The following is a 49,863-nucleotide window of genomic DNA, read 5'->3' as shown; positions in this document are numbered from 1 at the left end:
CGGCGGGTGCGGCGTCGGGCTCGCCGGTCCAGGCCGGCAGCGCGGCCAGCACGGCCACCACCCGGCCCGGATGTGACAGGGCCCACGCCGCGGCGACCGCCGCGCCGATCGACACTCCGCCGACCGCGATCGGTCCCGACCGTGCGGCCCCGGACAATTCGTCGCGGTAGCCCTCGACGAGCCGGTGCGGCTGCGGCGGCGGGGTCACGACGACCGCTCCGACCTGGTGCAATGCCGGCGAGAAGGCCCGGTAGACGAAGTCGTCGTCCGATCCGGTGCCGGGGAGCAGAACCGTGGTGACGCCGCGCAGATCGACCGCCATGTTTCGATCGTGCCTGGTGGTGGAAAACCCTTCGCTGCGACCCGCCGCGGTGGTTCGCATCTGGGAACCAAGAGGTCTACCGTGGCGTTTGGTTGGGGTACGTACCACAAAGATGTGACAGAAGGTCAGGAGAAGCCATGGCCACGGCCGAGGGTTACCTGCGACGGCTCACCCGTCGGTTGACCGAGGACCCGGAACAGCTCGACGTCGAGGAACTCAGCGACGACGTGGCGAGCACCGGGGCGCAGAAGGCGATCGACTGCCATCGCGGCCAAGAGGTGACCATGATCGGCACCCTGCGCAGCGTCGAGTGCAACGGCAAGGGGTGCTCGGGTGGCGTGAAGGCCGAACTGTTCGACGGCACCGATTCGGTGATGTTGGTCTGGCTGGGCCAGCGCCGCATCCCGGGCATCGAGTCCGGCCGCACGCTCAAGGTGCACGGCCGCGTCGGCAAGCTCGACAACGGCACCAAGGCGATCTACAACCCCCACTACGAGATCCAGAAGTGAGCGAACCCGGTACCGATCCGGGCGCTCAGACCTCGCCGGCACGCGGCGCCGCCGTGCTCGAGCAGATGGGTGGCGTCAGCGGCCTCATCTACTCGTCACTGCCGGTCGTGGTCTTCGTGCCGGTCTCCACGGCATTCGGGCTGCTGCCGGCCATCGCGGCCGCGCTGGGTGTCGCGACGCTGATCCTGTTCTGGCGGCTGTTCCGCAAGGACTCCGTCCAGCCGGCGATCTCCGGGTTCTTCGGTGTCGGCATCAGCGCTCTGATCGCGTACCTGGTCGGCGCCTCCAAGGGCTACTTCCTGCTCGGCATCTGGACGTCGCTGATCTGGGCGGTGGTGTTCGCCGTGTCGGTGGTGATCCGCCGGCCGGTCGTCGGCTACATCTGGGGCTGGGTGCACACCCAGGACCGGGGCTGGCGCGACGTGCGCCGGGCCGTGTACGCCTTCGACGTCGCAACCCTCGTCTGGGTGGCGGTGTTCGCGTCGCGCTTCCTGGTGCAGCAGCACCTCTATGAAGAGGACCAGACGGGATGGCTCGGCGTCGCCCGCATCGCGATGGGGTGGCCGTTGACCGCGATCGCTGCTCTGGTCACCTACGGCGCGATCCGTGCCGCGCAGCGCGCGGTGCGCGCCGAGACGCCGGCCGGCACCGACGACGCGGTGCACGAGAACAGCTGAGCGGCCTCAGCGCTGCTGCGGATGCAGCAGCAGTTCGCGTAGTTGATCCTCCACCTCGGCGACGGCGACGAACAGCAACTCGTCGCCCCCTTCGAGCGGTTCGTCACGCTCGGGCACGATCACCCGGGGCCCGCGCAGAATCGTCACCAGCGTCGCGTCGCGCGGCAACTCCAGCCGCTTGACGGGCTTGCCGCCCCACGGGGTGTCGTCGGGCAGCGTGATCTCGACGAGATTGGCCTGCCCCTTGCGGAACTCCATCAGCCGCACCAGATCCCCGACCGACACCGCCTCCTCGACCAGCGAGGCCAGCATGCGCGGAGTGGACACCGCGACGTCGACACCCCAGGCCTCGTCGAACAGCCACTCGTTGCGCGGATCGTTGACGCGGGCCACCACGCGGGGCACCGCGAACTCGGTCTTCGACAGCAGGCTGAGCACGACGTTGGCCTTGTCGTCGCCGGTCGCGGCGATCACGACGTCGAACTCGTGGAGCCCGACCGCCTCCAGCAGGCTCAACTCACACGCATCGCCGAGGCGCCAGTGTGCCGCGGGGATCGCCTCGACGTCGATGTGCTCGGGGTTGCGTTCCAGCAGCGTGACGTCGTGAGACTCCACCAGTTCGCGGGCGATGGACCGGCCGACGGCGCCTGCCCCGGCGATGGCGACTCTCATTCCGCCTCCTCGCTCGGCGGCAGCGCCGCGATGGCCAGCGCCTCGGCGATGTGTCCGGAGATCGCGGCCAGGTACACCTGATCTCCGGCCTGGATCACGGTTTTCCCGTCGGGCAGCAGACCGGCGCCGAATCGGATGATGAACGCGGCCCGGCCCGATGTCGCGGCTTCCAGATCGGTCAGGCGGCGGCCGACCCAGTTCTCGTGCAGGGCGAGCTCGGCGACGCCGACGTTGCCGGAAGGGTCGCGCCACTTGGTGGTCTCGGTCTCACGGATCAGCACGTTGAGCAGCCGATCGGTGGTCCACGGCACCGTCGCCACCGTCGGGATGCCCAGCCGCTCGTAGACCGCAGCACGTTTGGCGTCGTAGATGCGCGCGACCACGCGCTGCACGCCGAAGGTCTCCCGCGCCACCCGCGCGGAGATGATGTTGGAGTTGTCGCCCGAGGACACCGCCGCGAACGCCGCCGCGCCCTCGATTCCCGCCCGGATCAGCACGTCGCGGTCGAACCCCATGCCCAGCACGCGTTCGCCGGAGAACTCGGGGGACAGCCGGTGAAAGGCCGTCGCGTCGCGGTCGATGACGGCGACGTCGTGGCCGATCCGGGCCAGACTGTCGGACAGGGAGGCGCCGACCCGGCCGCATCCCATCACCACTACACGCACCTGGGGTGTCCTTTCCGGCGGGGCCGAACGCGGCGGTCTGGCACCTACCGCCACGGAGTGCTCAGGGGAACGCTACAGCTTTGCAGCGTCCGGTGACCGTCGGGCTTACCCTTGGCACTCGTGTCCAAGCTTTCGACGGCCGCGCGGCGGCTCGTACTGGGCCGGCCGTTCCGCAGCGACAAGCTGGCGCACACCCTGTTGCCCAAGCGGATCGCGCTTCCGGTCTTCGCCTCCGACGCGCTGTCCTCGGTCGCCTACGCCCCGGAGGAGATCTTCCTGGTGCTGTCGGTCGCGGGGCTGTCCGCGTACTCGATGGCGCCGTGGATCGGCCTGGTGGTCGCCGCGGTGATGATGATCGTGATCGCGAGCTACCGCCAGAACGTGCACGCCTACCCGTCCGGCGGCGGCGACTACGAGGTGGTGACGACCAACCTGGGCCCCACCGCGGGACTGACGGTCGCCAGCGCGCTGCTCGTCGATTACGTGCTGACGGTGGCGGTGTCGATGTCCTCGGCGATGTCGAACATCGGCTCGGCGATCCCGTTCGTCGACCAGCACAAGGTGTGGTTCGCGATCGCCGCGATCACGATCCTGGCGTCGCTGAACCTGCGCGGCATCCGTGAGTCGGGGACAGCGTTCGCGATCCCGACCTACGCCTTCATGATCGGCATGTACATCATGCTGGCCTGGGGGTTCTTCCAGATCTACGTGCTGGGCCACGATCTGCGCGCGGAATCGGCCGGTTTCGAGATGCACTCCGAGCACGGCGACGTCCTGGGCTTCGCGCTGGTGTTCCTGATCGCCCGCGCGTTCTCGTCGGGCAGCGCGGCACTGACGGGGGTGGAGGCGATCAGCAACGGGGTGCCCGCGTTCCAGAAACCCAAGTCGCGCAACGCCGCCACCACCCTGCTGCTGCTGGGCGTCATCGCGATCACGCTGTTCATGGGCATCATCATGCTGGCCAAGGCGACCGGGGCGCAGATCGCCGAACGGCCGCTCGAACAGCTCGGCGGGGCCCCGCCGGACTATCAGCAGAAGACGCTGGTGGCTCAGCTGGCCGACGCGGTGTTCCACGACTTCCCGATCGGGCTGTACCTGATCACCGGCGTCACCGCGCTGATCCTGGTGCTGGCCGCCAACACCGCGTTCAACGGGTTCCCGGTGCTGGGTTCGATTCTGGCGCAGGACCGTTACCTGCCGCGCCAGCTGCACACCCGCGGTGACCGGCTCGCGTTCTCCAACGGCATCCTGTTCCTGGCGTTCGGTGCGGTCGCGTTCATCGTGGCGTTCCAGGCCCAGGTGACCGCGCTGATCCAGCTCTACATCGTCGGGGTGTTCGTGTCGTTCACGCTCAGCCAGATCGGCATGGTGCGGCACTGGACGCGGTTGCTGCGCACCGAGACCGACGGCCCGGCCCGGGCCCGGATGATGCGCTCCCGGGTGATCAACACCATCGGCTTCCTGTGCACCGGCACCGTGCTGATCATCGTGGTGCTCACCAAGTTCCTGGTGGGTGCCTGGATCGCGATCCTGGCGATGGGCGCCCTGTTCTTCATCATGAAGCTGATCCACCGCCATTACGCGTCGGTCAGCCGGGAGCTCGAGGCCCGCGCCGCCGAGACCGAGGACATCGTGCTGCCCAGCCGCAACCACGCGGTCGTGCTGGTGTCCAACGTGCACCTGCCCACGCTGCGCGCGCTGGCCTACGCGCGGGCGACGCGGCCCGACGTGCTGGAGGCGATCACGGTCAGCGTCGACGACGCCGAGACCCGCGAACTGGTGCACAAGTGGGAGTCCAGCGACATCAGCGTGCCCCTCAAGGTGATCGCCTCGCCCTACCGCGAGATCACCCGCCCGGTGCTCGAATACGTCAAACGGGTGAGCCGGGAGTCCCCGCGCACGGTGGTGACGGTGTTCATCCCCGAGTACGTCGTCGGCCACTGGTGGGAGCAGGTGCTGCACAACCAGAGCGCGCTGCGCTTGAAGGGCCGGCTGCTGTTCGAGCCCAACGTCATGGTGACCTCGGTGCCCTGGCAGCTGTCATCGTCGGAGCGGCTGAAGAAACTCGCGCCGCAGTCCGCACCCGGCGACGCGCGCAAGGGGTTCCTGGATTGATCGATGAGCGGCCGGACGAACTGATCCTGACCACCGGGGCCGCCGCCAACGGCGGCAGCTGCGTGGCCCGCCACGACGGGCGGGTGGTGTTCGTGCGCTACGCCTTGCCGGGGGAGACGGTGCGGGCGCGGGTGGTGCGCAGCGCGGCGGCGCGCGAAAAGTACTGGAACGCCGAGGTGCTCGAGGTGCTCGAGCCGTCGCCCGACCGCGTCGAGCCGTGGTGCCCGATCGCCGGGGTGGACGGTGCAGGGTGTTGCGACCTCGCGTTCGCCGAACCCGCCGCGGCACGCCGGCTCAAGGGCGCCGTGGTCGCCAATCAGCTTGCGCGGCTGGGTAATTACCACTGGCGCGCCGAGGAGGACGCGACAGCCGAGGCGGTGGGGGAGGCCGGCCACACCGGGTGGCGGACGCGGGTGCGTCTCGACGTCTCCGCGGACGGGCGGGCCGGTTTCCACCGGTATCACAGCGCCGAGCTGGTGCACCGGCTCGATTGCGCGCAGCTGCCCGCCGGCATGCTGGCCGACGTCGCGCAACGGTCATGGCCCTCCGATGCGGCCGTGCACGTGGCGATCGACGCCGAGGGCGGGCGCCACGTGGTGGTCGCGGGCCGGGGCCGGCGGACCGAGGTGGTCGAGGGGGACTACGACACCGTGCAGCGGGTCGCCGGGCGGACGTGGCGGGTGCCGGTGACGGCGTTCTGGCAGGCCCACCGGGACGCCCCGGAGCTCTACAGCGCGCTGGTGAGCGAGTGGGCGCAGCTCGAACCGGGCATGACCGCGTGGGACCTCTACGGCGGTGCGGGCGTGTTCGCGGCGGCGCTGGCGGGCGCGGTCGGGGAGACCGGACAGGTACTCAGCGTCGACACCTCACGCGGCGCCTCGCGGGCGGCGCGCACCGCGCTGGCCGATCTGGACACCGTCTCGGTGGTCACCGATTCGGTGCGCCGGGCGCTGGAGCGCACCTCGACGCGGGCCGATGTCGCGGTGCTCGATCCGCCCCGCACCGGCGCGGGTCGCGACGTGATCGATCAGCTGGCCGCCGCCGAGGTGCCGCGCATCGTGCACATCGGTTGCGAGGCAGCATCTTTCGCGCGCGATATCGGCCTGTACCGGGAACGCGGCTATCAGGTCGAGCAGCTGCGGGTGTTCGACTCGTTCCCGTTGACCCACCACGTCGAGTGCGTGGCGGCGCTCACCCGGGGCTAAGGTGAGCGAAGGTGTGCCGGGAAGTCTGGTCGGCGACGATTCGTTGACGTCAACCGAAGGTGAACCGTGACTTCTCCTCCCCGCGGCGTGCGCCGCGCACTGCTGTCCCGGGGCACCTGGGGCGAGACCAGCCGCGTCGCCGAGATCCTCCGCAAGGAGACCGTGGGTGGCGTCATCCTGCTGTTCGCCGCGGCGGCGGCGCTGGTGTGGGCCAATTCGCCGTGGCGGGACACCTATTTCGCGCTGCGCGATCTCGAGGTGGGTGGGCACCCGTTCGGACTGCACCTGAGCCTCACGGTGGGCGACTGGGCCGCCGACGGTCTGTTGGCCGTCTTCTTCTTCGTCGTCGGTCTGGAGCTCAAACGCGAGTTCGTCGCCGGTGACCTGCGCGACCCGGCGCGCGCCGCGCTGCCGATCGCGGCCGCCGTCGGCGGCATGGTGGTGCCGGCGGCGATCTTCGTCGCCATCACCGCCGGCGCCGGGGACGGGGCGCTGCGCGGCTGGGCCATCCCGACCGCCACCGACATCGCGTTCGCCGTCGCGGTGCTGGCGGTGATCTCCACCCATCTGCCCTCGGCGCTGCGGACGTTCCTGCTGACGCTGGCCGTCGTCGACGACCTGCTGGCGGTGACGGTGATCGCGGTGTTCTACACCGAGGAGATCAACGTCGCCGCGCTGGCCGCCGTGCTGGTGCCGCTCGCCCTGTTCGCGCTGTGTGTGCAGCGCCGCATCCGCTCCTGGTGGCTGCTGCTCCCGCTGGCGGCCGCCACGTGGGTGCTGATGCACGAGTCGGGGGTGCACGCCACGGTGGCCGGTGTCCTGCTCGGGTTCACGGTGCCGGTGCTGCGCAGCCAGGCCGCGGGAGGGCCGGACGCCGGACCCGGCCTGGCCCAGCATTTCGAGCACCGGCTGCGCCCCATCTCGGCCGGGTTCGCCATTCCGGTGTTCGCGTTCTTCGCCGCGGGCGTGAGCTTCGGGGGCCTCGACGGCCTGGCCCGCGCGCTGAGCCACCCGATCACCCTTGGCATCATCGCGGGCCTCGTCGCCGGCAAGCCGATCGGGATCTTCCTCACCACCCGGGTGCTCGCGGCGCTGACCCGGGCCCGCCTGGACTCCTCGCTGCGCTGGATCGACGTGCTCGGGGTGTCCATGCTCGCCGGCATCGGTTTCACCGTGTCCCTGCTGATCGGTGATCTGGCCTTCGGATCGGGCTCCGAAAGTGACGAATTGGTGAAAGTCGGCGTGTTGACCGGATCACTGTTGGCGGCCTGTTCGGCGGCTGTGCTGCTGCTCAGCAGAAACGCCGCCTACCGGCGCATTCACCGCGAAGAGACCCTCGATGCCGACCGTGACGGAGTGCCCGACGTGTACCAGTCTCGACAGGACCGGTCATGAGGTCCGTGCGTAGACTGATCTGATGCTTGAACAGATCCGCGGTCCCGCTGATCTGCAGCACCTGTCGCAGTCACAGGTGAACGCACTGGCCCGTGAAATCCGTGACTTTCTGATCCACAAGGTCGCGGCGACCGGCGGGCATCTGGGACCCAACCTCGGTGTCGTCGAACTGACGCTGGCGCTGCACCGCGTCTTCGACTCCCCGCACGATCCGATCCTGTTCGACACCGGCCACCAGGCCTACGTGCACAAGATGCTCACGGGCCGGTGCCAGGACTTCGAAACGCTGCGCAAGAAGGACGGCCTGTCGGGCTACCCGTCGCGCGAGGAGAGCGAGCACGACTGGGTCGAGTCCAGCCACGCCAGCTCGTCGCTGTCCTACGCCGACGGTCTGGCCAAGGCGTTCGAACTCAGCGGGCACCGCAACCGCCACGTCGTGGCGGTGGTGGGTGACGGCGCGCTCACCGGCGGGATGTGCTGGGAGGCGTTGAACAACATCGCGGCCTCCAAGCGGCCGATCGTGATCGTCGTCAACGACAACGGTCGCAGCTACGCCCCGACCATCGGCGGCTTCGCCGAGCACCTGGCGGGCCTGCGGCTGCAGCCCGGCTACGAGCGGGTGCTCGAGGAAGGCCGCAAGGCGGTGCGCGGCCTGCCCGTCATCGGCGAGTTCTGCTATCAGTGCATGCACAGCGTGAAGGCCGGCATCAAGGACGCGTTGTCGCCCCAGGTGATGTTCACCGACCTCGGCCTGAAGTACGTCGGCCCGATCGACGGGCACGACGAGCACGCCGTGGAGAGTGCGCTGCGGCACGCGCGGGCGTTCAACGCGCCCGTCGTGGTGCACGTCGTCACCCGCAAGGGCATGGGTTACGCGCCCGCGGAGAACGACGTGGACGAGCAGATGCACGCCTGCGGGGTCATCGACCCCGAGACCGGCCTGGCCACCACCGTGCCCGGGCCCGGCTGGACGTCGACCTTCTCCGAGGCGTTGGTCCAGCAGGGGGCCAAGCGCCGTGACGTCGTGGCGATCACCGCCGCGATGCCCGGCCCGACCGGGCTCAGTGCGTTCCGCGATCGCTTCCCGGACCGGTTCTTCGACGTCGGCATCGCCGAGCAGCACGCGATCACTTCGGCCGCCGGTCTGGCGATGGGCGGGATGCATCCCGTGGTCGCCGTGTACTCCACGTTCCTCAACCGTGCGTTCGACCAGGTGATGATGGACGTCGCGCTGCACAAGCTGCCCGTGACGATCGTGCTCGACCGGTCGGGCGTCACCGGTCCCGACGGCGCCAGCCACAACGGCATGTGGGATCTGTCGATCCTCGGCGTGGTGCCGGGCATGCGCGTCGCGGCGCCGCGCGACGGCTCCCGCCTGCGGGAGGAGCTGGCGGAGGCGCTCGACGTCAACGACGGCCCGACCGCCATCCGCTTCCCCAAAGGCGATGTCGGAGAGGACATCTCGGCGATCGAACGACGCGACGGCGTGGATGTGCTGGCGCTGCCGGCCGACGGCCTGTCCGACGATGTCCTCGTCGTCGCGGTCGGACCGTTCGCCGCGATGGCGCTCGCGATCGCCGAGCGACTGCGTAACCAGGGCATCGGCGTGACCGTCGTGGACCCGCGCTGGGTGCTGCCCGTGCCCGAGGTGCTGCACAGCCTGGCCGCACGGCACAAGCTGGTCGTCACCCTGGAGGACAACGGTGTGCACGGCGGTGTCGGTTCGGCGGTCTCGACCTCGCTGCGGCGTGCGGAGATCGACGTCCCGTGCCGCGACGCCGCGCTCCCGCAGGAGTTCTTCGCCCACGCCTCGCGCGGCGAGGTGCTCACCTCCGTCGGTCTGACCGAGCGCAACATCGCCCGTCAGATCACCGGGTGGGTGGCCGCGCTCGGTGCAGGCGCCGCCGAGAAAGAAGTCAGCAGCCAGCTCGACTGAGGACGCTGCGTAGGGTGAGGGCGTGAGAAGCTCTGCCCGACTTGCCTTCTTGATCGTTGCCCTGCTGCTGGCCGGTCTGCTCGCCGGCCCGGGCGTCGCGACGGCGGCCACGCCCCGGTGGTCGGGACTGGATGCGCGCGACTACGAGGGACCCATTCCCGCGCCGGGCGGCCTGATCTCGGTGACCGATCTGGACCCCGGGCTGTCGGTCACCGGTGCCGCCCACGCGTACCGCATCCTGTACGCGACCGTCGACCAGCACGGCCGGCCTGCGGTCAGTACCGCCGCGGTGTTCACGCCCGAGAACCCTGCGCCCGAAGGTGGCTGGCCGGTCGTGGCCTGGGCGCACGGCACCGTGGGCCTCGGCGACGACTGCACACCGTCGGCGCGCCCGCGCAGCGCGCGTGACGACGAGTACCTCAGCCACTGGCTGGACCAGGGGTACGCCGTGGTGGGCAGCGACTACGCCGGCCTGGGCACGCCCGGGCTGATGAGTTATCTCAACAGCGAGACCACCGCCCACGGCGTCGTCGACTCGGTGCTCGCGGCCCACCGGATGGGACTGCCGCTGGCGCCGCAGTGGGCGGTGGTCGGGCAGTCACAGGGCGGGGGAGCAGCGGTCGCCACCGCACGGTGGGCAACCGATTTCAGCGCCGGCTCCGACGTGGATTATCGCGGGGTGGTCGCCACCGGTACGCCGGCCACCATCGCGGGACTGGTCACGCGGGCCGGGCCGGACATGGATGTCCCGCCGGATCTGGCGCCGGTGGCGAACGCCTACACGGCCTACATCCTCGCGTCGCTGCGCGAGGCGCGACCGGACCTGGACATCGGCAGGGTCCTGACCCCCGCCGGCCGCGACGCCGCCCGAGCCGCCGAAACCCTCTGCCTGAGCGAGCTTTCGACCGCGCTGTCGGCGATGACACCGCCGCAGTTCTTCGCCGCCCCGCTCGCCTCGCTGCCCGGTGCGACCGAGGCGATCGAGTCCTACATGGGACTGCCCGCGACCGGCTACGACCGGCCGATGCTGCTCGGCGTCGGGTTGCGCGACACCGACGTGCCGCCGGTCATGTCAGAGCGCTTTTTCGATCAGCTGATGGCCAACGACCAACCCGCCACGTTGAAGGTCTATCCCGAGGAAGACCACAGCGGCACGGTGCTGGCCTCGCTGCCCGACTCGACGCCGTTCCTGGCGCAGCAGTTGCGTTGACGAGGGGGCGTTCGGTGCCGCCACGGACATTCGGGAGTCGGTACTGACCTATGAGGGCACCGGCGAGAGGCATACTCGGATGATCGGGCAGGCCCTCGCGGGCACCGCCGCGTTCCGCTGAGCGCTAGGGAGTTGCCGTGGCCGAACCCATCGACGAGTACTTCACCGCGACACTGTCGGGACCGGCTGCCCCGGCTAAAGCGAACGCAGACGTGCTGCAGGGGTTTTCAGCGCAACGGTGCCTCGACGTGTTCGATGCTCAACTCGGGAGCAGGCATCTCGACCTCGCAGCCCGCTGGCTGCGGTCGAGGAACAGAGGCTTCTACACGATCGGTTCGTCCGGTCACGAGAGCAACGCCGCCGTCGCGGCGGCACTGCGCCCGACCGACCCGGCGCTGTTGCACTACCGTTCCGGCGGCTTCTTCCTGGCCCGCGCCCATCAGGTGGAGGGCAGCAATGCCCTCCGCGACGTCCTTCTCGGGATGGTCGCCGCAATCGACGAGCCCATCTCCGGGGGCCGGCACAAGGTGTTCGGCCGACACGATCTGCACGTCATACCGCAGACCTCGACCATCGCCTCGCACCTGCCGCGGGCGCTCGGCGTGGCGTTCTCGATCGCGCGGTCACGAAAGCTGGGGGTCGAATGTCCCTGGCCCGCTGACGCTCTCGCGGTGTGCAGTTTCGGGGATGCGTCGGCCAATCATTCGACGGCGGTCGGAGCCATCAACGCCGCCATGCACACCTCCTACCAAGGCATTCCGCTACCGCTGCTGTTCGTGTGCGAGGACAACGGAATCGGGATCAGTGTCAAGACACCGCAGGGATGGATCGCGCGGACCTACCGCGGCCGTGCCGATCTGCGCTACTTCACCGCCGACGGAACGGATATGTGCGAGGTGCTGACCGTTGCCGGACAGGCCGCGGACTATGTGCGTGAGCAGCGCCGGCCGGCGTTCCTGCACCTGCGCACCGTGCGGTTGATGGGCCACGCCGGATCGGATTACGAGCCCGGCTACCGCAGAGGTGACGAGATCGCGGCCGACTACTCGCGCGATCCGGTTCTGTGCACAGCGCGCCTGATCATCGAGGCGGGTGTGCTCAGCCCGCAGCAGGTGCTCGACGCCTATGAGCACAAGCGCTCCGAGGTCCAGTCGCTGGCCACGGAGGTTGCCGAGTACGCCCAGCTGGACAGTGCCCACGCGGTGATGGCCCCGCTGCGCAACGCTTTCGAGGACGCAGTGACCGCGAGCCGCGACACCGCGGTCGACACGCCGGTATCCGACCGGGCGCCGGTGACCGTCGCCCAGGCCATCAATCGGGCGCTGCTCGAGGTGCTCAGCACCCGCCCCGGCGCGATGGTGTTCGGCGAGGACGTCGGCAGGAAGGGCGGCGTCTACGGGGTGACGCGCGGACTGCAGGCAGCCGCCGGTACGGCGCGGGTGTTCGACACGCTGCTCGACGAGCAGTCGATTCTCGGACTGGCTCTCGGGGCGGGTGTGTCAGGGCTGCTGCCGATTCCGGAGATCCAATATCTGGCCTATCTGCACAACGCGGCTGACCAGATCCGCGGGGAAGGCGCGACGCTGCAATTCTTCTCGGATCGGCAGTACCGCAATCCGATGGTGGTGCGGATCGCGGGATACGGGTACCAGAAGGGCTTCGGCGGGCACTTCCACAACGACAACTCGATCACGGCGATACGCGATCTCCCGGGAGTGGTGGTGGCCTCGCCGTCGCGACCCGACGATGCCGCCGGGATGCTGCGGTCGTGTGTCGCCGCTGCCAACGCCGCGGGCGTCGTGTGTCTGTTCCTCGAACCGATCGCGCTCTATCACACCCGTGATCTGTACGACGACGGCGACGACCTGTGGCTGGCGTCCGACCGCGGCGACACCGTGCCGATCGGCAGCAGCCGCACCTACGGTGATGGACACGATCTGACCATTCTCACGTTCGGCAACGGGGTGCCGATGAGCCTGCGGGTGACGCGCCGCCTCGCCGATCAGGACATCTCGGCACGGGTAGTCGATCTGCGGTGGCTCGCGCCGTTGCCTGTGGCCGACATCCTCGCAGAGGCCCACGCGACGGGCCGCGTGCTCGTCGTGGACGAGACGCGGGAGAGCGGCGGGGTGAGTGAGGGGATCGTCACCGCGCTGATCGACCGCGGATACCGGGGCGGGCTGGCCCGCGTCGCCAGTCACGACAGCTTCATACCACTCGGTGATGCCGCGCTGCAGGTCCTGTTGAGTGAGGACACCATCGAAGCCGCGGCGATCAAGCTCGTCGAGAGCCGTCGCTAGACAGCCTCATTAGGCTTCAGACGTGGATGCCGAGCTCGCGCAGTGGAAAGCCCAGGGACAGTACTTCGACTACCTCGGCTTCGACGTCTTCTACCGCTGCGAAGGTGAGGGCCCCGCGCTGCTGCTGGTGCACGGCTACCCGTTCAACAGCTACGACTGGGCCGCGATCTGGCCGGCACTGACGGCGCGGTTCCGCGTCATCGCGCCCGACATGATGGGCATGGGTTTCTCGGCCAAGCCGAGCGCCTACCGGTACACGGTCGCCGACCATGCCGACATGCACGAGGCCCTTCTGGCCGACCTCGGCGTGCGCTCGGCCCACGTGCTGGCCCACGACCTCGGCGACTCCGTGGCGCAGGAGCTGTTGGCGCGCAAGGTGTTCGGCGAGCAGGCCTACGGAGGCTGGGACATCGAGTCGATCACCTGGCTCAACGGCGGGTTGTTCACCGAGGCCTACACCCCGCGCCTGATGCAGAGGCTGATGTCAGGGACGCCGCTGGGCGACCTGATGAGCCCGCTGCAGGGCAGTGCCCTGTCGCGCCGCATCCTCGAGCCCACCATCAACGAGATGTTCGGTCCGAACACCAAACCGACGCGGGAGATGATGGAGACGTTCCACGAGATCCTCGAGTGGAACGACGGCAAGCGGGTGCTGCACCAGGTCGGGCGCTTCCTCGAGGACCGGCGGATCCACCGCAACCGGTGGGTGCGGGCCATGCGGGAGACCTCGGTGCCGATGCGGCTGATCGACGGGCCCGTCGACCCGAACTCGGGCGCGCACATGGCGCGCCGCTACACCGAGGTGGTGCCCGCGCCCGACGTCGTGATGCTCGCCGACGACATCGGGCACTGGCCGCAGATCGAAGCGCCCGAGGCGGTGCTCGAGCACTTCCTCGCGCACGTCGAGCGAGTCACGGCGAGTCGGTAGGCTCCGCGGCGGTCAGTGCCGCGGTCAGCACGGGCACCGTCAGCTCGCGCTGCCACTGCCGGGCGGTGGACGCGGCGAGGAACGCTTCGACCGCGCCGGCGGTGTCGTCGACAGCCACCCAGTCCCAGCACAGCCTGCGCACGGTGTCGGGGGAGAGCAGGTTCTCCGGCGGTACCGAAACCTGCTGTGCCAGTTCGTTGATCCCGGCGCGGACAGCCTCCAGCCGGGCCGCCGCCTCGGGTTTGCGCCGGGCCCAGCGGGACGCCGGGGGCGGGCCGTTGGACGGTTCCTGGGCCGACGGTGGTTCGGCGGTGCGCGCCCGTTGCAGCGCCTCGAGCCACACCTGCGCACTGCGCCGCTGCCGGGAGCCGCCGAACACCGGCAGTGCCGTCAGCTTCTCGACGGTGTCGGGGTTGGCCGTAGCGGCGCTGATGATCGCGCTGTCGGGCAGGATGCGCCCCGGGGCGATGTCGCGGCGGCGGGCGATCTGATCGCGGGTGAGCCACAGCTCCCGCACCGCCGCCAGCGTCCGCGGATCGCGGACCTTGTGGATACCGGACGTACGCCGCCAGCGATCCCGACGGGTGGGTGAGCTCTCCGCTGTCCGCAGGTACTCGAATTCCTGCCGCGCCCATTCCGACTTGCCCTTCTCCGCGAGCAGGGCGTCGATGGCGTCGCGCAACTCGGTGAGCACCTCGACGTCCAGCGCGGCGTAGTTGAGCCATTCGTCGGGCAGCGGCCGCTTCGACCAGTCCGCGGCACCGTGGCCCTTGGTCAGTTGAAAACCCAACAGCTGCTGCACCATCGAGGCCAGATTCACCCGGTCGAAGTTGGCCAGCCGTCCCGCCAGCTCGGTGTCGTACAGCGAGGGCGGCTGCATGCCGATCTCGGCCAGGCACGGCAGGTCCTGGTCGGCGGCGTGCAGCACCCACTCGTCCTCGGCGAGCACCTCGGCCAGTGGCGCGAGCACCTCGACCGCGTCGCCGCCGTGGCTGACCGGGTCGATCAGGACGGTGCCGGCTCCGGTGCGGCGGATCTGCACGAGGTAGGCGCGGTTGGAGTAGCGGAATCCCGACGCGCGCTCGGCGTCGACCGCGAACGGGCCGGTGCCCGAGGCGAGAAAGTCTGCGGCCCTGCTGATCTCGCTGCGGCTGACGGCGACCTCCGGCACGCCCTCGCGGGGGGCCAGCAGCGGGACGGCGTCGGTGTCGGGTCCTTCGGCGTCGGAGTCCACGCCGGATGTGTCGGAATCGGTCATCGCGTCAGGCGCGGGTGCGCGAGCCCAGGTCGGTCACCCCGGCCGGCGGCAGTCCCGCAGCGTGCTCGAGCACCTCGCAGAAGGCTTCGACGTGCGGACCCAGGTCGAGTGTCGTCGCGGTCCAGGAGGCCCGCAGTTCCAGCTGGTGCGCGCGTGGCGGCCCGGAGATGTCCCCGTAGCGCACCGACGTGGTCGCGGTGACGGTGCCGCCCAGCGCGGTGAAGTGCTCGGAGCGCTCGGTGAGCGCGTCCACCAGCCAGCTCCAAGCGACCTCGGGCAACAAGGGATCGACCGCCTCGTTGGAGTCCAGGTCGGCCTGGATGTAGGCGACCAACCGCATGGTGCCGTCCCACGCGTCGGCGCCCTCGGGATCGTGCAGCAGGATCAGCCGGCCGAAGGCGTCCCCGTCGGAGCGCTCGGGGATGACCGCCGCCTCGGCATGCTTGACCTCGGCGCCCAGCGCGTAGCTGTAGGGCGCCAGGCGCTGCGGGGGCCGGATCGGCCCCAGCTCGATCTCCGGTCGCACGGTGGTGGCATTCATCGCCGCCACCGCTTCACGGAATTGAGCCGGTTCAGCGGTGGTCACGCCGAAAGACGCTAGCCCATTTCCACAGGTCTGTGCTCATGGCGCGCCGAATCGGAGGTCAGCGGGCATGGCAGCATAGGGGCCGATGAACACGCGCCGCGAGCTGCCCGAATCGCCCTACCTGGCCGCCGTCGCCGGCCGCAAGCCCACCCGGATACCGGTGTGGATGATGCGGCAGGCCGGGCGGTCACTGCCTGAATACCGGGCGCTGCGGGCCAAGAACACGATGATGCAGGCCTGCTTCGACGCGGACCTGATCACCGAGATCACGTTGCAGCCCGTGCGGCGCCACGACGTGGACGCGGCGATCCTGTTCTCCGACATCGTCGTGCCGCTGCGAGCGGCCGGCATCGCGCTGGACATCGTGCCCGACGTCGGGCCCGTCATCGAGCACCCGATCCGCACCCTCGCCGACGTCGGGACCGTCGCGGCCCTGGATCCGCAGCAGGTCGCCCCGGTCGCCGCCGCGATCGGGCAACTGGTGGGCGAACTGGGCGACGTCCCGCTCATCGGCTTCGCCGGGGCGCCGTTCACCCTGGCGTCGTACCTGGTCGAGGGCGGCCCCAGCCGCAACCACGAGCACACCAAGGCGATGATGCTCGGCGCGACCGACACGTGGAACGCGCTGATGACCGCACTGACGGAGGTGACGATCGCGTTCCTGCGCACCCAGATCGAGGCCGGCGTCGACGCCATCCAGGTCTTCGACTCCTGGGCCGGGACGCTGTCGCTGGCCGACTACCGCACTCACGTGCTGCCCCACAGCGCCCGGGTGTTCACCGCGCTCGCCGGTCACGGGGTGCCGATGACGCACTTCGGGGTGGGGACGGCCGAACTGCTCGGCGCGATGTCCGAGGCCGTGGCGGGGCACGGCGTGCCGGCGGTGGTCGGCGTGGACTGGCGCACCTCGCTGACCGACGCGGCGGGCCGGGTGCAGCGGGGCACCGCCCTGCAGGGCAATCTGGATCCGGTGGTGCTGCTCGCCGGCCGTCCGGTGGTCGAGCGTGCGGTGCGTGCGGTCGTCGAGGACGGCAGGCGGGCCGTCGACGCCGGCGCGGTCGGCCATGTCTTCAACCTCGGTCACGGGGTGCTGCCCGCCACTGATCCTGACGTCATCACCGAGGCGGTGGCGCTGGTGCACGAGCTGTGAGCGCACCCAGGGCAGCCCGGTATTGCGTTGTGGGCGGCGGTATCTCGGGTCTGGTCGCGGCATACCGGCTACGCGTCGCCGCCGGTCCGGATGCGTCGATCACGCTGCTGGACCCGGCTGACCGGCTGGGCGGGGTGCTGCGCACCGAGCGGATCGGCGGGCAACCGCTCGACGTCGGCGCCGAGGCGTTCGTCACCCGCAGGCCCGAGGTCCCCGCGCTGCTGGGGGAGTTGGGGTTGTCGGGCAGACAGCTCACGACGACCGGGGCCCGGCCGTTGATCTACAGCGAGGGCCGCACACATCCGCTGCCCAAGGACACCGTCAACGGCATTCCGTCGCGGCCCACGGCGCTCACGGGTCTGGTCGACGACGCGACGATCCGATGGATGCTGGACGAGCCCAGGCGCCCGCTGGCCTGGAATCCAGGCGCCGACCCGTCGGTCGCCGACCTGGTGGGCGACCGCTTCGGCGAGCAGGTGGTCACCCGCTCGGTGGATCCGCTGCTGGCCGGCGTCTATTCCGGATCGGCGGCGACGATCGGGCTGCGCTCGGCGGCGCCGACGATCGCCACCGCGCTGGACCGTGGCGCCCGCAGCCTGACCGAGGCGGTCTGCACCGCGCTGCCGCCGCCGCAGCCCGGGTCGGTGTTCGGCGCGATCGACGGCGGCTACACGGTGCTGATCGACGAACTGGTCCGCCGTTCGGGGCTGACCTGGGCGCAGGTGGCCGTCGCGGACGTGTGTGCCGCCGCGCGGGGCTGGGAGGTCGTGGACGACGAGGGCGCCCGCTGGCCGGCCGACGCGGTGGTGCTCGCGGTGCCGGCGCCCCGGCTCGCGGCGCTGATCGGCGATGTCGCCCCGCGGACCGCCGCAGCGGCGCGCCGCATCCGGGTCGCTTCGGCCGCGGTGGTGGCGCTGGCCCTGCCCGGGGGCACCCCCCTGCCCGAGCAGTCCGGGGTCCTGGTCGCGGGCCCCGGCCGGCTGCAAGCCAAGGCGGTCACCCTGTCGTCGCGCAAATGGGGGCGGCGCGGCTCGTGCGAGATGGTGCGCCTGTCCTTTGGCCGGTTCGGCGACGACGTAGCCCGGCGCGCGGGCGACGAGGAGTTGCTGACCTGGTCCGAGCAGGACCTGGCGACGCTGTTCGGGGTCGCCGTCACACCGGAGGACAGCCGCGTGGTGCGCTGGCTCGACGCGATGCCGCAGTACGGTCCCGGGCACGCCGAACTCGTCGCGGACCTGCGCGCCGGCCTGCCGGCAGGATTGGCCGTCGCCGGCGGCTACCTCGACGGCATCGGAGTGCCCGCGTGCGTGGCGGCCGCGACCCGGGCGGTCGCGGCCATCGTGGCACGATAGAGCCATGGCCAAGCTCGACTTCGACGCGATCAACTCCACCATCCGCTACCTGATGTTCTCGGTTTTCGCGGTCAAGCCCGGGGTGCTGGCCGACGGTGACGATGCCCGGGCCGCGGTCGTCGACGAGACGGCGACGTTCCTCAAGCACCAGGAGGACAACGGCGTCGTCGTGCGGGGGCTCTACGACGTCGCAGGGATGCGCGCCGACGCCGACTTCATGGTCTGGACGCACGCCGAGACCATCGAGGCCCTGCAGGCCACCTACGCCGACTTCCGCCGCACCACCACGCTGGGCCGCGCGTCGACCCCGGTGTGGAGCAATGTCGCGCTGCACCGGCCCGCCGAGTTCAACAAGAGTCACGTCCCGGCGTTCCTGGCAGGCGAGGAGCCCGGCGCCTACATCTGCGTGTATCCGTTCGTGCGGTCGCTCGACTGGTACCTGCTGCCCGACGACGAACGCCGACGGATGCTCGCCGAGCACGGCATGGCCGCACGCGGCTACAAGGACGTTCGCGCCAACACCGTGCCGGCGTTCGCGCTCGGCGACTACGAGTGGCTGCTGGCGTTCGAGGCGCCGGAGCTGCACCGCATCGTGGATCTGATGCGTGACCTGCGGGCCACCGATGCGCGCCGGCATGTGCGGGAGGAGACGCCGTTCTTCACCGGCCCGCGGGTGTCGGTGGAAAAGCTCGTGAACGCACTGCCCTGATGGTTTGCTGAAAGACGGCTTTCGCGCTCGATATTGATGCCGCTGCAAATACTTCATCGACGAGGAAGCTGCAGTTCAAGGGTCCAAAGACTCTATTACGGAAGTAATAGTTAGTCGCAGCAAACAACCTGCGGCCCTCATGACCTGGTGCCGCGTGTAAAGCGAGGTTGCTAGGATCGCCCGGTGCCGTTCCTCAGAGGGGTGGCGGCGGGTGCTGTGATCGTCGGTGCCGGGTATGGCGCCTGGTTGATCGGCGGTTGGGGCGGCCCGGCCCTCATCCGTGTTCTCGACGACGTCGGGCTCGTGCTCTTCGCGCTCGCCGCGGCGGCCTGTGCCGCCCGCGCGGCGTTCGTCCTGTCCGGCCGGGACCGCGCCGCCTGGGCCTTCCTCGCCGCCGGTACGGCCAGCTGGGCCGCGGGGGAGGCGATGTGGAGTTACTACGACCTGGTGGTCGGCGAGGCGCCGTTCCCCTCATGGGCGGACGCCGGCTACCTGACGTTCCTCGCCGGTGCCGGCCTGTGTCTGATCCTGATGCTCACCGCTGCGCCGACGGGCACCCAACTGCGGGTGTTGCTGGACGGGCTGATCGTCGCGGCGGCGATTTTCGGCGCCGCCTGGGTGACGTGGCTGCAGACGGTGTACGCGGCCCAGGGCGGCGATGTGGTGTGGGTCGCGATGTCGCTGATCTACCCGGTCGTCGACATCGCATTGATCACCGTCGCCGCGCTCATGTGCCTGCGCACCGCGCCGTCCCGGCGCGCACAGCTGGCCCTGATGACCGCCGGGCTGGTCGCGATCGCGGCCTCCGACACCGCATTCGCCTATCTGACCGCCACGGACGGCTACTCCGACCACCATGAGATCGGCGTCGGCTGGGCGTGGGGTCTGCTCCTGCTCGGCGTCGCCGCGGTGTCCGCCACCCGCGACCCCTCTGTCGACCCGGCGTCGCGGACCGCGGCGGTGTCGCGGTGGCTGCCCTATGTGCCGGTGCTGCTGTCGGCGGTGCTGTGCACCCCCGTCCTGATCGCGGGGCTCGGGCCGGTGTTCGTGGCCGTCGCGGTGATCGGGGTGGCCGTGGTGATCCGGCAGGTGATGATCCTGGACGAGAATCGCCGGCTGCGCGCCGAAGCCGCCGAGGCGCTGCCCGTCGCCCCGCCCATGCTCGACGAACTCCGGGACGCGATCGACCACTCGGGACTGAGCGTGGTGTACCAACCGCAGTTCGACCTGGACTCCGGGCGGATCGTCGGGATGGAGGCGCTGATCCGATGGCCGCACCCCTGTCATGGCCTGCTCGCACCCGACCAGTTCCTCCCGCTGGTCACCAAGCAGGCGCTGATGAGCTCAATGACCAGCGCCGTGCTCGACCTGGCGCTCGACGGCGCGGCGACGTGGTACGCGGCGGGCTTCCGGCTGCCGGTCGCGGTCAACGTCTTCGCGCCGACGATCAGCGACCCGAAGCTCACCTCCGACATCACCGCGGGCCTGCGCCGGCGCGGGCTGCCGCCGGAGGCGCTGGTCGTCGAGATCACCGAGGACCGGCTGCTCGCCGACATGCACGAAACCCGGTCGGCGTTGCACGCATTGCGCAGGAGAGGGATTCGCGTCGCGATCGACGACTTCGGGAGCGGTTACTCGGCGCTGTGGTACCTGCGCGATCTGCCGGTCGATCAGCTCAAGCTCGATCGTGAGTTCATCGCCCCGATCCTGACGCATCAGACGTCGGCGACGATCGTGCGCTCGATGATCGGGATGGCGCATGCGCTGGGGATGACGCCGGTGGCCGAGGGGGTGGAGAGCGCCGAGATCGCGGCCCTGCTGCGCCAGTACGGCTGCCGAGTGGCGCAGGGCTTCTACTTCAGCCGGCCCCTGTCCGGACCGGACATGCTCGCGTTGCTCGAAGCGCAGGGCCGAGACGGCGCGGAGGTGCCGCAGGAGGTCACTGAACCGCGGGCACCAGACGTAGTGAAATCGAGTTGATGCAGTAGCGCTGGTCGGTCGGGGTCGGATAGCCCTCGCCCTCGAACACGTGCCCCAGATGGCTGTGGCAGTTCGCGCACAGCACCTCCACCCGGCGCATGCCCAGCGAGTCGTCGGTACGCAGGATCACCGCATCGGAATCCGCGGGGTCGAAGAACGAGGGCCAGCCGCAGTGCGACTCGAATTTCTCACTGCTGCGGAACAATTCGGCGCCGCACGCCCGGCACTGGTACACGCCCTCGGTCTTCGTGTCGGTGTACTCACCGGTGAACGGACGCTCGGTGCCCGCCCGGCGCAGCACCGCGAACTCCTCGGGACTGAGGCGTGCACGCCACTGGTCGTCGCTCAGCTCCAGTTTGGGACCCGTCATGGTGCCAGGCTACTCGGCGCCGCGGACTCGGGAGCGCGTCGTGGCAGCCACACCGGATCGATGCCCTCGTCGAGACGGCCGTCCGCCCGGGCGTCGAGGTAGCGGTACAGCAGCGTGGTGAAGACCACGATCACCATCAGCGACCAGCCGTAGGTGATCTTCAGGTACTCCAGCGCGCGCCCGGTGCTCGGCAGCTGCCAGAGCAGCCAGCGATCCATCGTCAGGAACCCGTAGACCGCCAGCCACGCCACCCAGCTGCGGATCACCGAGTTCGGCAGCACGACGGTCATCAGGAACGGGAACAGCGTGATCGAGTAATAGCCCTGTCCCAACGAGAGCACCAGCCACGAGGTGGTGAGCAGCACGCCGGAGGACGTCAGCATCCAGAAGAACGGGTCGCGCGTCCGGTAGTAGCGGTAGAGCAGCCACAGGGCCGCGGCGCCGAGGACCGCGAACACGATGCGCAGCAGCAGGATCAGCCACGTCGGCAGACCGAAGTACAGGCCGTTGCCGAGGATCGAGCTGTTGAAGTAGTCGCGGGTGGAGAAGATGTAGGGCACCGTCCGGGTGACGAAGCTCATCGGGTCGGAGATCAGCGGCCAGGCGGCGACGTTGAACACGACGGGCACCGCGATCGCGGTGACCAGCGACCGCCACTGACGGTTGAGCAACGGCAGCAGCAGCAGCGGCGCCAGCAGCGGTTTGACCACCAGGGTCAGCCCGATGCTGACCCCGGCCCACCACTCGTGGCTGCGGTTGCCGTCGAGCAACCACCGGAAGAACAGCACCTCCAGAAGCAGCATGACGCCGTTGATGTTTCCGAAGACCAGGGTGTTGGTGACGCTCTCGGTGCAGAACATCGCCAGCAGCAGAGCCGGCGCGGCGACCGAGGACAGCGTGAAACCGAACAGCCGCAGCAGGAAGTAACCGGCGAGGATGATGGCCACCGTGTTGAAGAAGATGAACCAGTTCCGCGAGGCCACTTCGGGCAGGTAGCCGAACGGCGCCATGATCAGGGTGCCGCCCGGCGGATAGAGGTAGTGCGGGTCGACGTAGTCGAAGTGCTCGTTGTAGATGTCCCAGCCGAACTTGAAGTTGATGACCGCGCGGTACACCGGCGCGAAATCGTCGGTGATGTAACGGTTGAAGACCAGGACGTAGCTGCGGTGGATGACCGACAGGATCGCCAGCGGCCACAGGACCGAACGCAGAACCGACGCGGTGGTGGGCGGGCTGGTGCGGGGCCTGAACGCTTTCACCACAAGATCACGCACGTCAGGCACCGTACCGTAGCGGCGCGGTGCCGGGCTGTCAGGCCGGGCAGTACGTGTCGGTGGCGGGAAGCTGGCCGCTGTCGAGGTAGGCGAGCACCGGCGGGAGAGCGCAGGGCGAGTAGATCGACGCGCCGTGGCCGATGCCCTGCCACATCACCCGCCTGTTCGTCGACCCCGCATTGATCGCTGTCGCGGCGACGGCCGCCACGCCTTCGCCGCCGACGATCGGATCGTTCTGCACGCCGAGCAGCAGGGTCGGCGTCGTCAGCCCCTGAGGTTCCTTCGGGGCGGTGCCGCTCGGCCAGTTCAGGCACTTGACCATGTCGAGCGCGCCGACCGTGCCGAACTGCGGGTAGCGCTTGCCCCATTCGACGACGAGCTCGCGGACCCGGTCGGGGGTGGGGCGGTTGAGCGCGTCGCTGCAGGAGTTGACGAACTGGCCGTCGGTCTGGCGCAGCGTCTCCGCGGTGTTGATCAGGTTGTTGAGCCGGTTGGTGTCTCCGGAGTTCGCATCGGCGATCGCCTGGGCCAGCTCGTTTCCGGCGTCCACGCGGTTGCCCTGGGGGAACGCCAGCGCCGTGGAGATCGCGTCGGCCACCGCGGCGACCGACGCCCCGCCGGGGCCGTTGCCCGACCGCGCCGCCGAGAGCAGGGTGTCGACGGCGCCCTTGGGGTCCGCGCCGAGCGGGCAGTTGGTCGCCAGGCACTGGGTGGCCCACGCGTCGAGCGACGCCTGCTCGCCCCTGACCCGCTGCTCGGTGGCGGCCTCGGCCGCGATGCCCAGTGGCAGCGGGGAATCCAGCACCAGCCGGGCCACCTTGTTGGGGTGGGAACCGGCATACGCCAGCGCCACCTGCGCCCCGTTGCCGACGCCGAGCAGCGCCAGCGCCGGCACGTCCCAGGTGGTGCGCAGCCGTTCGAGGTCCTCGGCGGCGTGGGAGTTGTCGTACGCCGAGTCGCCGGGCGCGATGGTGTCGGTGCAGCTCGTCGTCGCGGTCATGGTGACCGCCCCGAGGTTGGCGACCGGATCGTCGCCGGACTGGAACTGGGCCTGCTCGAACATCTCCTGCCGGTCGAACACGTCGCGGCAGTCCAGGGCACCGGACATGCCGATGCCGCGACGGTCGACGGCGACGATCGGATGCTTGGCCAGCACGTCGCCGCCGGCGCGCGACAACCACGCCGGCAGCTGCACCGACGACGGCAGGTCCGAACCGGTCGTCATCACCAGCGGACCCGCGTCGGCCGGGGTCTGGGCGGAGCGGGCGCGGACCACGCCGATGCTCACGCTGCCGGTGGCCCCGCTGATCGGGTCGAGGTCGGCGTCGTAGCTCGCGCAGTCGAGCGTGACGCCCGGCAGGGGATCCACCGCCGCGGCGCTGAACACCCGGGAGGTGCAGTCGCGCCACGACAGGTCGTTCTTCGGCGCCTCGATCCCCGGCGGACCGGCGGGCTTCTCACTGGTCTGGGTGGCGCCCTGCGGGCCCGCGCCGGAATCGGTGGCGTAGCGCGGATTGGCGGCCAGGCCGGGGGAGCACGCGGAAAGGACCAGCGACACCGTCACCGCCACCACAGCCGGCACCGAACGAAACATGCCGACCACAGTACTGATCAGCGAGCGTCGGCCGCGGCAGCACGCACGTAGCTCAGGAACAGGTAGCCGTCGTCGTCGGTCAGCGCGTGGCGCAGTCGCAGGGCCGTCCGGCCGTCCGCCTCGCCGGTGACGACGCGGCCCGCCGCGCCGCCGACCAGCACCGGCGAGACGCTCAGGCACAGCTCGTCGAGCAGGTCCTCGGCGATCAGCATGCCGAGGATGCCGGGGCCGCCCTCGGCCAGCACGCGGCGCAGGCCGCGCCCGGCCAGCACGTCGAGCACGCCGGCCAGATCGAGCGAGTCGGGGTCACTGCCGGAGGCGTCGATCACCTCGGCCCGTGCGCCCAGCCGGTCGCGGGCGCCGGGTGCCGCGCCGGAACTGGTGAAGACCAGCGGAGGGACGTCGGTGCGGGTGAACAGCTTGGCGTCGGGATCCACCGAGCCCGATCGGGTGAGTACCGCGACCGGCGGGATCTCGGCCTGACCGCGGTCCCGCCGTGCCGCGCGCTGCGCGGCGTCGAACGTCACCCCGGAGTAGTCCTCGACCCGCGCGGTGGCCGCGCCGACGAGCACCACGTCGGCGAGCTCGCGCAGCATGCCGAACAGTGCTTTGTCACCGGCGCCGCCGAGGCCGCCGGACTTACCGGCGCTCGTCGCGCCGCCGTCGGCCGACGCGATCATGTTGGCCCGCACCCAGCATCCGGAAGGGGTGTCGGGGTAGGCGTACCGGTCGGCCAGCCCGGCCGCGTCGATCGCGCCGACACCGCCGAGCACTGTGAACTGCGTCCCGTCGTGGTCTGCGGACATACGCAGAATCACAGCACGCCGTTAAGGTGCCTGCATGCAGGGGTCCAGCTTCAGCTCCAGCGACGTCGCGCATCTGACCGATCGGCGTCCCAGCGTCACGCCGGAACGGTTGGTCGCGCAGCTGGTTCCGCCGCCGACGTTCGCCGACGTCAGCTTCGACACCTACCGGCCCGATCCGGCCGAGCCCACCCAGGCCGCGGCGGTGGAGGCGTGCCGCCGGTTCTGCGCGCAGGCGCTCGAGCGGCGGGCCGGGAAGAAGAAGCTGTTCGGCAAGCGTGAGGTGCTGCCCGGCGTCGGCATCTACCTCGACGGCGGTTTCGGGGTGGGCAAGACGCACCTGCTGGCCTCGTCGTACTACGAGGTCGGCGGCGAAGACGTCAAGCGAGCGTTCGCCACGTTCGGGGAGCTGACCCAGCTGGCCGGGGTGTTCGGCTTCGTCGAATGCATCGACCTGCTCGCCGACTACGCACTGGTGTGCATCGACGAGTTCGAGCTCGACGACCCCGGCAACACCACGCTGATCTCCCGGCTGTTGTCGGCGCTCGTCGAGAAGGGCGTGTCGGTGGCGGCCACCTCCAACACGCTGCCCGAGCAGCTCGGCGAGGGGCGGTTCGCCGCGCAGGACTTCCTGCGCGAGATCAACACGCTCGCAGCGATGTTCACCACGGTGCGCATCGAGGGCCCGGACTACCGGCACCGCGGCCTGCCGCCCGCGCCGGAGCCGCTCGGCGACGACGAGGTGGCGCAGCGGGCAGCGGACGTGCCCGGCGCGACGCTCGACGACTTCGACGCGCTGTGCGCTCACCTGGCGACGATGCACCCGTCGCGCTACCTGACTCTGATCGAGGGCGTCTCCGAGGTGTTCCTGACCGGGGTGCATCCGCTCGACGATCAGAATGTCGCGCTGCGGCTGGTGTCGCTGACCGACCGGCTCTACGACGCGGGCATCCCGGTGGTCGCGTCCGGCGCCAAGCTCGACACCGTGTTCAGTGACGAGATGCTCGCGGGTGGGTTCCGCAAGAAGTACCTGAGGGCGACGTCGCGGTTGCTGGCGCTGACGGCCGCCGGTCAGACGGGGCGCGCCATCACGTAGTCGGCCTCGAGGTGGGTGCCCAGCCGGAACGTCTTGGTGCCGGTGACGGTGAAGCCGTGCTTGGTGTAAAAGCGTTGCGCGCGAACGTTTTTCTGGTTGACGCCGAGCCACACCGAGGCCGCCGCCTCGGCCTCGGCGTGCTGGAGGGCGGCGCTCATCAGGGCCGTCGACACCCCCGCGCCGTGGGCGTCGGGCAGCACGTACATCTTCGACAGCTCCACCGCCGGCCGCAGGGTGACCGCGGCCGTCACATCCGGGTCATCGGGCACGCCGCGAATCATCATGGCGTAACCGATGATTCGATCATCTCGGGTGGCGGTCAGCACGGTCCGGTCCGGATCGTCGAGGTAGTCGCCGAACCGGGCCGGCGTGAGGTTCTCGGCGATGAACGCGGCGACGTCGGCCGGGGTACACGACGGGGGACAGGCCAGCGGGAAGGTGCGGGCGGCGACGTCGGCGAGTTCGGCCAGCCGGGCGGCGTCGGCCGTACCGATCTGCAGGCTCAGGCCACGTTCCACTGGGCCAGTCGGACGCCGGTGACCCGGTCGAGCAGCACGACGTTGGACACCAGGTCGCGGTAGCAGTCCCACCAGACACCGCCGCTGAACGTCCGGCCCACCTGGGCGTTCTGCATTCCGTACTGCAGCGCATCGGGCGCGTCGCTGTTGCGGGGCTCGTATGCGTCCCCGGTCGGGGTCACGCCGCGGAACCCGTAGGTGATGCCCATCGCGTACGGGGTGGGCAGTTGCACCGGGGTGATCGTGACGTCGGCGCGGTACACCTGGTAGCGCGGGGCGCGGGGCGGGTAGCCGAAGCCCGGCGGAACGTCCGACGGCGCGACGCCGGTGACCGCGACGTCGGCGACCAGTCCCTTGAATTCGACGCGCAACGTCTCGCCGAGCCGCCCGATCGGGATGACGGCGGCGCCGGCCGGGGGTGCGAGCACGCCGCCGAGCGTGGCGATGGTGGCGAGCAGGAAGACGAGCCAGCGCCGCATGTGTGGGGATCCCTCCGGGCCACGCTTATCGAGCAGGTCCTGGCATGATCGCACACCCGGCGATGCCGTCGGCGGAGTTATGACGTCGAAGGCACCCAGGGTCCGACGCCGCCGACCTTGTCGATGCGGATCCGGGTCAGGTAACCCGGCGGCGCGTCCGGGGGAGGGAAGCCCGCGTCGGGCGCAGCGAGCGTCTGCGCCAGTTCGGCGAGCAGTTCCGGCGCGCCGCCCTCGACGATGCGGGCCGTCCCGGTGATCGACAGGTACGGCCGCATCACGGCGGTCGGGCCCTCGGGCGCGACGATCGTGACCGCCACCCGCGGGTCGCGGCGGACGTTGCGGATCTTCTTGTGTTCGGACAGGTGCGCCATCACCAGTTCGTCGCCGTCCGGGGTGGACTGCAGCGCCACCCAGACCAGGCTCACCTGCGGGCTGCCGTCGGGGTTGAGGGTCACCAGGGTGGCGTCGGCGCCCCGGCCGATGAGGTCACGCGCAGCGGAGTTGAGTTCCATGTGGTGTGCTACCGCGCGACCGCCCGTTTCATTCCCTCACGGGTTGGTGAAGGGCTCCAGCGCGGCGCGGAGGTCGTTCTCGAAACGCCCGGCGTCGATTCCGAGCCGGTGCAGCACGCCGTCGTCGTCCTCCTGGTCGTGCAGCGCGAGCAGGAGGTGCTCGGTGCCGACGTAGTTGTGGCCCAGCCGCAGCGCGTGACGGAACGTCAGCTCGAGGGCCTTCTTGGCGCGCGCGTCGAACGGGATGAGCGCCGGCACATCCTCGGCCGGGGGCGGCAGGGTGACGGCGGCGGCGACGGCGGCGGCGTCCACGCCCTGGTCGGCGATCAGGCGGGCGGCCAGCCCGGTCGGGTCGGCGAAAAGCCCGAGTACCAGGTGCTCCGGGCGGATCTCGGAGTTGCCCGCGGCGTGCGCGCGGTTCTGGGCCTCGACGATGACCGCACGGGCGCGCGGGGTGAACCGGCTGAACCCGGCGTCGGGGTCCAGCGCCGCCGCATCGGTGGGCGTCCTGGGGACGAAGCGTTTCTGCGCGGCCTGCTTCGTGACACCCATGCACTTGCCGATCTCGGTCCACGACGCCCCCGAGCGGCGAGCCTGGTCGACGAAGTGGCCGATCAGGTGGTCGGCCACCTCGCCGAGTGCTTCGGCGGCCAGCACTGCATCGGTCAGCTGGTCGAGGGGTTGATCGTGAACGCGCGTAATGACGTCGATGAGGTCGTCGAGGCGGACGGGGTGGCTGATTTTGGCGGCGTCGCGCATGCGTCAACCTTAAGTTGACGCGCCGAGGATCGTCAACCCTGGGTTGACCGGGAGTCTCCGGGGTAACCGCGCCGCACCGTGCGGTCGAGGACGCCCAGCGTGGCCCGGAGAGCGCCTTCGGACACCACGGGGAAGATCTTCGCGTCGCGCCAATGCTGGTCGATGCCGGACCAGTCGTAGAAGGACGTCACCATGGTTCCCTCCTCGGCGGATTCGAGGCGGTAGCCGTAGACGTGGCCGATCTGCGGGCGGATCTGTCCCAGGATCGTCCAGGCGATGTGTCGGTCCTGCTCGAACTCGCTGATCTGCACCGTGACGTCGTAGCGGCCCAGGGGAAAGTCGTTGAGGGCCTCGCGGTCCATGTGCACGACGAAGCTGTCGCCGACCCCGCGCACCGGGTCCCCGTCGGCGTCCTGCAGCATGCCCGTCGCGTCAATCGCCACGTGGCCCTGCGGGTCGCAGAGCACGGCAAAGACGTCAGGGGCGGGAGCGGCGATCGTGCGGGACACCTCGATGCGATCGGTCATGCGTCGATGGTGTCACGAGAGTGGTCTGGATCACTGAGGGGTTTCGCTACGCGGCTAGTTCGGGAACCCGTTCCGGGATGCGATCTGACGAGAAGACCACGACACACCATCCGCGGATGTTGAGGCGGGCGTTGGACTTCATCCACGAGAACGCCCAGTACGAGATCACCATCCGGGACATTTCCGCAGCCGCCGACGTGACGCCGCGCGCGATTCAGTACGCGTTTCGCGAGCACATCGGCACGACACCGCTGGAGTATCTGCGGCGCGTCCGCCTGGAGCGGGCGCACCGCGAACTCAAGTCCGCGGATCCGGCTCGCGACACCGTGACCTCGATCGCGGGCCGTTGCGGTTTCAGCCACCCCGGGCGGTTCAGCAGCGCCTACAAGGAGGTGTTCGGCACCGAGCCGAGCCGGACCCTGCGCAGCGGCTGACAGCTCACAGGGGCGTGAAGCCCTCACGGTTGTAGATGCCGGCCTGCCAGCCGTTGCTGAAGCAGACCAGCGGGCGTCCGTCCGGAGCCTGCGCGGCGGACTGCGGGTTGGGGCACGGGGCGCCGATGTCCTGCACGCCGCGCAGATCGTAGGTGGCCTGCCAGAAGCCCGTGTAGACCGGCGGCCACTGGTTCGGAATCCACCGGCACTGCAGGGCCTCCCCGCCGGGACCGCGGCCGAAGGTGAACCGCTCCATGTTGGTGCAGGGGGCGGTGAGATGGGCGTCGTAGCTCATGCCGGGGACATCGGTGGCGTAGTGGCCGGGATCGTCGGGATAGGCAGGGCCCGGCTCGGCTATCGCGGCGGGCGCTGTGCCCAGTGCGGCGATGCCGATCGCGGTCGCTGTCAGCATCTCGCGAATCATGTCCCACCCCTTGGTCGCCGGATCGGTTCTCGTGCACCCGAACCCTATCGGGTGGTGCGGCCGCATCGCGGGCTTTCCGGCTCAGCAAACGATCTCGGCCCGCCACCTGAGGGGGGTTGGTGGCGGGCCGAGCGTATCGGGGTCGTCTGATCGGGACTTCCGTGCCTCTGAAATTACGGACCCAACCTGAGAGTGGCCTGATAGCCACATATATTCGCGCTTGAAATGCGGTAACGAATCGGGTGTCGGTCAGACGCCGAGCCGGGTCAGCTCCGCCTTCGCGCCGCGTTCGACGAACAGCGGGATGAAATCCCGGATGGGCCGGCCCTCGAAGCGGGCGTACTGCGCATGGACGACGGCGGCGACGCGGTCCGGCTCCACGGTGGCATGGGCATCGGCCAGACGCTGCGCCAGCTGGTCGATGATCTGCTGCTCACTCAACTCGATCACGAGCTCAGCTTCGTCGCGTCCCGTGCGGCCGTCAACCGGTCCGCAGCGCAGGCGCACGGCCGTGCTGCGACAACGGCGTGGACATGTGGTGAACGTCAATCGGCTACTTGAGTTTGAGCACCCAGGCCGGCGCCCAATGGGTGACGGTCTGCTTGTCGCTGCCGAAGCAGACGGCGTAGGTCACCAGTCCCCACCAGCCACCCTGCTCGCCGAGGCCCCAGCAGGTCAGGCGGCCTTCGACAACGGTGTCCATCTGCAGGCCGTGCGGGTGGTACCGGCCTGCCCCGTGCGGCTCGCGCGGGAACATCGCGACGAGGTCCACCAGGACCTCCAAGGGTGGGTGCACCCGGCGGAACACGGTGGGCTGCGGTTGCCCGCCGTGTCCGATCTTCTGCAGCGCCACTCTTCGATCATATGTTCGAAGAGTGGCGCTGCGAAGGGGCGGTCAGCCCTCGTTGTTGGCTTTGGTGATGCCGGGGGTGAACGACGGTCCGCACGGCATCTTGATGCCGTGCTGGGTGCACAGCGAGATGCCGCCGGCGACGCCGGTGTAAGTGCCGGGCTTCGGATAGGTGCCCTGGATGTCCACTCCGCTGCTGGCGGCCTGCGACACGGCGGCCCCGCCGAGGGACGCTGCGAGCATGGCGGCGCCGGCGAGAAGTCCGGCGGTCGCGACGGTGATTCGGTTCGACATGGCAATCTCCTGATAGGGACGCTCCACGGGCTGCGCCGTGGGGATCGGGGGCCGGGCGGCGGCGCCCGGCCGTGGGGTGAGATCGATGATCAGCGCGAAAACACCGCATGAACCACCCCGATCGCCTGCCGATCCACTGACAACCACGCAGGGCGTGCAGGAGAGTGCCAGCGGGTTCTCAGGTTTGCCTGGCAGGCCTTCGCGGCGTTGCTGCCCGAAAGTGCCGAAGCGTAGGCTGGTCGAAAATTCGGCACGGTATGACGCGGCCCGGTTGTAGCCCACGCCCGGGCCGGGGAAGTAGCTTTTCGGTGCGACCATGAGCATGTGGTCGGCGCTGCGCCACGTCCTTGTCGGAGTTGCCGAGACGTCGCCGATGTGCAGATGCGGCCACAGCGCAATGTGCCACTGGGACGACTGGGGAAGCTGCCGCCTCATCGACTACGTGACCGACGACGAGTGCGAGTGCGCCCGGTTCGTCCCCGGCTTCGGCTGAGGCGGCTCTGGCGACGTGAAATCTGCGCCCAGCGGGACTGCTGAGTGGCGTGCACGCGGAGTGATGCCGCGATGCCGCGATGTCGCGAGGCGCGGGGGTATCGGTCTTGGCGCGCAGGCAGATTCGCATCCTGTGCGCCGGGCCGGCGGGACGTGGTCGGCCACCGCACCCGCCGGCCCGACCCGATCAGTGCGTGAGGTAGTCCTCGCTCGCGTCGATTTCGCGGAGCCGGCGGTCGATCTGCTCCAACGTCCGAGCGTCGGCGAGCATCCGGTCAGTCAGCTCGATGCGCTGCACGACGAGCTTCGACCGGTTACCACACGCAGTGTCCACAGAAGTGACTCGCGCTCCCCGCGGGTCAGATTGGTCAGCCTGGCGGTCATGACTGTCTCCCATCAACGACCGGGCGCTTGGGTCTGGACCGCGGTCGTGCGCTCGATCATGCGCCCTCCGGCGCCCATTGCAACCAGGTGCCGCAGGAGTCTCAGGACACTGACAGGACAGGTCTCAGAACACCCACAGGATGAGGTGGGCGTTGTGCCGCGACAGGTTCGTCTGCGCTGACCGACGTCGAACAACTCGAGCGCCCGCGGACTGCCCTCATCGCCAGGGTGCCGCGCGTGCGGTTGCAGTCCTGGCAGTCGTCATGGCGCGAGAACAGGTCCTGAACTGCGGTCATACTGGTGCGCGATACTGGGATTGAACCAGTGACCTCTTCCGTGTCAGGGAAGCGCTCTCCCGCTGAGCTAATCGCGCCGGGAACACCTTGGAGGTGGAGACGGGAATCGAACCCGTGTGCACGGCTTTGCAGGCCGTTGCCTCACCACTCGGCCACTCCACCGCTGGGCTTGATGCCACTGCACCTTCGAGCGGATGACGGGATTCGAACCCGCGACCCTCACCTTGGCAAGGTGATGCGCTACCAACTGCGCTACATCCGCGCGCCACGGGCGAGTTCGTCGCTCGTCGCGATGCACGACGATAGTCCACGCAGTTGGGCGTAGACAAATCCCCTCCCGGTTGGGGCGCGTCGCACCTCAGAACAGGGCGTATTCCTCGCGCGAGAGCCTGAATCCGTGGCCGTCGGAGTTCGTACATCTGATACCCGATTGCTCACTGGTGCAGTTGATCGCGGCGCTGGACCGGGATTGGCCGTACGGGAGCGCCGGTCCACTGTTGAGTGCGGTGTCGCCTGCGCAGACGAAGCGTGCCGAACCGGTCGACTGCAGCGCGATGCCCTGCCCGTACCCGGTGACGTCGGGGCAGTCGGCAGGACGGGGCGGGGGCGCCCAATCCCGAGCGGCGATGTCGCAGCGCACGTAGTCGTCCTCCAGCATGCAGCCGATGTTGCCGCTGGGCGAGGTGAAGCCCACGATGTCGGCGGCGGCAGGAGCGGCCGAGAGGCTCGCCGCGCCCCATGCCGCGACCGCGCGGGCGGCGGCCCGGCCACGCAGCGTCATGCGGTGACCATACCTGTGAACTCGCTGGTAGAAGGGTCGAATTCTGGGAGGGCCGGGTGCGCATGTTAATGTTGCGCCTCGTCCGACTCCGTCGGAAATCCCCGGTCTCGTAGCTCAGTGGGAGAGCGTCCGCCTCACACGCGGAAGGTCGCTGGTTCGAACCCAGCCGGGACCACCAGCAACCGCGAGTTTTTTGAGGCCAGGTGTCGGTCCAGATCGGCGCCGAAGCGCAGCGCCAACGATGCATCGGGTACGCCGCACGTCGTGCGCGGGTGGGGTGGGTCGGCCGATATCGGTGATCACACGCCGCCGCCGTCGCTTAGAGAGCTCCCCGTTCTCCACGACGAAGAGTCGGCCGGAAGGGGTGATCGACGGCTGCGGGGCGGCCGACGGTTCTCTCAGCATCACCGAGCACTCCGCGCGGTGATGGCGTGCGTGACCCGAGCTGCTGACTTGTCCAGTTGTGCCAATTCCACATCGTCGAAATCCGAGCGTGCGACGGTGGCACGGAGTCGGGCGAGCTGCTCCCGGACGGGCGAGTCGTCGTGAGCATGCCACGCGACCTCCTCGAGCAACCGGAACAACCGAGCCATCACCTGCGGATCGGCTGACCCGTATCTGCGGGGTTGAGTGATGGCTACGTCGAGCACCTCGGCGAAGTCGGGTCGTCCAAGCACCACGCGGACCCGCCCGTCGTTGTCGAGGAGCAGCACCGGCCGAAGGTCGCGGCCGGCGAGTCGGCACAGGATCGCCGAGATGTGCCCGAGCGCATGGATAGCCGTCGTCGGATCGTTGATGCCCGGTGACAGGGCCTTGTTCGCGACATCGGTCAGCTGGCGCAGCCCGTAGCCGATGTCCTGCGCGGCAGTGCGCTCGTAGCCCACGTTGATCGCGCGCCCTACGGTGTCTTGAAGGCAGGCGAGGGCTGCATCGTCGAGAGAGCAGGACGACGACCACGCGGTGCCGATCGGAACACCCTCGACGATCGAACTTCCAGGATGGCACTCGATGATGAGGAAAGCGTCTGCCCAGACGGTCGCCGCGAGTAATTCGTCTTCATCGATACTTGTCAGGAAGCCTGACGATGGGGCGAACACAGCGCGTGCACCTGCGCACGGCGTGGGTGGTTCGGGACCGGGTGCAACTGCGCCGAGCGGGCTCGTCGCAGCACGAACGGTAGCGCTGGCGTCGTCGTGGACGTCGCGCAGCATCGTCTCCACGCGAATTTGGCGGGCGAGATGGGCTAGGAACAAGACCAGGCCCAGGACGCTGACGATGCCCAAACTGAAAGCGACTGTGACCGAAATCCGGGGAACGAACGCGGTACCGCCGCCGTCGCCGCTGCGGACCGCGCGGAGCACGGTCAAGGAGTATGTGAACGTGGCGAGGAAGACTGCCAGCGTGCCCTGGACGAAAATGTCACTCGTGAAGGTTCGCAACAGTCTCGGTGAGAATTGGCTACTCGCCAGCTGAAGGGTCACGACGGTCAGGGAGAACGTCAGCGAGGTGACCGTGATGAGTGAACTGGATACGGCGTCGAGCAGCGTGCGGGCGGCGCCGGCATCGCCGCCGAAGATGAGCGACACTGCCCAAGGGGGCAACCGGGCGTCTATGGACGCGTCTATCTGCGGCAGCGCGATCCCGGCAGCCACCGCCAGGAGGATCCCCATCACGGGTATGGGCCAGAGTTGTGTCCGCAGGGTGTCCCGGGCCGAGGCGGAGTTCTTCACTGGCTGCTGGCCTGTGCATGCGCGCTGACCGCGGACGAGATCACCTGATCCATGTACCCGTGCCGCTCGAACGTCAAGCGCTCGGCATGATCCTAATGCGGAACGCGATGGTCGGTTCGTGCATCCATGGCGTCGGCGAGGCATGCGTCGGGCGATGCCGGGACGGAGCGAAGATGACCACAATCACAGAAACATCTCAGCAGCAATGGATTTGAGGCTGTTGTCTTCGCTGGTCCAGGCGACCGGCGGTGTGTCCTGCGCCCACTGCGTCAGCCCCGGCCCAGCGGCGCGGCGTCGAGTCCGGTCCGCTGCTCTCGTCGATCGTCGTGTTGCATCGCTGCTCGACCCGGATCCAGATGCTGTTCCGATGACTCAGCGGGACATCCGGTGAGCACGATGTTGCGACGTGGTCACCGCCCCTGATCTTCGCGGCCTCGGGTGTGGCGATCTGGGCGGTAGGCATCGAACTCGCTCGCCAATCGGACGCGCTCTCAACACGGTGCACCTCGGCTCGGCACTCGGCGGTTCATCCTGCCCGCAGCCGGACGCCCCGCACCACGTCGGTGACCGGTTTGAGCTCAGGCGGATTCCGGCGGCCACAGCAAGCTGATCGTCCTACCGTCGCTGGTGGGCTCACCGGCCGCCAGCGCAAAGGCTTCCAGCGCGGCGGCCACGGTGGTCCTCTCCTCGGCCTTCATCGACCGCAGAACGCGCTCGATCGCCGCGCGTCGGTGCTCGGTGACCTTTTCCACCAGGCGGCGTCCCGACGGTTTCAGCGTCAGGGTGATGTTGCGACGATCGACCTGCGACTCACGGCGATCCAGAAGCCGGGCATTAATCAACCGGTCGCACGTTCTGCTCGCGTTTGATGGGTTCACCCCGAGCTCTGCGGCGACCGATGCCAGGTTCATCGGTCCGCGGGTGTGGAGAAGCACCAGAACCCGGAACTGAGGGACGGTGACCAGATCGTCGATCTCTCCGAGCGATTCGGCGGCGATGCCCACAAGCGCGCGGGACGCACGCAACACGGCATCCGCTTGAGTCGTCAGCGCTGACCTGCGGGGAGCGCGGCTTCGTGGCGACGATGTCATAGCTGAATTGTTGTCGAACACCGGCATGATCGCAATCATCCACTCCGCAGGTCAGTGCATCATTCCTCGGGTTCCAAGTGGTTCGGTGCCGGTGAAGCTGCCACCCGCGCATATGAGCTGGTCCAGAAAGATTCCATGCAGCAATGATTGCGAATAAGTCTATATCCGAGTCGCGGTCGGGGGCGCGACGTCGGCGCCTTGGCTGTCAAATGTGGCTGCCTGGCAGGCGAATTCGACGTCGACCGTGGTCACCGCCGAACGTTCCTCGGCGCACGATGGCGACGAGGGCGTACGGCTAGAAGAGCTGGCTGCGCAATTTTCCCAGGGTTTTGGTCAACAGACGGGACACGTGCATCTGGGACAACCCCAGTCGCTGGGCGATCTGGCTCTGTGTCTGACCCTCGAAGAATCGCATGAGCAGTATCGCCCGCTCGCGCTCGGGAAGCCCCGCGACCAGGGGTCGAACGGACTCCCGGTCCGTCACAGCTTGCAGCCGTTCGTCCTCGCAACCGACGGTGTCCGCGGCGGTGGTCGTCGTGTCGTGCCCCAGCGGCTGGTCGAGTGAGCGCAGCGACCGGGCATCGCTGGCGATGATGCCCTCGATCACGGCGTCACGGTCGACACCCAGAAACCCGGCTAATTCGGTCACACTGGGAGCTCGTCCGAGGTGCTGCATCATTTCCGGAATGGCTTTGGCGATTTCAGTGTGATGGTCCTTCATCCGGCGCGGCACCGACATCGGCCACGTTCGGTCGCGAAAGTAACGGCGCACCTCGCCGATGATCGTGGGGACCGCATAGGCGGTGAATGACGACCCGGACTGCGGATCGAAACGATTGACGGCCTGCAGCAGTCCGAGTCGGGCGACCTGGATCAGGTCATCGAGATCCTGTCCCCGGTTGCTGTACCGGTGGGCAATGTTGTCGGCGAGCGGCAAGCATCGGGTGACGATCTGTTCGTGCTGCGCTGTGAATCCGGACGAATCTTCGGCCGCCGCGCGCAGTGACCGGAACATGTCCGGTACATCGGCGTACTCGTCGTCGGTCTCGTACGTGACGGTCATGTCGACAATCATCGTGTTGGGGTGGGTGGCCGCTGTTGTCGATGCCAATGGTCGTTCTCAACGTTGGCACAGCATGTCCTAACTCGCAATATATGTCTGTACGCAAGGATTAAAAAGTCGCAACCATTGCATGAAGGGCGCAATCGGGGCTTTCCCGGGGTACGGTTGTGGCACACCACAGCGTCGGACCGGGCCGCGAAGGCGGTTCCGATGCACAGCGATACGAAGAGGTGATGGCGGGATCTGGCGACTATCTGATCGAGCCGGCGGCACCCCCTCAACCGCGGTGGTGACCGGGGCGAGCGCAGGGATCGGGCGGGCTGCGGCGCGGGAATTCGGCCGTAGCGGCTGAATGAGGCGTTGGTCGCTCGGGGGCGTGGCGGACTGGAGTCGGCCGCGACCGACGTTGCCCGCGCCGGCGGCGCCCCGGCTCGTGCTTCTGGTCGACGTCGCCGACCACGGGGAGCTCGACCGACTGGCCGCAGCAGACGTCAGGACCGCGGGACGGGATGCAGGCGCTCCAACAGGGATTCATACGTCACCCAGCCGACGACCGCGGTGTGCCCGGCGTAGAGTAGCGGCAAACCGGTCGCGCCCCGGCCGGACAGGGCTCCGACGATCTTCTCGGAGTCGGCGGTCTCGTCCAGTGCGATGGGCCGCCGGATCAGGCTGGACACCGTATCGGGGGGTGCATCGTCGTTCAGGGCCTCGGCGACATCCTCGGCGGAGACGCACCCCTGGTAGTCGCCCCGGCTGTCGGTCACCGGTAGCACGCCGAGGGAACTCTCGGCGAGGACCGCGGCCGCAGCCTCCAAACTGGTGTCCTCGGGAAGGGGATCGGGTGCGGGTCTGGCGACGTCTGTCGCTGTGAGTCCGGACAGCGTCCTGTGCGCGGACTCGACGTCGATGCCGCGGCGCCACAGTTTCGCCTTGTAGATGGTCTCCTTGGAGAGCAGGTGGCCAGTGCCTGCGGCCACCGCCACCGCTGCCATGAGAGGCAGGATGATCGAGTACTGGCCGGTCAGTTCGAACAGGATGATGACCGCCGTCACGGGTGCTCGGGTGGCGCCGGCGAGCGCTGCCCCCATTCCGATCAAACCGTAGGCGCCCGGTGCTTCGGTGACAGTGGGGAACAGGTGGTGAGCGACCTCGCCAAAGGCGGTCCCGGCCATCGCGCCGATGAACAAAGTCGGAGCGAACACCCCTCCCGAGCCGCCGATGCCGATCGTCAGACTGGTGGCGAACATCTTGCCTACCAGTAGCAAAAGCAGCATCGGGACCAGATAGTTGCCCTCGACGGCGTTTTCGAGCACGGGGTATCCGACGCCGTACATCTGCGGCAGCGCGACGAGCACCGCCCCGAGCGCGAGTCCACCCACGGCGGGCCGCGCCCACTCCGGACCGCGCCACACCCAGTCGCAGGCATCTTCCACGAGGTACAGGACCTTCGAGAACAGCACGCCCACCGCGCCGGCCAACACGCCGAGAGCCGAGTACAGGCCGTACTCGACCGGGCTGTGCACCGCGAACGACGGAAGTGTGAGGAACGGGTGGTCGCCCATCATCGCCCGGCCGATGACGTCAGCCACCACGCTGGACAGGACGACGGCACCGAAGGACTGGGCGGCGAAGTCCCGCAGGATGAGTTCCATCGCGAAGAACGGGCCGGCAAGGGGTGCGTTGAACGTGGCGGAGATGCCGGCGGCGGCGCCGCAGGCCACCAGCAGCCGGACCCGTGAGGTGGGTAGGCGTAACAGCTGCGCCACCGTAGATCCTGCTGCGGAGCCGATCTGGACGATCGGGCCCTCGCGCCCCACCGAGCCGCCCCCGCCGATGCACAGCGCAGACGCCAGGGCTTTCACCAACGTGACCTGGGGTGCAATCCGTCCGCGCCGGTGCGCCACCGCGTACATCACCTCGGGAACGCCGTGGCCTCTGGCCTCCGGGGCGAATTTGTGCACGATCGGTCCGTACACCGCGCCGGCGACGACCGGGGTGAACAACAAGAACCAGAAGCCGAGCGTCGGCCAGTGCGCACTCGCGACCCGGCCCAGCCCCGAGTAGTCGTCGTATCCGGTGAACATCCGGGTGAACAGCGTGATCAGCTCGCGAAAGCCGACCGCCCCTATGCCGGTGACCGCACCGACGGCGATCGCAAGCGGGACGATGGCCGACGAGCTGTCGCTGACCCAGGTCGTCCAGAACCGCTGGCGGAAAACGGGAATGCGACGTGAGTATCGCAAGCGTTGTGTTTCCGCCATTATTGCAGTACGCAATGATTGCGCTGTGATCGCATAATCGACGTTTGCCGGCGACTGCCGTCAGCTCGGCGATCGCGGAGAGAGCGCTACCACTGGCAGTTGACGGGCGAGCCGCGCACGTGCGGCAGGGCTGCTGTCGTAGCGCCATCCGAGCAGTCGGGTCAGCACACGGCGGATCAGCGGCACAATCCAGCGGTGTGCTCGTTCGTACGAGGCCATCGCCGACTCCGCCTCTGCTCCCGAGAGCACACGGTGCACCGCTGAGAACCGATCTCTGCCGACGATCACCTCGAAGTCGTCGTGCGCCTCGATGTTGCGCAACCAGTCCGACGAACGGCCGAACCCCGCGATCACCAGGTACTCGTCAGCACCGCGATCGGCGCCGATCACCTCCAGCACGGTTCGGTAGCGATGTCCCGACCTCCGTCCGGTGTGGGTCAGACAGAGGAAGCGCCGCCCGAGAAGCCATCCGAACCCGTTGGCGTACAGAACGGTCGGCGCGGCCAAAGCCGTCCGGAGTGACTTCGCCATGCGCGTGCGGTCCGGTTCGAGGATGGCTCCGCTGGACTTGCCGACAAGTGCGGTGGCCACGAGATGGTCGACGAACGGGAGTCGCGTGCAGCGCAGCACCACGTGGCGCACCCGGATCTGCCATGCCGACGACGGAAGGAACCAGCGGGTTCCCGCACGCCCCTTCCGCTGCTTCTCCTCGGCCATCGGACGCCAGACAGCCTCAAAGTCGAGTAACGCCTCCTCGATCGATTCCGCTTCGTGGAGGCGGTCGGCCAACACATAGGCACCGGCCATCGCCAGGGATGCGCCCTGGCCGGCGATCAGCGATACGGCGTAACCGGCGTCTCCGAGAAGGACGACCCGCCCCTTGTGCCAAGACGACATGACGACCTGGGCGACCTGGTCGTAGTAGATGTGCTCTGCGGGGCACCGGTCGAGCACGTCGGGGACGAGCCACCCCAACCCGCTGTAGGCCTGACGGATGGCTGAGCGCACGTCATCTGGGGGTGTGGAGTCGGGGCAGCGGTGCACCGCGAGGACAGCGATGCGGCCGTCTCGGAGGGCATAGAGCCCGACCTGCCGGTCGATGGAGTCGGTGAGGCAGAAGTGCCCGACCATGGCGCTTCGTATGCCGGTGTCGTGAAACGTGAAGGCAGCGGTGTGAAATCCGAGGTAGCGCAGGAACATCGAGTCAGGACCGAACACCAGACGGCGCACCGTCGAATGCAGACCGTCCGCGCCAACCAGTAGATCGGCGTCCACCTGTGAGCCGTCCTCCAGTGTCACGCGAATCCCGTCACCGAGATCGGCGACGTCGCACACCGCGCTGCCGAACCGGAGATCCACCGCGGCCGGCAGCGCCTCGCGGAGCACCCTCTCCAGATCGGGCCGCATCAGATCGAGCAGCCCCTGCTCGGCGAACAGGGCGGGGCGTACCCGCGCGCGGCATCGACCGTGCTCGTTCACCAGTTGCGCTTCGTCGATGTCATAGGACACGGCGCGCAGGGCCGGCAGCAGGCCCATCGCCGCCGCGGTGTCGTAGCCCGGGCCGAAGAAGTCGATCATGTACCCCTCCGGCCGTGGCACGGGCGAGCGCTCGAGCAGCACGGTGTCGGCGCCGGACGTTGCGAGCCTGTTCGCGAGAGTGAGTCCGGCGATTCCGGCTCCGCAGATCACCACACGCACGTCTCACCGCCTCGATCGTCAAGCGAGAGACCCACAGAGGACGCCCGCCCTCTATACATGCTAAACGCAATGATTGCTTAAGCGCAATGGAATGTGTGGGCCGAAGGACCGGACAGTTCCCCTCACTGCCGCAGGGCACTGCCCTTCAGCCACTCCTCCCACGGCAGCGTCCAGTCGCCGTTCTGATTCAGGCGCAGGGGCGGCCCGCCGGTGTTGCGGACCTCGACGACGTCGCCCGGCCGCGAGAACGAGTAGAACCATTGCGCGTTGTCGCTGTTGAGGTTCAGGCAGCCATGGCTGGTGTCGGTGTTGCCCTGTGCCCACACCGTCGAGTTCAGCTGGTGCAGATAGATCCCGTCGGAGCTGATCTTGGTGGCCCACGGGATCGTCTCCCGATAGCCCAGCCGGCTGTTGACCGGCAGCCCGAACGTCGACGAGTCCATGATCACCGGGTTGGCCTTGTCGATGACTGTGTAGACCCCCGGAGGCGTCCAGAACGACAGCGTGTTCCCGCCGATGGTCTCGGTGCCGCCCATGCCCATCGAGGTCGGCATCGTGCGGACGAGCTTGCCGTTGTCGAAAACGCTGACCTGCTTGGTGGTGTCGTCGGCAATCGACACGTGCGCATCGCCGATCACGAAACTCACCGTCTCGTCCTCGGCGCCGTAGAGATCGTCGCCGAGCTTGTCGCCGTAGATGTCGGCGACGACGCTGACTTTCGTGCCGGGGGCGTAGTACTTCTGCGGACGCCAGTGCGCCGTCTGGTCGTCGACCCAGTACCAGCTGCCGGGGACCGGCGGATCCGTGCGCACGCGCAGGTGTCGTTCGGCGGCCGCCTTGTCGACGGTCTCGTCGAAGTGGGCCACGATCACCATGCCGACGCCGTAGGTACCGCCGTCCTCGATGGATGCGTAGCCGACCGTGTTCAGGTACACCGAGGCCTGGTCGCTCGGATCGATGGTGCTGAAGCTGGAGGTCTGCCGGGTCGGCATACCTCCGGGACCGCGCCCGGCGATCGTCATCGTGTAGGTGCGGCCGTACCCGAGCTGCACCGTCGGCTTCCACGCCTTGCCGTCGGGGGTCAGCACCCCGGGGATCTCCTTGTCCGCGTCGTTGACCATCGTGACGCTCTCGAGCGTCCCGTCGACGGCCGCGACGAGCACCCGGGCGTCAGGTTTGACGTCCTCGGATCCCGCGCCCGGGGTCACGATGAGCCGGGCTGGTGCCGTGGGCGACGGAGGAGCCGGCGGCGCGAAGTGCGACGCAGTGGCCGCGGCCAATGCCTGGCAGCGATCAGGGCACTGCGGCGCGCTCGACGAGACGATGCCCACGGCGGCGATCACCGCCAGCAGGGCTGCCAGGCAGACAGCGCGGGCACGACGATCAGACCTCAAGCGTTCTCCAGTGTTGTCGGCGACGGCCACGCGATCCCGAACCGGATCGATGGCCCGATCGTACTGGGAGCGCCCCGTCTTGCGCTCGGCACGCCCCGATCGTTACGCCATCTCCGACGGTCCGTTATCCGCCGGGAAACCGAGGCGGGTTTGGGTTCCGTACCGGGTGGGCACCACAGCGAGGCGCGGTAGGCTGCGGCTCATCCCAGCGGCATCCCAGTGGCGCGGAAAGGTGACGACAATGGCACTCGATGACGACGACATCACCACGGAGTCCGGCGGCGAGGGGCCTGCCGATGGCGGCTCGAACCCCGACGGTCACGACGGCGGCGCCGACGGCACCGCGGGCGGCGAGGGGCCTGCCGATGGCGGCTCGAACCCCGGCGGTCACGACGGCGGCGCCGACGGCACCGCGGGCGGCGAGGGGCCTGCCGATGGCGGCTCCAACCCCGGCGGCCATGACGGCGGCGCGGACGGTACCGCCTAGGACGGTCTCGTGCTGACGCGCTGCGTCGCGGTCGCTCCGGAGGTGTTCGCGGCGCAGTACTGGGGTCGACGACCCCTGCTCAGCCGGTCCGGCGCGCTGCCCCGCGACTTCACCGATCTGCTCTCACCGGATGCCGTTGACGAGTTGATCACCCGTCGCGGGGTACGCGCGCCGTTTCTGCGGATGGCCAAGGCGGGCCAACTGCTGGCCCGGGACTGCTACCTCGACGCCGGAGGGTTCGGCGCGGAGATGCCCGATCAGGTGGATTCCGCTCGGGTACTCGCGCAGCTGGCGGCGGGCGCCACCCTGGTTCTGCAGGGGCTGCACCGGCTGTGGCCGCCGCTGATCGACTTCGTCCGCGATGCGGTCGACGACCTCGGGCATCCGGTGCAGGCCAACGCCTACATCACCCCACCCGACAATCAGGGCTTCGACCCGCACTACGACGTCCACGACGTCTTCGTGCTGCAGGTCAGTGGCGACAAGCGGTGGATCGTGCACGAGCCGGTGCACACCGACCCGCTGCCCAGCCAGCCGTGGACCGACCACCGCGGCGCGATCACCGTCCGTGGCGCGCAGACTCCGGTGATCGACACCGTCCTCACGGCCGGCGACGTGCTGTACCTGCCCCGGGGCTGGGTGCATTCCGCCCGGTCGGGGGACACCACATCGATCCATCTGACGATCGGCGTCTCGGCGATGACGGGCCTCGACGTGTTGCGCGCGGTCGTCGACGCACTGGCCGACGACGCGGAATTCCGCAAGTCGTTGCCCATGGGTGTCGATGTGGCGCACCCCGGCGAAACGGCGGCCATCGCGTCGAAGGTGATGGCCGCGCTGACCGAGACGGTGCGTGACCGTGGTGCCGAGCTGAGCGATCGCGTGGCCGCGCGAATGGCGCGCCGGCACAGCGAACGCACCCGGCCCGTGGCGGTTCCGCCGCTGGCCACCCTCGACGCGGCCGCGGCGGCGGACACGACGCGGGTGCGGTGGCGCCGCGGTCTGGTCGCGCCGCTCGAGAGCGCCGACGGCCGCGTCCGGTTGCGGCTTCCCGACCGCACCATGTCGTTTCCGGGCTTCTGCGCGGCGGCGCTGACGGCGCTGCAGTCCGGCGAGGCCGTCGACGCGTCGACGCTGCCCGGCCTCGATCACCACGACGGCACGGTGCTGCTGCGCCGACTGCTCCGCGAGGCGGTCGTCGTGGCCGTCGCCGACTAGGGCCGCGGTCGATGGCCGTCGGCGGGCGCATTCCGTGCAGCGACCAGTCCCTGGCGCGCGACGACGTGATGTACGGGACCGCGTCGGCCGGACACGCGTGGGCGCTGCTCGAACTCAGCGGTGGTTGGGGTCCGTCGGCGTTTCTGAACTCGCCGTCGATCATCGACCCCGTTCTGGGACGCGCGATCGCGCGCCGGTTCGAGACGGCCGGGATGCGGATCGCCGCGATCCGCCGGCCGGGCCGCCGCGCCGCGACTCCGCGCTGGCGCTGGTTCCTCGCCTTCTGCGACGAGGGGAGCGAGGCGTTGTACCGCGGCGAGGTGTCCCAGCCGGCCGACTACCTCGAGCTCGCACTCGACGGCAGCGACGGCGAGCGGTCCGCCGAACCCGTCGTCGCGGTGTGTGCCCACGGCCGGCACGACCAGTGCTGCGCCGTCCGGGGGCGACAGGCGGTCGCGGCGATCGCCGACCGGTACCCCGGAAACACCTGGGAGTGTTCGCATCTGGGTGGTGACCGGTTCGCCGCGACGATGCTGATCCTGCCCGAGGGGCTCTGCTACGGCCGGATCGATTCGACCGACGCGGCCGCACTGGTCACCCGGTACGTCGACGGCCTGGTCGACAACGAGTTCCTGCGGGGCCGCACGTCGCTTCCCCATGCGGTGCAGGCTGCGCAGTACTTCGTTCGGAAGGCGTCCGGCGACGAACGCATCCGCGCGCTCTCGCCGGTGACGGTCGACCACGTCGACGACACCGTCCGAGTCGTGCTCGCCGGCGCATCAGGTCCGGTCGAGGTGGTGCTCGCCGAAGAGTTGTCCGAGCCGCTGCTGTCGATGTGCCGCGCCGGGGTGGCAGGCCGCGTGCGGAGCTTCGCGCTGAAATCGATATCGGCGCTCTGACTTGCCAGACGCGTATAGACTGATCATCACGCGCCCCATCCTTCAGGTTCAGACTAGGCAGCCCGTGAGACGCAGCGCTTCATCCATGCGATCTCGGAGTTGATATGTCTTCCACCTCTTCACCCTCGCCCGCGGCGGAGCCGGGCGGCGCGCCCTCGCAGTGCATCGTCACCGATTCCTGGCACGATTCGGTCGTCGTGATCCGCTGCACCGGTGATGTCGACATGCTCACCGTCCCGGCGCTCGACCGTCAGATCGACACCGCGCTGACGAAGAAACCCACCTCGATGATCATCGACCTCACCGCCGTCGAGTTCCTCGCATCGGTGGGGATGGGCCTGCTCGTCGAGGCGCACGATCGATGCGGTGCCGCAACGCAATTCATGGTGGTCGCCGACGGGCCGGCGACCAGCAGGCCGATGCAGATGATCGGTCTGGCCGACATCATGAGTCTGCATTCCACCGTGGAGCAGGCGTTCGACTCCATCGTCCGCTAGAGCGGCGATCACCCCGGTGCGTTGCAGCACCGGGGTGATCGTTGCGTCGAAGAGCTTGCCGGGCAGGGCATTTCGCCGCCCCGCCGGCGCGTGCTCAGCTGGCTTTCTCCCGGACCGTGGCCAGAGCGCGCGCCAGCAGTCGGGACACATGCATCTGGGAGACGCCGATCTCGTCGGCGATCTGCGACTGCGTCTTGTTGTCGAAGAACCGCATCTTCAGCACCATGCGGTCCCGTTCGGGCAGATCGGCGATCAACGGTCGCACCGTGTGGATCTCGACCACTTTCTGCAGGTTGGGATCGGGACCGCCCAAGGTGTCGTTCATCGTCAGGCCGTCACCGGCGGCGCTGAGTTCCTGTTCGGTGGACCGCGTCGAATACGCGTCGGCCGCGATGAGTCCTTCGACGACTTCTTCCCGGTCGATCCCGAGGTATTCGGCGAGTTCGCTGGGTGACGGCGCCCGGTTGAGCTGTTGGGTCAGTTCGGACCGGGCCGCCTTGAGTCGCATGTTGAGTTCCTTGAGGCGGCGCGGAACCTTCAGCGACCATCCGTGGTCCCGGAAGTACCGGCGCACCTCACCCATCATGGTCGGGACGGCGAAGGCGAGGAAGTCGTCGGCGGTGTCGATGTCGAATCGGTTGACCGCGTTGAGAAGACCCACGCGGGCGACCTGAACGAGGTCATCGTGGGATTCTCCGCGTCCACGGAACCGTCGGGCGATGTGCTCGGCGAGCGGCAGGCACCGTTCGATGATCGCTTCCCGAAGGCGCCGGTGGGCCGCGGTGTCCGCGTCCAGCAGGGCGAGTTCACGGAACATGACGACGACGTCGGCGTAGGGGGTGGTGGTCGTTGACGTGCTGACAGATGGCGTCGGCTGATGAAGAGTTTGCACTGCAGATCACGGCTCTCGTGTTCGTCGACGTGACGCGCGACATGTCGGTGCTGTGCTGGGCCACCTCGGACCGATCTCGTGAAGCCTCGGTACGGGGAGGGAAGCGACCCGCTCGCGAATTCTGTCCTCTTGCAGGCGAGCATGTGACGGGCCTGGACACTGGCGTCAAGTCTTGGACCGCCCATAAACGGTTGGCATCTGACCAACAGCTCACGCCGGATTCTCGACATGCGCTTACGACGGTAGGTAAGTCACCGCGTCGGCGGCGCAACGCCGCTTTCTTGCTCGGCACAGTGACAAGACACGTATAGCACCTGCCTCTGACAATACGGCCCCATCACAGATGTGCAACCCCCCGGGCGGGTCGTTGCTCTCGTCATGACCAACGTCACCGCTGGTGGCGCCTGATGAGGAGCAGTACTAACGACAGGCGTCACCCCGTGGACACAACCGTGCGCTCGGGTGACCGTTATCGCCGCGTCTGCCACCCAGGGACCTTCGCCCCTACCGGCGCTCGGGGGCTGACCGGTGCAATAGCTACGTCGTTGCCTGCGCACGAACACGCCACTGAGGGGATGGCGTGCCCGCGGCAGCACAGCGACGACTGCAGCCGGGATGGCGCCGCGGGGGCAGGCGCCACCCGGCGGCACCGGGACGCATCATGGGGGACCGATGACTGCAGCGTCGTCCGTGCGCCGGGGGTCCGCGTCGGCAAGGCCACCGATCCGCCCCGCTTCGACGGGCCTGCCGAACAGATAGCCCTGCCCCACATCGCAGCCGTGCTCGCGCAGCCAGTCGGCGGTCGAGGCGTCTTCGATTCCCTCGGCCACCACGGTGGCCCCCAGGTCGTGGGTGAGGTCGATGACCGCCTGCGCGACGGCCGCCGCCCGGGCGTCGCTGGTGACCGGAGCAGTTTCACCTCGTCGATCGGGAGATCGCGCAGATACGACAGCGAGGAGTAGCCGCTGCCGAAGTCGTCGATGGCCACCCGCACCCCGTATTCACGCAGCCGCCGCAACACGGCGGTCACCAGGTCCATCTCGCTCAGGACGATGTCCTCGGTGATCTCGACGGTCAACAGATCGGTGGGCAGACCCCGGCGGCCGAGCTCGCGGCACAGCTTGTCGGGCAGGTCGGTCTCCCGCAGTGACGGTGCGAACAGGTTGACCGCCACGGGGATTCGGGTGTCGTGCCCGTACCAGCGGGCGGTGTCGTCGAGCGCCTTGTTCAGGACGAGGTCGGTCACCCGCTGGATCAAGCCCCGTTCCCGGATCAGCGAGAGGAACGCGTCGGGCAGCAGCAGGCCCCGTTGGGGGTGGGGCCAGCGCAGGAGCGCTTCGACGCCGACCGTGTCGCCGGTGCGCAGCGAGATCTTGGGCTGGTACACCACGTCGAGCCCGTTGTGGTCGATGGCATGGCGCAGTTCGCCGAGCAGACGTATCTGGGCGGCACCGTCGCCGCCGGACCGGCGCGCGGCGGCGTCTGCTCCGTCACCGTCGGCGGGCACCATGTCGGCGCTGAAGGTGTGGACTTCGGGAGAGCGGGCCCGTTTGGCGGCCTGCATCGCGATGGCGGCTCGTTCGCGGAGGACCTCGGGCGTCAGGTCGGGCTCGGACATCGACGCGACGGTGACACCGATGCTGGGCCGCAGCAGGATGTCGTGCCCGTCGACGGTGAACGGGATGTCGAAGGCGTCACTCACCTGCTGGGCGACGGTTTCCGACTCGTCGAACGGCCCTTCGAGGAGCAGTGCGAACTCGTCGCCACCCGTGCGGGCCACGGTGTCGCCCGTCCGGGCGCATGCGGCCAGCCGGCGTGCGACGTCGGCCAGCAGTCGATCGGCGGCCGAGTGACCCAGATTGTCGTTGATCAACTTGAAGTCGTCGAGGTCCAGGGACAGCACTGCGACCGACCGGTCGATGCGTGAGCGCAGCATCATCGCGTGGGCCAACCGGTCGTCGAACAGCGCTGTGTTGGCCAGCCCGGTCAGCGGATCCCGCAGCGCCTGGTCGGCCGCGGCTGCCAGCAGCCGGCGGTTCTCCCACGCGGCGACCGATTGCCGCAAGCACACGGCGACGACGATGAGCGGCACCACGAACCGTTCCAGGCCGGACATCACCAGCGGCGGGCCGATCGTGCCCGCGAGGAGCAGGGGTATGTAGGGCAGCCAGAGGGACGCGTTCGAGGGGACGGACAGGGCGGGTGGGCGCGGTGTGGGCGTGCGTCGACTGATCAGCGCGGCGGCGGCGAAGAGAACCGCCGCGGCGCCCCAGGCAGCGTCGATCGGATCCCCGGTCTGGTAGCGGTTGCCGGCCAGCAGGACGGCGTAGGCGATGTCCGCGACCGCCATGACCGCGATCGCCGTGCTGAGCACGGTCAGCACCACCCGCTGGCGGGCGTCGGCGCGCAGCAGCGTCACCACAGCGATGGTGAGCATCGCCAGGTCGCTGGCGGGGTAGAGCAGTGTGACGAACAGAGCGGCGCGGTCGTCGCGGTAGGCGTCGTACACGGTGTGCAGGGCCAGGATCCACGCCAGCAGGAACAGACACAGTGCCACCGTGATGCCGTCCAGGGTGATCCGCAGCCGGGATTCGCGCATCGGTTCGGCGACGAACTGCGTCATCGCGGCGATCGCGAGCAGGGCGAACACGACGTAGAAGGCGTCGGCCGCCGACGGCACGGGCGCATCCTGCCGGAGGATCAGCTCGTACAGCAGCCAGATGGCGTCGCCGAGCGCCCAGGCCGCCAGCGCGGCAGTCATCAGCACCCATGCCCGGTGCAGCCGGCCGAGCGCCGATCTGGCGGCCAGCGCGGCGCACACGGTGGCATAGACCAGCAGGCCGAAGTTGACCAGGTCGTCGGCGACGCGCACGGCTGGCTGGTCGCCGGCCACGGCGAGCAGCGCCGCCAGGGCGAGCACCAGCCCCAGCGGCGCGGCCATCGGTGCGATCATCTGCCGCGGATACCGGCCCATGTCCACGACACTCCCATGCCACCTACTATTGCGCGCCCCACGGTGCTCTGTCAGCAAATGACGGGAGTAGCCGTGGGGCAGATATTGACGCTAGTGCATACCGTGCGCGGGGTGCAGCCCCACCTCCTGCGCCTTGATCGCGAAGTACACGGTCCGGCCCGGCTCCAGGCCCAGATCGACCGCCGCCGCTGGGGTCACGTCCGCAGCCAGGCCCGGCGCGCCGTCCGGGAGTTCGGCGCCGCGCACGCGCACGACCGGTCCGTGCACATCGATGTCGGCGAGGGTCACGGTGAGGACGTTGCGGGGACTGCCGTGGGGCGGCTCGAGGTGGACGGCGACGGAACTCGGACGGAACAGCGCGACGGCAGCAACGCCGGGCTCGACGTCGCCGGCGCCCGCGATGTCCGCACCCCATTCGGTCCGTAGCGATCCCCGCGCCGAGACGACTCCGGACACCAGATTGACTCCGGCGATGCGGGCGCCGAAATCGCTGCGCGGCGTGCTCAGCACGGAGCGGACCGGCCCGCGTTCGGCGACGTGTCCGCCCTCGATGACCACGGCCGTGTCGGCGATGGCCAGCGCGTCGAGCATGTCGTGGGTGACGATGATCGCTGTCCGCGATCGCTCCCGGAGGAGATCGCGCAGCAGTCGCCGCAGTGTGGGCGCCGCGGTCACGTCCAGCGCCGCGAAGGGCTCGTCGAGCAGCAGCACCCGGGGCTCGGCGGCCAGCGCCCGCGCCACCGCCACCCGTTGGGCCAGCGCAGGATTGCACGCGCCGAGGATCAGGTAGTCCTCCATCTCCT

The 49,863-nt window shown here is 69.1% G+C and carries 47 protein-coding genes, 4 tRNA genes and 1 pseudogene; 21 read left to right on the top strand and 31 right to left on the bottom strand.

Annotated elements, in window-relative coordinates; all coding sequences use genetic code 11:
* Positions 1 to 322, bottom strand: a pseudogene (locus MCHUDSM44219_RS05760) (alpha/beta hydrolase); the annotation flags it as partial.
* A 137-nt stretch (positions 323 to 459) separates the two neighbouring features.
* Here MCHUDSM44219_RS05760 and MCHUDSM44219_RS05755 point away from each other — a divergent pair.
* Both MCHUDSM44219_RS05755 and MCHUDSM44219_RS05750 read left to right on the top strand, forming a co-directional pair.
* Positions 460 to 831: an OB-fold nucleic acid binding domain-containing protein gene (locus MCHUDSM44219_RS05755; RefSeq protein ID WP_048417272.1), complete on the top strand. Its 372-nt coding sequence runs from the start codon at positions 460 to 462 to the stop codon at positions 829 to 831.
* Positions 828 to 1,508 carry a DUF3159 domain-containing protein gene (locus tag MCHUDSM44219_RS05750; protein ID WP_048417271.1) on the top strand — a complete coding sequence of 227 codons (681 nt, stop codon included), beginning with the start codon at positions 828 to 830 and terminating at the stop codon, positions 1,506 to 1,508. The genes MCHUDSM44219_RS05755 and MCHUDSM44219_RS05750 overlap by 4 nt, the downstream gene beginning before the upstream one ends.
* Before the next feature lie 6 nt (positions 1,509 to 1,514).
* Here MCHUDSM44219_RS05750 and MCHUDSM44219_RS05745 read toward each other — a convergent pair whose 3' ends face one another.
* Together MCHUDSM44219_RS05745 and MCHUDSM44219_RS05740 are read right to left on the bottom strand one after the other, a co-directional pair.
* On the bottom strand, positions 1,515 to 2,180 hold the full coding sequence (locus MCHUDSM44219_RS05745; protein WP_048417270.1) for a potassium channel family protein: 666 nt from the start codon (positions 2,178 to 2,180) through the stop codon (positions 1,515 to 1,517).
* The gene (locus MCHUDSM44219_RS05740) at positions 2,177 to 2,845 is read right to left on the bottom strand and encodes a potassium channel family protein (RefSeq protein WP_172506253.1); all 669 of its coding nucleotides are present in this window, start codon (positions 2,843 to 2,845) and stop codon (positions 2,177 to 2,179) included. The genes MCHUDSM44219_RS05745 and MCHUDSM44219_RS05740 overlap by 4 nt, the downstream gene beginning before the upstream one ends.
* Before the next feature lie 120 nt (positions 2,846 to 2,965).
* Between MCHUDSM44219_RS05740 and MCHUDSM44219_RS05735 the strand changes: the two genes are divergently transcribed.
* The 7 genes from MCHUDSM44219_RS05735 to MCHUDSM44219_RS05705 all read left to right on the top strand — a co-directional run bounded on the left by MCHUDSM44219_RS05735 (position 2,966) and on the right by MCHUDSM44219_RS05705 (position 13,934).
* Complete coding sequence (locus MCHUDSM44219_RS05735) at positions 2,966 to 4,960, top strand: APC family permease (RefSeq protein WP_048417269.1); 1,995 nt, start codon at positions 2,966 to 2,968, stop codon at positions 4,958 to 4,960.
* Entirely contained in the window at positions 4,957 to 6,165 is a 1,209-nt protein-coding gene (locus MCHUDSM44219_RS05730; RefSeq protein WP_048417268.1) for a class I SAM-dependent RNA methyltransferase, read from the top strand. Before MCHUDSM44219_RS05735 ends, MCHUDSM44219_RS05730 begins: the two co-directional genes overlap by 4 nt.
* Positions 6,166 to 6,231: 66 nt before the next feature.
* Entirely contained in the window at positions 6,232 to 7,560 is a 1,329-nt protein-coding gene (gene nhaA, locus MCHUDSM44219_RS05725) for a Na+/H+ antiporter NhaA (RefSeq protein ID WP_048417267.1), read from the top strand.
* Between the two features lie 22 nt (positions 7,561 to 7,582).
* Complete coding sequence (dxs, locus tag MCHUDSM44219_RS05720; protein ID WP_048417266.1) at positions 7,583 to 9,496, top strand: 1-deoxy-D-xylulose-5-phosphate synthase; 1,914 nt, start codon at positions 7,583 to 7,585, stop codon at positions 9,494 to 9,496.
* A 52-nt stretch (positions 9,497 to 9,548) separates the two neighbouring features.
* Complete coding sequence (locus tag MCHUDSM44219_RS05715; protein ID WP_413783583.1) at positions 9,549 to 10,706, top strand: alpha/beta hydrolase family protein; 1,158 nt, start codon at positions 9,549 to 9,551, stop codon at positions 10,704 to 10,706.
* 137 nt (positions 10,707 to 10,843) lie between these two features.
* Positions 10,844 to 13,006: a thiamine pyrophosphate-dependent enzyme gene (locus MCHUDSM44219_RS05710; RefSeq protein ID WP_048417265.1), complete on the top strand. Its 2,163-nt coding sequence runs from the start codon at positions 10,844 to 10,846 to the stop codon at positions 13,004 to 13,006.
* A 22-nt stretch (positions 13,007 to 13,028) separates the two neighbouring features.
* A complete protein-coding gene (locus MCHUDSM44219_RS05705; protein WP_048417264.1) occupies positions 13,029 to 13,934 on the top strand; it encodes an alpha/beta fold hydrolase in 906 nt (301 codons plus the stop codon).
* Here MCHUDSM44219_RS05705 and MCHUDSM44219_RS05700 read toward each other — a convergent pair.
* Both MCHUDSM44219_RS05700 and MCHUDSM44219_RS05695 read right to left on the bottom strand, forming a co-directional pair.
* The gene (locus MCHUDSM44219_RS05700) at positions 13,918 to 15,192 is read right to left on the bottom strand and encodes an HRDC domain-containing protein (protein ID WP_048417263.1); all 1,275 of its coding nucleotides are present in this window, start codon (positions 15,190 to 15,192) and stop codon (positions 13,918 to 13,920) included. The genes MCHUDSM44219_RS05705 and MCHUDSM44219_RS05700 overlap by 17 nt on opposite strands.
* 4 nt (positions 15,193 to 15,196) lie before the next feature.
* On the bottom strand, positions 15,197 to 15,733 hold the full coding sequence (locus MCHUDSM44219_RS05695; RefSeq protein WP_236695366.1) for a DUF3000 domain-containing protein: 537 nt from the start codon (positions 15,731 to 15,733) through the stop codon (positions 15,197 to 15,199).
* A gap of 130 nt (positions 15,734 to 15,863) precedes the next feature.
* On the opposite strand from MCHUDSM44219_RS05695, the gene hemE reads away from it, so the two are divergent.
* From hemE to MCHUDSM44219_RS05675, 4 genes are all read left to right on the top strand, one after another.
* On the top strand, positions 15,864 to 16,928 hold the full coding sequence (gene hemE, locus MCHUDSM44219_RS05690; RefSeq protein WP_048417261.1) for a uroporphyrinogen decarboxylase: 1,065 nt from the start codon (positions 15,864 to 15,866) through the stop codon (positions 16,926 to 16,928).
* Entirely contained in the window at positions 16,925 to 18,280 is a 1,356-nt protein-coding gene (locus tag MCHUDSM44219_RS05685; protein WP_048417260.1) for a protoporphyrinogen oxidase, read from the top strand. Before hemE ends, MCHUDSM44219_RS05685 begins: the two co-directional genes overlap by 4 nt.
* 4 nt (positions 18,281 to 18,284) lie before the next feature.
* Positions 18,285 to 18,989, top strand: coding sequence for a hydrogen peroxide-dependent heme synthase (gene hemQ / locus MCHUDSM44219_RS05680; RefSeq protein ID WP_048417259.1), 705 nt, complete (start codon positions 18,285 to 18,287; stop codon positions 18,987 to 18,989).
* 183 nt (positions 18,990 to 19,172) lie between these two features.
* Complete coding sequence (locus tag MCHUDSM44219_RS05675) at positions 19,173 to 20,969, top strand: EAL domain-containing protein (protein ID WP_131722289.1); 1,797 nt, start codon at positions 19,173 to 19,175, stop codon at positions 20,967 to 20,969.
* On the opposite strand, the gene msrB is transcribed toward MCHUDSM44219_RS05675, so the two are convergent.
* The 4 genes from msrB to MCHUDSM44219_RS05655 are packed head-to-tail and all read right to left on the bottom strand — an operon-like array spanning position 20,929 to position 25,013.
* Positions 20,929 to 21,339, bottom strand: a complete 411-nt coding sequence (gene msrB, locus MCHUDSM44219_RS05670; RefSeq protein ID WP_048417257.1) for a peptide-methionine (R)-S-oxide reductase MsrB — start codon at positions 21,337 to 21,339, stop codon at positions 20,929 to 20,931. The two genes, MCHUDSM44219_RS05675 and msrB, sit on opposite strands and share 41 nt — an antisense overlap.
* Entirely contained in the window at positions 21,336 to 22,613 is a 1,278-nt protein-coding gene (aftC, locus tag MCHUDSM44219_RS05665; RefSeq protein WP_048417256.1) for an arabinofuranan 3-O-arabinosyltransferase, read from the bottom strand. Before aftC ends, msrB begins: the two co-directional genes overlap by 4 nt.
* Positions 22,614 to 22,650: 37 nt before the next feature.
* Entirely contained in the window at positions 22,651 to 24,207 is a 1,557-nt protein-coding gene (locus MCHUDSM44219_RS05660; protein WP_048417278.1) for an alpha/beta fold hydrolase, read from the bottom strand.
* 17 nt (positions 24,208 to 24,224) lie between these two features.
* A complete protein-coding gene (locus MCHUDSM44219_RS05655; protein WP_048417255.1) occupies positions 24,225 to 25,013 on the bottom strand; it encodes a pyrimidine reductase family protein in 789 nt (262 codons plus the stop codon).
* A 34-nt stretch (positions 25,014 to 25,047) separates the two neighbouring features.
* Here MCHUDSM44219_RS05655 and zapE point away from each other — a divergent pair, with 34 nt between their 5' ends.
* On the top strand, positions 25,048 to 26,106 hold the full coding sequence (gene zapE, locus MCHUDSM44219_RS05650) for a cell division protein ZapE (protein ID WP_048417254.1): 1,059 nt from the start codon (positions 25,048 to 25,050) through the stop codon (positions 26,104 to 26,106).
* Here zapE and MCHUDSM44219_RS05645 read toward each other — a convergent pair.
* The 5 genes from MCHUDSM44219_RS05645 to MCHUDSM44219_RS05625 all read right to left on the bottom strand — a co-directional run bounded on the left by MCHUDSM44219_RS05645 (position 26,082) and on the right by MCHUDSM44219_RS05625 (position 28,901).
* Positions 26,082 to 26,624, bottom strand: coding sequence for a GNAT family N-acetyltransferase (locus MCHUDSM44219_RS05645; protein WP_048417253.1), 543 nt, complete (start codon positions 26,622 to 26,624; stop codon positions 26,082 to 26,084). The genes zapE and MCHUDSM44219_RS05645 overlap by 25 nt on opposite strands.
* Positions 26,609 to 27,103, bottom strand: a complete 495-nt coding sequence (locus tag MCHUDSM44219_RS05640; RefSeq protein WP_048417252.1) for a hypothetical protein — start codon at positions 27,101 to 27,103, stop codon at positions 26,609 to 26,611. The genes MCHUDSM44219_RS05645 and MCHUDSM44219_RS05640 overlap by 16 nt, the downstream gene beginning before the upstream one ends.
* 77 nt (positions 27,104 to 27,180) lie before the next feature.
* Positions 27,181 to 27,615 (bottom strand): PPOX class F420-dependent oxidoreductase, encoded by a 435-nt coding sequence (locus MCHUDSM44219_RS05635; protein ID WP_048417251.1) that lies wholly within the window; start codon positions 27,613 to 27,615, stop codon positions 27,181 to 27,183.
* A gap of 36 nt (positions 27,616 to 27,651) precedes the next feature.
* Positions 27,652 to 28,374 carry a Clp protease N-terminal domain-containing protein gene (locus MCHUDSM44219_RS05630; RefSeq protein WP_048417250.1) on the bottom strand — a complete coding sequence of 241 codons (723 nt, stop codon included), beginning with the start codon at positions 28,372 to 28,374 and terminating at the stop codon, positions 27,652 to 27,654.
* Positions 28,375 to 28,406: 32 nt separating this feature from the next.
* Positions 28,407 to 28,901: an SRPBCC family protein gene (locus MCHUDSM44219_RS05625; RefSeq protein ID WP_048417249.1), complete on the bottom strand. Its 495-nt coding sequence runs from the start codon at positions 28,899 to 28,901 to the stop codon at positions 28,407 to 28,409.
* A gap of 116 nt (positions 28,902 to 29,017) precedes the next feature.
* On the opposite strand from MCHUDSM44219_RS05625, the gene MCHUDSM44219_RS05620 reads away from it, so the two are divergent.
* Positions 29,018 to 29,335, top strand: a complete 318-nt coding sequence (locus MCHUDSM44219_RS05620) for a helix-turn-helix transcriptional regulator (protein ID WP_237157321.1) — start codon at positions 29,018 to 29,020, stop codon at positions 29,333 to 29,335.
* Positions 29,336 to 29,339: 4 nt separating this feature from the next.
* Here the strand turns inward: MCHUDSM44219_RS05620 and MCHUDSM44219_RS05615 are convergent, their stop codons facing one another.
* The 4 genes from MCHUDSM44219_RS05615 to MCHUDSM44219_RS29750 form a co-directional block, all read right to left on the bottom strand.
* Positions 29,340 to 29,759 (bottom strand): hypothetical protein, encoded by a 420-nt coding sequence (locus tag MCHUDSM44219_RS05615; RefSeq protein ID WP_048417247.1) that lies wholly within the window; start codon positions 29,757 to 29,759, stop codon positions 29,340 to 29,342.
* 249 nt (positions 29,760 to 30,008) lie between these two features.
* Positions 30,009 to 30,209: a three-helix bundle dimerization domain-containing protein gene (locus tag MCHUDSM44219_RS05610; protein ID WP_048417277.1), complete on the bottom strand. Its 201-nt coding sequence runs from the start codon at positions 30,207 to 30,209 to the stop codon at positions 30,009 to 30,011.
* Between the two features lie 103 nt (positions 30,210 to 30,312).
* Positions 30,313 to 30,612, bottom strand: coding sequence for a hypothetical protein (locus tag MCHUDSM44219_RS05605; protein WP_048417246.1), 300 nt, complete (start codon positions 30,610 to 30,612; stop codon positions 30,313 to 30,315).
* Between the two features lie 42 nt (positions 30,613 to 30,654).
* Positions 30,655 to 30,903, bottom strand: coding sequence for a hypothetical protein (locus tag MCHUDSM44219_RS29750; protein ID WP_131722288.1), 249 nt, complete (start codon positions 30,901 to 30,903; stop codon positions 30,655 to 30,657).
* 316 nt (positions 30,904 to 31,219) lie between these two features.
* Between MCHUDSM44219_RS29750 and MCHUDSM44219_RS29935 the strand changes: the two genes are divergently transcribed.
* Entirely contained in the window at positions 31,220 to 31,396 is a 177-nt protein-coding gene (locus tag MCHUDSM44219_RS29935; protein ID WP_157868750.1) for a hypothetical protein, read from the top strand.
* Between the two features lie 681 nt (positions 31,397 to 32,077).
* Here MCHUDSM44219_RS29935 and MCHUDSM44219_RS05595 read toward each other — a convergent pair.
* The 4 genes from MCHUDSM44219_RS05595 to MCHUDSM44219_RS05580 all read right to left on the bottom strand — a co-directional run bounded on the left by MCHUDSM44219_RS05595 (position 32,078) and on the right by MCHUDSM44219_RS05580 (position 32,856).
* Positions 32,078 to 32,152 (bottom strand) — tRNA-Val (locus tag MCHUDSM44219_RS05595).
* 11 nt (positions 32,153 to 32,163) lie between these two features.
* A tRNA-Cys gene (locus MCHUDSM44219_RS05590) sits at positions 32,164 to 32,237 on the bottom strand.
* A gap of 27 nt (positions 32,238 to 32,264) precedes the next feature.
* Positions 32,265 to 32,337 (bottom strand) — tRNA-Gly (locus MCHUDSM44219_RS05585).
* Positions 32,338 to 32,433: 96 nt separating this feature from the next.
* Positions 32,434 to 32,856, bottom strand: a complete 423-nt coding sequence (locus MCHUDSM44219_RS05580) for a DUF6636 domain-containing protein (RefSeq protein WP_048417244.1) — start codon at positions 32,854 to 32,856, stop codon at positions 32,434 to 32,436.
* Positions 32,857 to 32,959: 103 nt separating this feature from the next.
* Between MCHUDSM44219_RS05580 and MCHUDSM44219_RS05575 the strand changes: the two genes are divergently transcribed.
* Positions 32,960 to 33,034 (top strand) — tRNA-Val (locus MCHUDSM44219_RS05575).
* Positions 33,035 to 33,260: 226 nt separating this feature from the next.
* Here MCHUDSM44219_RS05575 and MCHUDSM44219_RS05570 read toward each other — a convergent pair.
* The 6 genes from MCHUDSM44219_RS05570 to MCHUDSM44219_RS05545 form a co-directional block, all read right to left on the bottom strand.
* Positions 33,261 to 34,586 (bottom strand): DUF2254 domain-containing protein, encoded by a 1,326-nt coding sequence (locus MCHUDSM44219_RS05570; RefSeq protein ID WP_048417243.1) that lies wholly within the window; start codon positions 34,584 to 34,586, stop codon positions 33,261 to 33,263.
* Between the two features lie 578 nt (positions 34,587 to 35,164).
* Entirely contained in the window at positions 35,165 to 35,677 is a 513-nt protein-coding gene (locus MCHUDSM44219_RS05565) for a MarR family winged helix-turn-helix transcriptional regulator (protein ID WP_048417276.1), read from the bottom strand.
* A gap of 295 nt (positions 35,678 to 35,972) precedes the next feature.
* Entirely contained in the window at positions 35,973 to 36,752 is a 780-nt protein-coding gene (locus MCHUDSM44219_RS05560; protein ID WP_048417242.1) for a SigB/SigF/SigG family RNA polymerase sigma factor, read from the bottom strand.
* Between the two features lie 479 nt (positions 36,753 to 37,231).
* A complete protein-coding gene (locus MCHUDSM44219_RS05555) occupies positions 37,232 to 38,983 on the bottom strand; it encodes a chloride channel protein (protein ID WP_236695365.1) in 1,752 nt (583 codons plus the stop codon).
* Between the two features lie 78 nt (positions 38,984 to 39,061).
* Positions 39,062 to 40,699, bottom strand: a complete 1,638-nt coding sequence (locus MCHUDSM44219_RS05550) for a nitroreductase family deazaflavin-dependent oxidoreductase (RefSeq protein ID WP_082162062.1) — start codon at positions 40,697 to 40,699, stop codon at positions 39,062 to 39,064.
* A 122-nt stretch (positions 40,700 to 40,821) separates the two neighbouring features.
* Positions 40,822 to 42,093: a L,D-transpeptidase gene (locus tag MCHUDSM44219_RS05545; protein ID WP_236695364.1), complete on the bottom strand. Its 1,272-nt coding sequence runs from the start codon at positions 42,091 to 42,093 to the stop codon at positions 40,822 to 40,824.
* Positions 42,094 to 42,334: 241 nt separating this feature from the next.
* Between MCHUDSM44219_RS05545 and MCHUDSM44219_RS05540 the strand changes: the two genes are divergently transcribed.
* The 4 genes from MCHUDSM44219_RS05540 to MCHUDSM44219_RS05525 all read left to right on the top strand — a co-directional run bounded on the left by MCHUDSM44219_RS05540 (position 42,335) and on the right by MCHUDSM44219_RS05525 (position 45,194).
* A complete protein-coding gene (locus MCHUDSM44219_RS05540) occupies positions 42,335 to 42,580 on the top strand; it encodes a hypothetical protein (protein ID WP_048417239.1) in 246 nt (81 codons plus the stop codon).
* Between the two features lie 9 nt (positions 42,581 to 42,589).
* Positions 42,590 to 43,798, top strand: a complete 1,209-nt coding sequence (locus MCHUDSM44219_RS05535) for a cupin domain-containing protein (protein WP_048417238.1) — start codon at positions 42,590 to 42,592, stop codon at positions 43,796 to 43,798.
* An 11-nt stretch (positions 43,799 to 43,809) separates the two neighbouring features.
* Positions 43,810 to 44,697: a ferredoxin family protein gene (locus MCHUDSM44219_RS05530; protein WP_048417237.1), complete on the top strand. Its 888-nt coding sequence runs from the start codon at positions 43,810 to 43,812 to the stop codon at positions 44,695 to 44,697.
* Between the two features lie 104 nt (positions 44,698 to 44,801).
* The gene (locus MCHUDSM44219_RS05525; protein ID WP_053081194.1) at positions 44,802 to 45,194 is read left to right on the top strand and encodes an STAS domain-containing protein; all 393 of its coding nucleotides are present in this window, start codon (positions 44,802 to 44,804) and stop codon (positions 45,192 to 45,194) included.
* A 94-nt stretch (positions 45,195 to 45,288) separates the two neighbouring features.
* On the opposite strand, the gene MCHUDSM44219_RS05520 is transcribed toward MCHUDSM44219_RS05525, so the two are convergent.
* The 3 genes from MCHUDSM44219_RS05520 to MCHUDSM44219_RS05510 all read right to left on the bottom strand — a co-directional run.
* On the bottom strand, positions 45,289 to 46,086 hold the full coding sequence (locus tag MCHUDSM44219_RS05520; protein WP_082162061.1) for a SigB/SigF/SigG family RNA polymerase sigma factor: 798 nt from the start codon (positions 46,084 to 46,086) through the stop codon (positions 45,289 to 45,291).
* 469 nt (positions 46,087 to 46,555) lie between these two features.
* Positions 46,556 to 49,060 (bottom strand): putative bifunctional diguanylate cyclase/phosphodiesterase, encoded by a 2,505-nt coding sequence (locus MCHUDSM44219_RS31815; RefSeq protein ID WP_461786654.1) that lies wholly within the window; start codon positions 49,058 to 49,060, stop codon positions 46,556 to 46,558.
* A 90-nt stretch (positions 49,061 to 49,150) separates the two neighbouring features.
* A partial coding sequence (locus MCHUDSM44219_RS05510) for a TOBE domain-containing protein (protein ID WP_048417235.1) occupies positions 49,151 to 49,863 on the bottom strand: 713 nt, incomplete at its 5' end.

The sequence above is a fragment of the Mycolicibacterium chubuense genome (genome assembly GCF_001044255.1).
Taxonomy (GTDB): domain Bacteria; phylum Actinomycetota; class Actinomycetes; order Mycobacteriales; family Mycobacteriaceae; genus Mycobacterium; species Mycobacterium chubuense.
This window is presented reverse-complemented; position numbering and strand designations above follow the sequence as displayed.

Bases quoted from the DNA above. Each gene is read 5' to 3' on its own strand.
- MCHUDSM44219_RS05700 (WP_048417263.1), bottom strand. From the start codon at position 15,192: ATGACCGATTCCGACACATCCGGCGTGGACTCCGACGCCGAAGGACCC.
- MCHUDSM44219_RS05525 (WP_053081194.1), top strand. From the start codon at position 44,802: ATGTCTTCCACCTCTTCACCCTCGCCCGCGGCGGAGCCGGGCGGCGCG.
- MCHUDSM44219_RS29935 (WP_157868750.1), top strand. From the start codon at position 31,220: ATGAGCATGTGGTCGGCGCTGCGCCACGTCCTTGTCGGAGTTGCCGAG.
- MCHUDSM44219_RS05560 (WP_048417242.1), bottom strand. From the start codon at position 36,752: ATGATTGTCGACATGACCGTCACGTACGAGACCGACGACGAGTACGCC.
- MCHUDSM44219_RS05660 (WP_048417278.1), bottom strand. From the start codon at position 24,207: ATGTTTCGTTCGGTGCCGGCTGTGGTGGCGGTGACGGTGTCGCTGGTC.
- MCHUDSM44219_RS05745 (WP_048417270.1), bottom strand. From the start codon at position 2,180: ATGAGAGTCGCCATCGCCGGGGCAGGCGCCGTCGGCCGGTCCATCGCC.
- MCHUDSM44219_RS31815 (WP_461786654.1), bottom strand. From the start codon at position 49,060: ATGGGCCGGTATCCGCGGCAGATGATCGCACCGATGGCCGCGCCGCTG.
- hemE (WP_048417261.1), top strand. From the start codon at position 15,864: ATGAACACGCGCCGCGAGCTGCCCGAATCGCCCTACCTGGCCGCCGTC.
- MCHUDSM44219_RS05630 (WP_048417250.1), bottom strand. From the start codon at position 28,374: ATGCGCGACGCCGCCAAAATCAGCCACCCCGTCCGCCTCGACGACCTC.
- MCHUDSM44219_RS05655 (WP_048417255.1), bottom strand. From the start codon at position 25,013: ATGTCCGCAGACCACGACGGGACGCAGTTCACAGTGCTCGGCGGTGTC.
- MCHUDSM44219_RS05580 (WP_048417244.1), bottom strand. From the start codon at position 32,856: ATGACGCTGCGTGGCCGGGCCGCCGCCCGCGCGGTCGCGGCATGGGGC.
- MCHUDSM44219_RS05755 (WP_048417272.1), top strand. From the start codon at position 460: ATGGCCACGGCCGAGGGTTACCTGCGACGGCTCACCCGTCGGTTGACC.
- MCHUDSM44219_RS05635 (WP_048417251.1), bottom strand. From the start codon at position 27,615: ATGGAACTCAACTCCGCTGCGCGTGACCTCATCGGCCGGGGCGCCGAC.
- MCHUDSM44219_RS29750 (WP_131722288.1), bottom strand. From the start codon at position 30,903: ATGTCGAACCGAATCACCGTCGCGACCGCCGGACTTCTCGCCGGCGCC.
- MCHUDSM44219_RS05640 (WP_048417252.1), bottom strand. From the start codon at position 27,103: ATGCGGCGCTGGCTCGTCTTCCTGCTCGCCACCATCGCCACGCTCGGC.
- dxs (WP_048417266.1), top strand. From the start codon at position 7,583: ATGCTTGAACAGATCCGCGGTCCCGCTGATCTGCAGCACCTGTCGCAG.
- msrB (WP_048417257.1), bottom strand. From the start codon at position 21,339: ATGACGGGTCCCAAACTGGAGCTGAGCGACGACCAGTGGCGTGCACGC.
- MCHUDSM44219_RS05530 (WP_048417237.1), top strand. From the start codon at position 43,810: ATGGCCGTCGGCGGGCGCATTCCGTGCAGCGACCAGTCCCTGGCGCGC.
- MCHUDSM44219_RS05625 (WP_048417249.1), bottom strand. From the start codon at position 28,901: ATGACCGATCGCATCGAGGTGTCCCGCACGATCGCCGCTCCCGCCCCT.
- MCHUDSM44219_RS05540 (WP_048417239.1), top strand. From the start codon at position 42,335: ATGGCACTCGATGACGACGACATCACCACGGAGTCCGGCGGCGAGGGG.
- MCHUDSM44219_RS05615 (WP_048417247.1), bottom strand. From the start codon at position 29,759: ATGATTCGCGAGATGCTGACAGCGACCGCGATCGGCATCGCCGCACTG.
- zapE (WP_048417254.1), top strand. From the start codon at position 25,048: ATGCAGGGGTCCAGCTTCAGCTCCAGCGACGTCGCGCATCTGACCGAT.
- MCHUDSM44219_RS05695 (WP_236695366.1), bottom strand. From the start codon at position 15,733: ATGAATGCCACCACCGTGCGACCGGAGATCGAGCTGGGGCCGATCCGG.
- MCHUDSM44219_RS05620 (WP_237157321.1), top strand. From the start codon at position 29,018: ATGTTGAGGCGGGCGTTGGACTTCATCCACGAGAACGCCCAGTACGAG.
- hemQ (WP_048417259.1), top strand. From the start codon at position 18,285: ATGGCCAAGCTCGACTTCGACGCGATCAACTCCACCATCCGCTACCTG.
- MCHUDSM44219_RS05565 (WP_048417276.1), bottom strand. From the start codon at position 35,677: ATGACATCGTCGCCACGAAGCCGCGCTCCCCGCAGGTCAGCGCTGACG.